Source organism: Streptomyces achromogenes subsp. achromogenes (assembly GCF_000720835.1).
GTDB lineage: Bacteria > Actinomycetota > Actinomycetes > Streptomycetales > Streptomycetaceae > Streptomyces > Streptomyces achromogenes.
In genome coordinates, this window is the sequence record NZ_JODT01000010.1 from 1 (window position 1) to 54,271 (window position 54,271).

A 54,271-nucleotide genomic window follows, 5' to 3' on the forward strand; every position below is an offset into this window, starting at 1 on the left:
GGGCAGGGCGGGTCGGGCCAGCGGTGGCCGCCGGGTGGGTGGGGTCGGTGAGGGCCGCCGGGCGGGTGGGGCCGGTGGGGATCGCCGGGTGGGTGGGGTCCGCCGGCGCGGACCACCGCCACCGTGCCGTCCGGGCCGGTCGAGGCGTACGCGCAGGCGTCGGCCGACGCGGTCCCGGCAGGCCAGCCCACCAGGGCCCAGGTCAGCGTCAGCAGGGCCAGCACCCGTGCGGTGGGTGCGCAGCGGGTCACTTGGGGTCCATGCACGACGCAGATCATGAGGTGCGGGGGACCGCATTACCCCACCGTGGCCGGAGATTGCTCCGAAAGAGGGAGATTGGCCGACTGGAGGTTTGACGGACGAAACAGCCGCATATGCGGTTCGCCCCGCCCGCCGGAGCCCGTACCGTGCCGGGGAAGGAATTCCCGGCCGTCGTTGAACACGGAGGCCCCCTCCCCCCGTACCCATGGCCGTGCGGCGGCGCGGCAGGCGCCGCGGTATCCAGGTGATGATGGGGAGTTTGACGATGAAGACCTCCTGGCGGACCGCCTCATTGGTGGCCACGGCCGCTACGGTGCTGGCGCTGACGACGGCGTGCGGTCAGGACAACAGCACCACTCCCGCGTCGGCGGCCCGGAACGCCGGGGCGACGGTCGCGGCGGGCGACGACGGGAACCCGGGCGGCGGCACCGCGATCGGCGCGGGCAACGGCAACGGCAACGGCAACGGCTACGGCGCCGACGGCGCCCAGGACGCCACGGCCCCGGTCACCCCCGCGGGCAAACTCACCGTGGCGAGCAACCCCGAACTCGGCAAGGTGCTGACCGACGGCTCCGGCCTCACCCTCTACCGCTTCGACAAGGACACCGCCGAGCCGCCGAAGTCCGCCTGCTCCGGCGACTGCGCCACCACCTGGCCACCGGTCCCCGCCGACGACGCCACCGCCGGCGCCGGCGTCGACCGGGCGCTGCTCGGCGAGGTCACCCGCGCCGACGGCTCCAAGCAGCTCACCATCGGCGGCTGGCCCGCGTACCGCTACGCCAAGGACGTCAACGCCGGTGACGTGAACGGCCAGGGCGTGGGCGGCACCTGGTTCGCGCTCGCCCCGACCGGCAAGAAGGCCAAGCTGTCCGGGATGCCCGGCCTGTCCGTCCGCAAGGACCCCAAGCTGGGCGAGATCGTCGTGGACCGCGCGGGCATGACCGTCTACCGCTTCATGAAGGACGAGGCCTGGCCCAAGTCCGTCTCGAACTGCGCCGGGGCCTGCCTGGAGAAGTGGCCGGCCGTCGCTCCGGTCGCCGCCGACGACACCGAGGGCGTGAAGAAGAAGGGCCTCATGCCCTTCACCCGTGCCGACGGGACCAGGCAGATGACCGTCAACTGCTGGCCCGTGTACACCTTCTCCGGGGACAAGGCCCCCGGCGACACCAACGGTCAGGGCGTGGGCGGCACTTGGTACGCCGTCTCGCCCGACGGCAAGCCGGTCGGCGCGCCGGGCGCATAGATCCCCTCCCCAGGGTCGATCACCCGCCCCGGCCCGGCGCGCGGCCGAAGATCCGCCCCCTCCGCACCGCGCGGAGTGGGCGGATCGTTGTGCGTGCCGGGAACCGTCAGGCCGTCGCGTCGTCACCCACCGGGGTCGTACGGGCACTTGCCGCAGGCAGTGACCGGGAACGGATGGTCAATTTCCGTTTCGGGTCGCTCCTTTGGCGGGCGATCAGTAGCCTCTGCTCGAACACCGGATCGCCTACACCTGTCCACGCTTTGGAGACATATATGGAGCGTCCTGCCTGGGCCCCACGCAGCATCGACATCTCGGTGCCGAGCGTCTCGCGGATCTACGACTACTACCTGGGCGGTTCGCACAACTTCGAGGTGGACCGGGAGGCGGCGCGCCGGGCCATGGAGTTCATGCCGGGCCTGCCGAAGGTCATGCAGGCCAACCGGGCGTTCATGCGCCGCGCGGTGCGGTTCGCGGCCGGCGAGGGCATCACCCAGTTCCTCGACATCGGCTCGGGCATCCCCACGTTCGGCAACGTCCACGAGGTGGCCCAGGCCGCCGCGCCGGGCGCCCGGGTGGTCTACGTCGACCACGACCCGGTGGCCGTCGCGCACAGCGAGGCCGTGCTCGCGGACAACGACGACGCGGACGTGATCGCCGCCGACCTCCTCAAGCCCCGGGAGATCCTGACCAGCCCCCGGCTGGAGCGGCTCATCGACCTGAAGCGTCCGGTGGCGCTGCTGCTCGTTGCCATACTGCACTTCGTGGACGACGCGGACGACCCGTACGGTGCGGTGGCCGAGCTGCGCGAGGCGCTCGCGCCCGGCAGCCTGCTGATCCTCACCCATGCCACGTACGAGGGAATCCCGCTGCCCGCCGAGCGGGCCGAGGGAGCGGTGGACGTATACAAGGACATTCGCAACCCGCTGATCATGCGCTCGCGCGACGAGGTCGCGCGGTTCTTCGAGGGGTACGACATGGTGGAACCCGGACTGGTGCAGATGCCGCACTGGCGCCCGGACTCGGCGCCGGAGGACGAGGATCCGTACGCCTTTGCCGGATTCGCCGGCGTGGGGCGTTCGGCGTGAGCGCGGAACCGGACGGGCCGGAGGACAGACTGCTCCGCCTGACGACCATCTGGAGCCGGGCGGTCTACCCGGTGACCTCGACGTCGCTGACCCGCGCCGAGTTCGCGGAACGACTCCTGCCGCTCGCCCGCCGGTTGAGCGAACTGCTGCGCGCCCGCAGCTTCGACGCGGAGGCGGCGAAGGCCGTCGGGGCCGCCCTGGTCGGCGCGCACTGCACCGACCCCGAGGCACTGTCGCGCACCCTGGACTGCGTCGACGCCTACCTGGTCCTGTACTGCGGCGAGGACGGCCCCCAGGACGAACTGCGGCTGCGCTCCTCGCGCTTGCAGCACGCGATGGCCGCCGGCTACGCCCAGGCGCTGCGCGAGCGCACCCGTGCCGAGCAGGAGGCCATCGCCCAGGCCGCGTTGCGGGCGCAGGGCGTGGTCGCCCAGGCGCTGCACGCCAGCGAGGCCCGCTTCCGCGCGGTCTTCGAGGGCGCCGCCATAGGGATCGGCATCGCCGACCTGCGCGGCAACGTGCTCCAGGTCAACGAGGCGCTGCTGCGCATGTTCGGCCTGTCCGAGCCGACCCTGCGCGGCCGGCGCGTCCAGGACTGGGCGCACCCCGAGGACGCCCCGCAGATCCGGCGGCTCTACGAGGAGCTGGTGCGCGGCGAGCGCGAGCACTACCACGTGGAGAAGGCGTTCAACCGGCCCGACGGAACGGTCCTGTGGACCAACCTGACCGTCTCGCTGCTGCGGGACGCCGACGGCAGCCCGCAGTACCAGCTCGCCCTCATGGAGGACACCACCGAGCGCCGGCTGCTCAATCTGCGGCTGCGCTACGAGGCCACCCACGACGCCCTGACCGGCCTGCCCAACCGCACGCTGTTCTTCGAGCGGCTGGAGAAGGCGCTGAACGCGGGCGAGGGCCAGCGGTTCGGCCTGTGCTATCTGGACCTGGACGGCTTCAAGACCATCAACGACAGCCTCGGGCACGCGGCCGGCGACCGGCTGCTGGTGGAGGTCGCCGACCGGCTCCAGTCCTGCGCGACCGCGCCCGGCGAGATGGTCGCCCGGCTCGGCGGCGACGAGTTCGTGGCCCTGACCACCGGGCCCGGCACCGAGCGCGGGGTCGACGAACTCGCCGAGCGCATCATGAACGCGCTGGTGACCCCGATCAGCATCGACGGCCGCGATCTGCTGGTCCGCGGCAGCCTGGGCATCGTGGAGGGACCGGCCGGCGAGCGTACCGCCGCCGAGGTGCTGCGCAGCGCCGACATCACCATGTACCGGGCGAAGTCGGCGGGCGGCAACCGCGCGGAACTCGCCGACCCCGAGGCCGACGCCCGCGCCATCACCCGGCACGGCCTGACCACGGCCCTGCCGACCGCCCTGGAACGCGGCGAGTTCTTCATCGAGTACCAGCCCCTGGTGCACCTCGGGGACGGCAGCGTGCGCGGTGCCGAGGCCCTGGTGCGCTGGCTGCATCCGCAGCACGGGGTGCTCGGCCCGGACCGGTTCATCCCGCTCGCCGAGCACACCGGGCTGATCGTGCCGCTCGGCCGCTGGGTGCTGGAGGAGTCGATCCGGCAGGCCCGCGCCTGGCGCGAACGCCACGGCGGGCAGGCCGGTCCGCTGCGGATCAACGTCAACCTCTCGCCCTGCCAGCTCGGTCACCCGGGGCTGGTGCAGGACACCGTCGACATCCTCGAACGCGCGGGCGTCACCCCGGACGCGCTGTGCCTGGAGGTCACCGAGTCCGCGCTCATCGGCGCCGACGACGATCTCCTCAAACCGCTGCGCCGGCTCGCCGAGATGGGCGTCGACATCGCCCTGGACGACTTCGGCACCGGCTACTCCAACCTCGCCAACCTGCGCCGGCTGCCGGTCAGCATCCTCAAGCTCGACCGCTCCTTCACCCAGGGCATGCAGCGGTTCCCCGCCGATCCCGTCGACCTGAAGATCGTGGAGGGCATCGTCTCCCTCGCCCACAGCCTCGACCTGGCGGTCACCGTGGAGGGTGTGGAGACCGGCGCCCAGGCCGAGCAGCTGCGCATACTGGGCTGCGACACGGCCCAGGGCTGGTACTACGCCCGCCCGGGCCCGCCGGAGCGGCTCCACGACCTGACCCTGGTGGACTCCACGGGCTGACCGGTGGGACGCGACGGACTGACGGTGTCCGGATCCCCGGGCGCCGCGACGCCGTGCCCGCGTGTCCGGGTCACCGAGGGCTGCCGGAGACCTCCCCGGTGATCCCGACGCGCGCCGTCGCGGCCACGGTGGCGGCCGACCGTACCAGCGCCGCCGTGGCCAGGGAGCGGGACTGCTGCGGCCAGGCGATCGCCAGCAGCGAGGGCGGCGCGTCCGTGACGGGCCGGTAGACGACCCCGGGGCGCGGGTAGCGGCCGGCGACGGAGGCCGGCAGCACGGCCACCGTCTCGCCCAGCGCGACGAGCGTCAGCAGCTGGGCGAGGTCCCGGCCCACACCGCGCGTCTCTTCGAGGAACCGGTGCAGCCCGCCGGGCCGCAGGCCCAGATCCGCGAGGGCGATCCGGTCCCGGCCGGCCAGCGGGTGGGCCGAGCCGAGGGCGGCGACCCGGCCCTCTTCGAGCAGGGTCTCGCTGTCCAGGCCGGTGCGGTCGAACGGCTCGTGCAGCAGCGCCGCGTCCGCCTCCCCGCGCAACAGCAGCCGGGGCTGTTCCCGCCACGCGCACAGCCGGACCGTCACCGGCAGGGCGCCGGGCCGGGCGGCGTAGTGCTCCAGCAGGGGCTCCAGCAGTCCCGCGTCGCCGTCGGCCTTGACCGCCAGGACCAGTTTCCGGTCCGGCCCGGCCGCGCGCCGCGCCCGCCGCCCGGCCGCGTGGAGGGCGTCCAGCGCGAACCGCGCCTCCGGCAGCAGTACCTCGCCCGCCTCGGTCAGCGCGACGTGGTGCGTGGTCCGCTCGAACAGGGGCACCCCCAGCTCGGCCTCCAGCCCGCGGATCGCCCGGGACAGCGGCGGCGGGGAGATGCCCAGCCGCTCGGCGGCGCGGGCGAAGTTGAGTTCCTCGGCCACGGCGACGAAGTAGTGCAACAGGCGGGAGTCCATCCCGCACTCCCTCCGCTCGGTATTGCCTTGAGGGTAACAACCCTGAGCCGGCCGGTCCTTCAGTTCCCGGAGCCGGGCGGGCAGGCTCGGGCACGTCTCCTTCCACGTTGCGAACACACTTTCCCGGAGCTCTCGTGATCCTCGTCACCACCCCCACCGGCCGGATCGGCGGCCAGGTCCTCGCCTCCCTCCTCGACGCCGGGGACGCGGCGGGACCGCTGCGCGTCGTCGTCCGCGACCCCGCCCGCCTTCCCTCGCGGATACGCGACCGCGTCGAGACCGTCACCGGCTCGCACGCCGACCCCGACGTCATGGCCAAGGCGTGCGCGGGCGCCGACCGGGTGTTCTGGCTGGTGCCGCCGTCGCTCACCGCGGACAGCGTCGAGGGTCACTTCCGCGCCTTCACCCGGCCGCTCGCGGACGCGATCACGACGCAGGGCGTCGAGCGGGTCGTCGCCGTCTCCACCCTGGGCCGCGGGGTGGCCCGGCACGCCGGGCAGATCTCCGCCTCGCTGGCCGCCGACGACGAGGTCCGGGCCACCGGCGTGCACCACCGCGCGCTGTGCCCGCCGTACCTGATGGAGAACCTGCTCGCCCAGGCCGCCGCGCTGCGCGACGGCGGTGAGCTGGCCATGGCGGCGCCCGGCGACCGGGTGCTGCGCACCTGCGCCACCCGGGACATCGCCGCCACGGCGGCGCGGCTGCTGCTCGACCGCACCTGGACCGGCCAGGCCGACGTACCGCTGGTGGGCCCCGACGACCTGACCCCCCAGGGCATGGCCCGGGTGGTCTCCGAGGTGCTGGGCCGGCCGGTCCGCTTCCGCCCGGTCGACGCCGAGGACCAGAAGGCGGCGCTCCTGCGGCACGGCGCCACCGAGGCCGCGGCCCAGGGCCTGGCCGACATGACGCGCGCCCTGGACGGCCAGGGCTTCTACGGCGCCGGTGTGCCCGCGACCCCCGACACCGCGCCGACCGGCTTCCGCCGCTGGTGCGAGGAGGTGCTCAAGCCCGCCGTCCTCGGCTGAGCCCCGCGGCTCAGCGCTCCAGCAGCATCCGCTGCAACTCGCGCGCCGCCCGCGGCGGGGCCACGTCGCTGCGGTGGGCGAGCGCGATCGTACGGTGCAGTCCGGGCCGGGCCAGCGGGGTCACCCGCAGGCCGCGCCCGGCCCGGGTGGCGACCATGCGCGGCACCACCGCCACCCCCAGCCCGGCCCGGACGAACCCCAGCACCGCGTCCATCTCGCCGCCCTCCACCGCGAAGTCCGGCTCGAAGCCCTCCGCGCGGCACGCGGCCACGGTCAGCTCCCGCAGGTCGTAGCCGTGCCGGAACATCACCAGCCGCTCGCCCGCCAGATCGGCGATGTGGATCACCCGTCCGCCCCGGCCGGGCGCCGGCGCCTCCGGCGAGGACACCACCACCAGGTCCTCGCGCAGCAGCTCCACCGTGGTCAGCGCGGGTGCCGGAGTCGGCAGCGGCAGCACGACCAGCGCCAGGTCCAGCGCGCCGCGCGCCAGCTCCCGCACCAGGTCGTGCGAGCCGCCCTCCTCGATCAGCAGCCGGATGCCCGGGTAACGGTCGTGGAAGGCGCGCAGCACGTCCGGCAGCAGCCCGGTGCACAGACTCGGTGTCGCTCCCAGCCGCACCCGCCCCCGGCGCAGCTGCACCAGCTCCTGCACCTCGTGCCGGGCGGTGTCGGCGTCGGCCAGGATCCGCCGGGCCAGCGGCAGCAGCGCCTCGCCGGCGTCGGTGAGCGTGATGTTGCCCCGCGCGCGCAGGAACAGATCCGCGCCCAGCTCCCGCTCCAGCGCCCTGATCTGCTGGGACAGCGACGGCTGGGCCACGTGGACCCGCTCGGCGGCCCGGGTGAAGTGCCGGGTCTCGGCGACGGCCACGAAGTACTGGAGCTGCTGGAACTGCACCCAGCCAGCATAGCCTCAGGCTATGGAAACAAGCTGGACCATGTCTTGGACCGATCGGGACCTTCGGCCCTAGCGTTCTGTCCCATGGCTCTGGCAACGCGGACGGACCGACGGCCGTCCATGGCGCGTACCGTGTGGGACAGCTCCGTCGGCAAGAAGACGGTCATGGCCGTCAGCGGCGTGATCATGCTGCTGTACCTGGTGGCCCACGTCATCGGCAACCTGAAGATCTTCTTCGGCCCGGACGAGTTCAACCACTACGGGCACTGGCTGCGCACCGTCGGCGAACCCTTCATGCACTACGAGTGGACGCTCTGGCTGATCCGGGTCGTCCTGGTCGTCGCCGTGGTCGCCCACGCCACCTCCGCCTACCAGCTCAGCCGCCGCGACCTCAAGGCCCGCCCCACCAAGTACGTCCACAGCAAGCCGCGGGCGAGCTACGCCACGCGCACCATGCGCTGGGGCGGTGTCATCCTCGGGCTGTTCATCGTCTGGCACGTCCTCGACCTGACCACCGGCACCGTGCACTCCGGCGGCTTCCAGGAGGGACACCCGTACCAGAACGTCGTGGACACCTTCTCCACCTGGTACGGCAACGTCATCTACATCGTCGCGATGCTCGCGCTCGGCCTGCACATCCGGCACGGCTTCTGGAGCGCCGCCCAGACCCTCGGCGTCGGCAGCCGCGCCCGCGACCGCGCCCTGAAGACCGTCGCCAACGTCCTCGCGCTGCTGCTCACGGCCGGCTTCATCGCCGTACCCGTGGGCGTCATGACCGGAGTGGTGAGCTGACCCATGACGTACACCGACTACGCGACCGGCGCCCCGGTCACCGACACCAAGGCCCCGTTCGGCCCCGTCCACGAGCGCTGGGACAAGCGCCGGTTCGAGGCCAAGCTGGTCAACCCGGCCAACCGGCGCAAGCACACGGTGATCGTGGTGGGCACCGGCCTCGCGGGCGGCTCCGCCGGCGCCACCCTCGCCGAACAGGGCTACCACGTCGTCCAGTTCTGCTACCAGGACTCCCCGCGCCGGGCCCACTCCATCGCCGCGCAAGGCGGCATCAACGCGGCGAAGAACTACCGCAACGACGGCGACTCCGTCCACCGGCTGTTCTACGACACCGTCAAGGGCGGCGACTTCCGCGCCCGCGAGTCCAACGTGCACCGGCTCGCGCAGATCTCCGTGGAGATCATCGACCAGTGCGTGGCCCAGGGCGTGCCGTTCGCCCGCGAGTACGGCGGCCTGCTCGACACCCGCTCCTTCGGCGGCGTCCAGGTCTCCCGCACCTTCTACGCCCGCGGCCAGACGGGCCAACAGCTCCTCCTCGGCGCCTACCAGGCGCTGTCCCGGCAGATCGCCGCCGGGAACGTGGAGATGCACCCGCGCACCGAGATGCTGGACCTGATCGTCGTCGACGGGCGGGCGCGCGGCATCGTGGCCCGGGACCTGATCACCGGAAAGATCGACACGTACTTCGCGGACGCCGTCGTCCTCGCCTCCGGCGGCTACGGCAACGTCTTCTACCTGTCGACCAACGCCATGAACTCCAACGCGACCGCGATCTGGCGGGCGCACCGGCGCGGCGCCTACTTCGCCAACCCCTGCTTCACCCAGATCCACCCGACCTGCATCCCGCGCACCGGCGACCACCAGTCCAAGCTGACCCTGATGAGCGAGTCGCTGCGCAACGACGGCCGGATCTGGGTGCCCAAGGCCAAGGGCGACACCCGCCCGCCGCACCGGATTCCCGAGGACGAGCGCGACTACTACCTCGAACGCATCTATCCGTCCTTCGGCAACCTGGTGCCCCGGGACATCGCCTCCCGCGCCGCGAAGAACGTCTGCGACGAGGGCAGGGGGGTGGGCCCCGGCGGCCAGGGCGTCTACCTGGACTTCGCCGACGCCATCAAGCGCATGGGACGCAAGGCCGTCGAGGCCAAGTACGGCAACCTCTTCGACATGTACCAGCGGATCACCGACGAGGATCCGTACGAGGTGCCGATGCGCATCTACCCGGCCGTGCACTACACGATGGGCGGCCTGTGGGTCGACTACGACCTGCAGACCACCATCCCCGGCCTGTTCGCGATCGGCGAGGCCAACTTCTCCGACCACGGCGCCAACCGGCTCGGCGCCTCCGCCCTGATGCAGGGCCTGGCCGACGGCTACTTCGTGCTGCCGGCCACCATCAACGACTACCTCGCCCGCAACCCCCACCAGGACCCGGTCACCGAGCAGCACCCGGTCGTCCAGGAGGTGCTGGCCGAGACCGAGGACCGGATCAACCTGCTGCTGGCGGTGGACGGCGACCGCACCCCGGACTCCTTCCACCGCGAACTCGGCGAGCTGATGTGGGAGTTCTGCGGCATGGCCCGCTCCGACGCCGGACTGCGCAAGGCCCTGGAACGCATCCCGCAGATCCGCGAGGAGTTCTGGCGCCGCATCAAGGTCCCCGGCACCGGCGAGGAGTTCAACCAGTCGCTGGAGAAGGCCAACCGCGTCGTCGACTACCTGGAGCTCGCCGAGCTGATGTGCCTCGACGCGCTGCACCGCACCGAGTCCTGCGGCGGCCACTTCCGCGAGGAGTCCCAGACCCCCGACGGCGAGGCGGCCCGCAAGGACGAGGAGTTCTCCTACGCCGCCGCCTGGGAGTTCACCAGCACCGGCGAGGCCCCCGTCCTGCACAAGGAAGACCTGGTCTTCGAGTACGTCCACCCCACCCAGCGGAGCTACGCATGAAGCTCACCCTGCGCGTCTGGCGGCAGAAGAACGCCGGCGCCGAAGGAGCGATGTCCACCTACGAGGTGGACGACATCTCGCCCGACATGTCCTTCCTGGAGATGCTGGACGTCCTCAACGAACAGCTCATCCTCTCCGGTGAGGAGCCCGTCGCCTTCGACCACGACTGCCGCGAGGGCATCTGCGGCGCGTGCAGCCTCGTCATCAACGGCGACGCGCACGGGCCGGAGCGCACCACCACCTGCCAGCTGCACATGCGGTCCTTCAAGGACGGCGACACCATCGACATCGAGCCGTGGCGGGCGTCCGCGTTCCCGGTGATCAAGGACCTGGTGGTGGACCGGTCGGCGTTCGACCGGATCATCCAGGCCGGCGGCTACATCACCGCCCCCACCGGTGCCGCGCCGGAGGCCCACGCCACCCCGGTGCCCAAGGCAGACGCCGACTTCGCGTTCGAGCACGCCGAGTGCATCGGCTGCGGGGCGTGCGTGGCCGCGTGCCCCAACGGCGCGGCGATGCTGTTCACCTCCGCCAAGGTCAACCACCTCAACGTGCTGCCCCAGGGCGCGCCCGAGCGGGAGAGCCGGGTGCTGGACATGGTGGCCCAGATGGACGCGGAGGGGTTCGGCGGCTGCACGCTCACCGGCGAGTGCGCCACGGCCTGTCCCAAGGGCATCCCGCTGATGTCCATCACCAGCATGAACAAGGAGTGGCTGCGGGCCACCCGGAAGGCCGGCAAGAGGTAGCCGCCGCCTGGAGATACGTTCGCCGACTACAGGCGGGCGGGCGGGGCCGGGGAGGTGCTCACCCGGCCCCGTCTGGTGTCCCGGCCCCCTGTAGCCTGCCGCCATGATCTTCGGGAACAAGCGGACGGCACCGTTCAGTGATGCCGTGGCCGGTTTCGAGACCGCCGTCCGCGCGCAGGACGCCGACCGCTCGCAGCAGTACTACCAGGACCTGCACCGGTACTTCGGCGAGGCGGACGACCAGGAGTTCCAGGCGGCCGGGCCACGGCTGGCGGCGGTCCTGGACGCGATGCCGCCGTACCCCCGCGCCACCGTCGCCGTGCTCGTCGGCGCGTGCGTCGAACGCGGCGCCGACCCCACCGCCTGCGCACCCCACGTCCTCGCCGGCCTCGCCGGGGCCCTGGACGACGCCCGCGCGTTCTGCGACCGGTGGGCGGCCACCGGCGGCGGCGACTTCCCCGACCCGCGGGCGGAGGAGCCGCCCGAGGACCTCCTCGACCGGGTGGACCAGGACCAGGCCGTCGCCTGGCTCACCCTGCACCACTGGGAGATGGCCGCCGTCGCCATGCTCAACCACGCCGCCGTCCGCACCTCCCTGGACGCCGGTACCCGCACCCGCCTGCTGCGGACCCTGCGCTCGGTCGAGGAGGACTCCGGGCACGACTTCAAGTGCCTGGCCTACGCCCTGCTCGTCCTGGACGAACCCCTCGTCGTCCTGCACCGCCCCACCGGCACCGGCTACGCCCTGCGCATGACCGGCATCGGCGACAACTTCCAGCTGCACACCCTGCTCGCCGACGTCCTCATAGGCGGCGGCCACCTGCCCGGCCGGGCCCCGTCCGCCGCAGAGGCCGCCGTCTGCCGGGACCGGCCCGGCCAGGTGGACACCACCGGCTCCTTCAACCTCGTCACCCCCGCCGGTGACTGGGTGTGGAACGAGGGCACCCCCTCGGACATCCCCGTCGTGGACGGCGTACGGCTGCTCGTCCTGGACCCGCCGCCGTACGAGCGGAGCTGGCCCGCGGGCCGCTTCTTCCCGCACATGAAGGGCGACCTCGTCCTGGAACGGGTGCTGGACGAGGCCGAGGCCGGGCGGCTGCTCGCCGGCTGCGCCACCGCGGACGGCTGACCGGGGCGTTCACCAGCCCCACATCCGCGCTCCCGGCACCGGTCACGCGCACACCAACCGGCCTCGGAAGAACAGGAGTCAAGGGCCGCGCACACCGGGCCCGCCGCCCCTGCCGACCCGGCCCGTGCCCAGGAGTCAAGCCATGACCGGCGTTCCCACCCTCGACCGTCCGCCGCGGCCCGCGGCCCCCGCCCGCTACACCGTCACCCTCGCCCGCGACGAGGCCGACGTGCGTGCCGCGCAGCGGCTGCGGCACGACGTCTTCGCCGGGGAGATGGGGGCCCTGCTGGCCGGCCCCGAACCGGGGCACGACATCAACGCCTTCGACGCCTACTGCGACCACCTCCTCGTCCGCGAGGAGGCGAGCGGGCAGATCGTCGGCACCTACCGGCTGCTGCCGCCGGAGCGGGCCGCCGTCGCCGGCCGGCTCTACTCCGACGGCGAGTTCGACCTCACCGCGCTCGACGCGATCCGGCCGCACCTGGTCGAAGTCGGCCGCTCCTGCGTCCACCCCGACCACCGCGACGGCGCCGTCATCGGCCTGATCTGGGCCGGCATAGCCCGCTACATGACCGACCGGGGCCACGAGTGGCTGGCCGGCTGCTGCTCCGTACCGCTCGCCGACGGCGGCGCCCTCGCCGCCGGCACCTGGCAGCGGGTGCGCGAGAGGCACCTGGCGCCCGAGGAGTTCCGGGTCCGGCCGCTGCTGCCGTGGACGGCGCCCGAGCCCGCCCCGGCCGCCCGCACCGAGCTGCCCGCGCTGCTGCGCGGCTACCTCCGGCTCGGCGCCTGGGTGTGCGGCGCACCCGCGCACGACCCCGGCTTCGGCGTCGCCGACCTGTACGTCCTGCTGTCCATGCGCCGGGTCGACCCGCGCTACCTGCGCCACTTCCTCTCCCTCGTCCCGGCCTGATGAGCGGCTGGCTGCCCACCGCGCCGTGCACCCCGGCCGGCTGCGTGGAGCCCGTCCGGGCCACCGCGTCCGTCCCCCGGGCCGTGCTGCGGCTGACCGCGCTCGCGGCCCTGGTGCTGGCCGGGACCGCGCTGTCCCCGTTCGGCGGGAGGATCCCCGCCGCGTGGATCCGGCGGTGGTGCCGGCTGATCGTGCGGGCCGCCGGGGTCCGGGTGCGGATCACCGGCACCGCCCCGCCGGACGGCGGACTGCTGCTCGTCGCCAACCACGTCTCCTGGCTGGACATCCCGCTGCTCGCCGCCGTACGCCCGGCCCGGATGCTCGCCAAGGCCGAGGTCCGGCGGTGGCCGCTGGCGGGCGCGCTCGCCGCGCGCGGCGGGGCCCTGTTCCTCGAACGGGACCGGCTGCGCGCCCTGCCCGGCACGGTGGCCCGGATCGCCGGCACCCTGCGCGCGGGCGGGGCCGTGGCCGCCTTCCCCGAGGGCAGCACCTGGTGCGGACGCGCCCAGGGCCGCTTCCGCCGGGCCGTCTTCCAGGCCGCGCTCGACGCGGGCGTACCGGTCCAGCCGGTCGGCCTGCGCTACCGGCGGCCGGACGGCGGCCCCGGCACCGCGGCGGCCTTCGTCGGCGAGGACACCCTGCCGGCCTCCCTGTGGCGGGTGGTCCGGACCCGCGGCCTGGTCGCCGAGGTGGAGCTGCGCCCGCTGATCCGGCCGGGCACCCACCCGGACCGCCGCACCCTGGCCCGCGCCGCCCAGCCGCCCGCGCCCGAGCCCGCCTGGACCCACGCGGCCCTGGTCGCCGGCGCCCAGGTGCGCCCGCTCGGCCACGACACCCGGGGGAGCCGCCCGGTCCTCAGGGCATGACCGGGGCCGTGCCGGGTGCTCAGGGGAGGACCCGCGCCAGATAGGGCGCGGTCGCGCTGCCCTGCGTCCGGGACACCTCCTCCGGCGGGCCCTGCGCCACGACGCGGCCGCCGCGGTCGCCGCCGCCCGGGCCGAGGTCGACGACCCAGTCGGCGCCCGCGACCACCGTCATGTCGTGCTCGACCACGACGACCGTGTGCCCGGCGTCGACCAGCCCGTGCAACCGGTCCGTCAGCACCTCCACATCGGCCGGGTGCAGCCCGGTCGTCGGCTCGTCCAGCAGGTACAGGGTGTGCCCCCGGCGGCCCCGCTGGAGCTCGCTCGCCAGCTTGATCCGCTGCGCCTCCCCGCCGGACAGCTCGGTCGCCGGCTGCCCGAGCCGCAGATAGCCGAGGCCCACGTCCAGCAGGGTGCCAAGGCTCCGGGCGGCGGCCGGGGTGTCCGCGAAGAACTCCGCGGCGGCCTCCACGGTCAGGTCCAGCACCTCGGCGATGGTCCGTCCCCGGTACGACACCTGGAGCGTCTCGGCGTTGTAGCGGGCGCCCGCGCAGCCCGGGCAGGGCGCGTAGGTGCTCGGCAGGAACAGCAGCTCCACGCTGACGAACCCCTCGCCCTGGCAGGTCTCGCAGCGCCCTCCCGGCACGTTGAAGGAGAACCGGCCGACCCCGTACCCGCGCGCCCGCGCCTCCTCGGTGCCGGCGAACACCTTCCGTACCACGTCGAAGAGGCCCGTGTAGGTGGCGAGGTTGGAGCGCGGGGTGCGCCCGATGGGCTTCTGGTCGACCCGGACCAGCCGTCCCACCCCCGGCAGTTGCTCCGTCAACTCCCCGGCCAGAGTGGACTTCCCGGAACCGGAGACCCCGGTGACCGCGGTGAACGCGCCGAGCGGTATACGGGCCGTGACCGCGCGCAGATTGTGCCGGGTCACCGGTCCCACGGTCAGCCAGCCGCGCGGCTCGCGGACCTCGCGCGCCGGACCGGGCGACTCGTCGAAGAGGTAGGCGGCCGTCGCCGACCCGGGCACCGAGGCCAGTTCGGCCGGCGGCCCGCTGTACAGCACCTGGCCGCCGTGCTCGCCCGCGCCGGGGCCCACGTCGACCACCCAGTCGGCGCCGCGCACCACGTCCAGGTGGTGTTCCACCACGAACACCGAGTTGCCGGCCGCCTTCAGCCGCTCCAGCACGGTGAGCAGTGCCTCGGTGTCCGCCGGGTGCAGTCCGGCGGACGGCTCGTCCAGCACGTACACCACGCCGAACAGCCCGGAGCGCAACTGGGTGGCCAGCCGCAGTCGTTGCAGCTCGCCCGGGGACAGCGTGGGGGCGGCCCGGTCCAGGCTGAGGTAGCCGAGGCCGAGCTCGACCACCGGCGCGATCCGGGACTTCAGGTCCGCCGTCAGGACGCGCGCCGTCTCGTCGCCGCCGTTGGGCAGCCCCGCGAGGTCGGTCAGCGGCAGCGCGGCGAGTTCGGCGATGGTCCGGCCGCCGTAGGTCACCGCGAGCGCCTCGGGCCGCAGCCGGCTGCCGCCGCAGGCCGGGCAGGGGGTGCTGGTCAGGAACCTTTCCGCCTTCGCCCGCAGGGTGGCCGACTTGGTGTCGGAGAACGTCTTGAGCACATACCGGCGCGCGCTCATGTATGTGCCCTGGTACGGCCGTTGGATGCGGTCGGCGTCGCGCACCGGGTGGACGGTGACGACCGGCTGCTCGTCGGTGAACAGGATCCAGTGGCGTGCTTCGGCGGGCAGTTCGCGCCAGGGCCGGTCCACGTCGTGGCCGAGCGTGTCCAGGATGTCCCGCAGGTTCTTGCCCTGCCAGGCGCCCGGCCAGGCCGCGATCGCCCCCTCGCGGATGGACAGCGAGGGGTCCGGGACCAGCAACTCCTCGGTGGTGTCGTGGACTTCCCCGAGGCCGTGGCAGCGTGGGCAGGCCCCGGCGGCGGTGTTCGGCGAGAACGCGTCCGAGTCGAGCCGCTGCGCGCCCGGAGGATAGGTGCCGGCCCGCGAGAACAGCATCCGCAGCGAGTTGGAGAGGTTGGTGACCGTGCCCACCGAGGAGCGCGAGGTGGGGGCCGAGCGGCGCTGCTGGAGCGAGACCGCGGGCGGCAGCCCGGTGATCTCGCCGACCTTCGGGGCCCCGACCTGGTGGATCAGCCGGCGCGCGTACGGCGCGACCGACTCGAAGTACCGCCGCTGGGCCTCGGCGTAGACGGTGCCGAACGCCAGCGAGGACTTCCCCGAGCCGGAGACCCCGGTGAACACGGCCAGCACGTCCCGGGGGATGTCCACGTCCACGCCCTTGAGGTTGTGCTCGCGGGCGCCGCGGACGCGGACGTAAGGGTCGTAAGGGGTGTGCATCGGGGGAACTCTATCCGCCCCCGTGCGCCGCTACCGCGGAGGGTTGCCCGGGTCCTGCGGCCGGGTGCCGAACTCGTCCCTCAGCTTGTCCTGCCCGGTGTCGACCTGGGACTGGTACTTGCTCCCGGTGCGCTGGTCGACGTAGTCGCCGCCCTTGTCGATGCCCTTGTCGGCCGTGCTCTCGTGGCCCTTGATCATCTGCTTGAGCTTGTCCAGCATGGACATGGCAGCCTCCTCGTCGCTGACAGGCTTGCCCTCCCAGGGTCACCGTCCCGCGCCGGAACCGCATCTCGGGACGGCGGCTCACCGGGACGGCGGCTCGCCGGCCCGGCGGCTCACCGGCCCGGCGCGAACAGCGCGGCCAGCCGCCGGAAGGAGTCCAGCAGCCCCGGACGGTCGTAGGTGCTGGTCGTCACGAGCACCTCCTCGGCGCCCGTCTCCTTCAGCACCGTCTCCAGCTCGTGCGCGACCTGCTCCGGGGTGCCCGCGAGGTGCCCGGCGAGCGCGGACTCGTACACGTCCCGCTCCTTCGCCGTCATCGTGCGGGCCTCCACGGACTCGGCGGGGGCGAGCGGCGGGAAGGTGCCGCGGGTGCGGGAGTACGCCAGCGACCACGCCTCGGGGACCAGCAGCCGGCGCGCCTCGGCCTCGGTGCCGGCCACCGCGACCGTGCCGGAGATCACCACGTACGGCTCGGCCGACCAGCGGGACGGGCGGAACAGGGAGCGGTACCGGTCGATGCCGCGCAGCATCTTCTCCCGGTCCCGCAGATCGCCGATGACCATGGGCAGGCCCGCGCGGGCCGCGATCCGCGCGCCCTCGCCCAGGGCCAGCACGAACGGGGGCACGGCCAGGCCCTCCGCGGGCCGCGCCCGCACCCCGGTCGGCGAGCCGCCCGTGAACCAGTCCAGCAGTTCCCCGAGCTGGGCCGCGAAGTCCTCGGCGTCGCCCTTGTCCCGGCCCAGCGCCTTGCGCACCCCGTCCGTGAAGCCGACCGAGCGGCCGAGCCCCATGTCGATGCGCCCCGGGAACAGCGCCTCCAGCACCCCGAACTGCTCGGCGACGACCAGGGGCCGGTGGTTGGGCAGCATCACCCCGCCGGTGCCCACCCGGATGGTGCGGGTGGCCGCGGCGACCGCGGCGGCGAGCACCGTCGGCGCGGACCCGGCGACCCCGGGCACGCCGTGGTGCTCGGACACCCAGAACCGGTGGTAGCCGAGCGCCTCCGCCTCCCGGGCCAGCGCGACGGTGTCCCGCAGCGCCTCGGTGGGCGGACGGCCCTCGCGGGTGCGCGAGCGGTCGAGGACGGAGAACCGGGTGCGGCTGATCAGTGTGCTGCTCACGCAGTGTTCAACGCCGGCACGCGCACAGGATTCCCGGGGCGGCGCCCGGTCGCCGCGCGGGCGCGCACCGACCGGCGGCTGGCTAGGGTGACCGGTGTGACCGACCGCGCAAGGCCCCCGATCGCCGTGTTCGACCTCGACAACACCCTGGCCGACACCGCCCACCGCCAGCACTTCCTGGAGCGCCGGCCGCGGGACTGGGCCGCGTTCTTCGCCGCCGCGCCCGCGGACCCGCCGCTCGCCGAGGGCGTGGCGCTGGCCGTGGAGAGCGCCCGCGCCTGCGAGGTCGTCTATCTCACCGGCCGTCCCGAGCGGTACCGCCGGGACACGATGGACTGGCTCGCGGCGCACGGACTGCCCGAGGGGCGGGTGTTCATGCGGCGCGACGCCGACCGCAGACCGGCCCGCCGCACCAAACTGGAGATCCTGCGCCGGCTCGCCCACGACCGGGAGGTCCGGTTCCTGGTGGACGACGACGAGCTGGTGTGCGACGACGCCGAACGCGCCGGGTTCACCGTCGTACGGGCGCGCTGGGCCAAGAAGTCGGCCGCGGTCGAGGAGGCGCAGGAGCGCCAGGGCCGCACCTGACGCGCGCCGCGACGGCTCAGGCGCTGTCCTCGATGCGGAACCCGACCTTCAGACCCACCTGGTAGTGCTCGATCCGGCCGTTCTCGATCTGGCCGCGGACCTGGGTCACCTCGAACCAGTCCAGGTTGCGCAGTGTCTGGTCGGCGCGGGCGATGCCGTTGCGGATGGCCTGGTCCACCCCCTCGTGCGAGGTGCCGACGATCTCGGTGACCCGGTAGGTGTGGTTCGTCATACGGGTGCTCCTTACATGTCAGGCCGTACTCCACCGTGCACTATGCGCGCCCGCTCCGCACGGCGTCGCGGGCGTACCGCCGGGTAGCGCTTGACCTCCGCATTGGTACATACCAAAATCCAGCACACCCGTACGAGCCCCCGCGCTCGTCCCCCCACGTCGGGCCCCCCACCCTGTCCCAGCACCCCGCGGCACCATCTGCCCGACAGAACAGGACCCTTCGTGAGACGTCGTCTGCTCGCCCTCGTCTGTGTCACCGGCTCCCTCGTCAGCGCCTGCGGGATGCTCCCCGGCGACCACCAGGAGCGGAAGACCGTCACCGTGTGGCTGATGAAGGACAGCGCCTCCAAGGAGTTCCTGCGGCGGTTCACCGAGGACTTCGAGCGCACCCACGACGACCTGCGCCTCGACATCCGCATCCAGGAATGGACCGGCATCGTGGAGAAGGTCCGCGGCGCGCTCAAGGAGCCCTCCGGCGACGGACCGGACGTCATCGAGGCCGGCAACACCCAGGTGCCCCTGTACGCCGACGGCGGCCGGCTGGCGGACCTCACGCTGGAGTCGATGCGGGACTGGGGCAAGGACACCTGGCTGCCCGGCCTCGCCCAGCCCGGCAAGGACGGCAACAAGCAGTACGGCATCCCCTGGTACGCGGCCAACCGGGTCGTCATCTACCGCAAGGACCTGTTCCGGCAGGCCGGCATCGCCCGGCCGCCGCGGACCCGCGACGAATGGCTCACCGCCACCGAGAAGCTCAACACCGGCGGCAACCAGGGCATTTACCTGGCGGGCCAGGACTGGTACACGCTCTCCGGGTTCATCTGGGACGAGGGCGGCGAACTCGCCGAGGAGAAGGACCACGAGTGGCGGGGCACCCTGGACAGCCCGGCCGCGCTGCGCGGCATGGACTTCTACCGGCGGCTCCAGGCGCTCGGCGCGGGGCCCGTGGACGCCGACGAGGAACACCCGCCCCAGGCCGGGGTGTTCGCCGGCGGCAAGGTCGCGCAGATCATCGCCGTACCCGGGCTCGTCCAGTCCATCGTGCGGCAGAACCCGGACCTGAAGGACAAGCTCGGCTTCTTCCCCGTGCCCGGCCGCACCGCCGGCCGGCCCGGCACCGTCTTCACCGGCGGCTCCGACCTGGTCGTCCCGCGCAACACCGACGACCAGTTCGCCGCGACCACCGTCGTCGGCGCGCTCACCGGCGCCAAGTGGGACACCGAGCTGGCCCGCACCATGAACTACGTGCCCAACAAGACCACGCTGGCCGGCGCGGTCGCCGGCGCGGAGGGGGTCGCCGCCATGGCCGCGGGCGCGGCGCACGGCAGGGCGACCCCCAGCACCCCTCAGTGGGCCGACGTGGAGGCGGACAACCCGATCAAGGAGTACATGACCCGGGTGCTCCAGGGCGGGGACCCGGCGACCGAGGCCCGCCGCGCCTCCCGGAGGATCACCGAGGCGCTCGCCCCCGACGTGGGCTGAGCACCCGCAGGTCGCTCGCCCGCCACGCTCACCGCACCACGCTCAGCGACAGCGCGAAGCGGCCCGGCGCGTCCGTCCACCAGTGCGTCAGCTCCAGCCCGGCGGCGGCGAGTTCGGCGGTGACTCCCTCCTTGCGGAACTTGGCCGACACCTCGGTGCGCAACTCCTCGCCCGCCGCGAAGTCCACGGCGAGGCTCAGCGCGGGCACCTTCACGGTCTGGGCGGTACGGGAGCGCAGCCGCATCTCGATCCATTCCCGCCCGGCGTCCCACAGGGCCACGTGCTCGAACGCCTCCGGATCGAAGTCGGCGCCCAGTTCGCGGTTGATCACGGTGAGCACGTTGCGGTTGAACGCGGCCGTCACCCCGGCCGCGTCGTCGTACGCCCGGACCAGCACCCCCTCGTCCTTGACCAGGTCCGTGCCGAGCAGCAGCCCGTCGCCCGGGGCGAGCAGCGCGCGGACGGAGGCCAGGAACCGGGCGCGTTCGGCGGGCAGCAGATTGCCGATCGTGCCGCCGAGGAAGGCCACCAGCCGGGGCCCGGGCGTCGTGGGCAGGGTCAGCGGTGCGGTGAAGTCGGCGATCAGCGCGTGCACGCCGAGACCGGGACGCTCCTCGACGAGCGCCCGCCCGGCCTGCGCCAGCGCGCTCTCGCTGACGTCGACCGGGACGTACGCGGCCAGCGCGGGCAGCGCGTCGAGGAGATGACGGGTCTTCTCCGAGGAACCCGAGCCCAGTTCGACCAGGGTGCGGGCACCGCTCGCGGCGGCGATCTCCCCGGACCGGGTGGCGAGGATCTCCCGTTCGGCCCGCGTGGGGTAGTACTCGGGCAGCTCGGTGATCCGCTCGAACAGCTCGCTGCCGCGGGCGTCGTAGAACCACTTGGGCGGCAGCCGCTTGGGGGTGGCGGTGAGGCCGCTCAGGACGTCGGCGCGCAGCGCGGCCTCCGTCGCGTCCTCGGGGAGGGTGCGGGTGATGTGCAACGGGCTCAACGGCAGGGCTCCTTCGAGGGTACGGCCGCCGGATCCTCCAGCGGGGCGAGGCGCACGCCGGCGCGGCTCGCGGTCAGCACGGTGCGGTCGGGGACCTCCCGCCAGAGCGGGTCGTCGTCGTACGGCTCGGAGGCGACGACCGTGCTCCGGCCGGGCTCCGCGCGGTACCACAGCGAGTCGCCCCAGGCGGTGGCGGTGATCGTGTCCCCGTCGCTCAGCAGCAGGTTCAGCCGGGAGGCCGGGGCCGCCCGGGCCAGTTCGCGCACCGGTTCGCCCAGTGCCCGCTGCGGCGGCTGTCCGGCCCGCAGCCGGTGCAGGACCAGCGCCCAGACGAACGCGGAGTCGGTGCGGGCCTGGAGCGACAGCAGCTCGACCGGGGGCAGCGTGGACACCAGGGGTGCCGCCGCGTCCGGCCAGCCCGCGATCAGCCCGTTGTGGCTGAACAGCCAGCGCCCGGCCGCGAACGGCGCCGCCGCGGCCTCGGCGTCCGCCCCCGCCAGCGTCGCGTCCCGCACCGCGGCGAGGACGGCGCCCGAGCGCACCACCCGGGCCAGGTCGGCGAAGGACAGGTCGGCCCAGATCGGCCCGGACCGCCGGTAGCGGGCCGGCGCCGGATCCCCGGGCGCGTACCAGCCGACCCCGAACCCGTCGGCGTTGACCGTCCCGTACCGCTGCCGGCGCGGCGCCCAGGACTGCCGGTACAGGCCGTGCGGGGGCTCCACGAGCAGCCGGCCGAGCGGCTCCTCGGGCCCCAGATAGGCGAGGTGACGGCACATCAGACGGCCTCCGAACGGGCGGTTCGGAACCCGGAGAAGATCTGCCGGCGCACGGGGTAGTCCCAGTTGCGGAACGTGCCCCGGCAGGCCACCGGGTCCACGGCGAACGAGCCGCCGCGCAGCACCTTGTGGGCGGAGCCGAAGAACACCTCGGAGTACTCCTTGTAGGGATACGCCCGGAACCCCGGGTACGGCAGGAAGTCGCTCGCCGTCCACTCCCACACGTCACCGATCAACTGCCGTACGCCCAGCGGCGACTGGCCGGCCGGATAGCTGCCGGCGGGGGCGGGCCGCAGATGCCGCTGCCCGAGGTTGGCGTGCTCGGGCGCGGGGTCGGCGTCGCCCCACGGGTAGCGCCGGGAGCGGCCGGTGACCGGGTCGTGGCGGGCGGCCTTCTCCCACTCCGCCTCGGTGGGCAGCCGGCGTCCGGCCCAGCGGGCGTAGGCGTCCGCCTCGTACCAGCACACGTGCAGCACCGGCTCGTCCGGCGGCACCGGTTCGGTGACCCCGAACCGCCGCCGCAGCCACCGGTCGCCGTCCCGCCGCCAGAACAGCGGGGCGGTGATGCCGTGCCGCCGGATGTGCGCCCAGCCCTCCGGCGTCCACCAGCGCTCGGTGGTGTAGCCGCCGTCCGCGATGAACGCCTGGTAGGCCGCGTTCGTCACCGGGACGGTGTCGATCCAGAACGGCGCCACCTCCCGGGGGTGCGCCGGGCGTTCGTTGTCCAGCGCCCAGGGCTCGTCGGAGGTGCCCATGGTGAACGGGCCGCCGGGGACGAGGACTTCGGCCGGCCCGGTGAACGGTGGTGCCGGATCCGGGTCGGGCGCGGTCAGCGCCTGCGGTCCCGTCCTGAGCTGATGGGTGATCAGCATGGTCTCGTCGTGCTGCTGTTCGTGCTGGGCGACCATGCCGAAGGCGAAGCCGGCCTCGGTCAGCCGGGTACCGTGGAAGTCCGCCGACGCCAGCAGGTCCAGCGCCCGGCCGCGCACCTCGGCCGCGTACCGGCGGGCCTCGGCGGGCGGCAGCAACGGCAGCGAGGGGCGCTCGGCGCGCGGGTGCTCGAAGGCGTCGTACAGGCTGTCTATCTCGGGCCGTATCGCGTCCCGGCCGCCCACCGCGCGCAGCAGCCACAGCTCCTCCTGGTTGCCGATGTGCGCGAGGTCCCACACCAGCGGGGACATCAGCGGGGAGTGCTGGGCGGTGAGGTCGGGTTCGTCGACACAGGTGGTCAGCAGCGTGGTGCGGGCGCGTGCGGTGGTGAGGCAGGCCAGCGCCCGCTCGCGCAGCGCCTCGGTGTCCGTCTCGGTGGTCGTGGTGCCGGTCTCCGGGGCGGTCATGTGCGGATGTCCTTCCTCCCGTGGGCGCGGGCGCCTGTGGGTGGTCCTTCGTCCAGCAGGTCGTCGGCCGGGCAGCGGCCCCGGGCGACATGGCGGTCGCGGAACCCGGCCACCGCGTCGGTGACCCGGGTCGTGGCGCCGAGCCGGGGCAGTGCCTCCAGCGCCGCCGCGAAGCAGCCGTCGGCGGCCTCGCGCAGCTCCGGATCGGCGAGGGCGTGCCGGGCCGCGTCGGCCCACAGCGGATTGTGCGGGGCGGGCCGGTCCAGGGCCCGTTCGGTGAGCGGTTTCACGGCCCGGTAGGCGGTCTCGGCGGCCTGCGGATCGTCGAACAGCGCGGCCGTCACCGCGAGCGGCACCAGCCAGCCGTCCGCGCCGGGCTGCGCGTCGATCATCCGCAGCTCCAGGTGGCCGCGCGGCCGGACCGGCGGGAACAGGGTGCTCAGGTGGTAGTCGAGATCCGCCCGGGTGGGCGGCCGGGGCGACCGGGAACGGGTCCACTCCCGGAAGGTGAGGCCCTCGGGAACCTCCCAGGGACCGTCGTCCCGGCGGACGCACATCACCGGCGCGTCCAGCGCGTGCCGCGCCCAGGCGGCCCGCGGCTCGCCGTCCAGCGGGGGAGCGCCGGCCCGGCCGGGCCCTATCCGCGTCCACATCAGCTGACGGCTGGACCGCCAGCCGGTGCGCCGCAGGCCGACCAGCGGGGAGTTGGCGAACGCGGCCACCAGGACCGCGCCCAACTGGTGCGCCAGCCACCAGCGCCGGGTGTGCCCCAGCGGGCCCGGCTCCTCGTGTCCCGCGTCCACGCACACCTGGACGGAGGCGGAGGAGCACATCATGTGCCGGCCGGCCGGACCGGTGCGGTCCAGGCAGGTCTCCATCGCGTCGTAGCGGGGTGCGCGCAGGAACCTGCGGGGCGGGTGCCGGGGATCGTGGCCGAGACCGGTGAGGCCGAGGCCGTCCTCGGCGAGGGCGGCCCGTACGGCGTCCAGGTCCGCGGACACGGTGTCGACGCACTCCATCAGGGAGGCGGCGGGCGGCGAGCTCAGTTCCAGCTGGCCGCCGGGTTCCACGGTGAGCGCCGAAGCCAGGGGCAGGGTCCGCACCTTGGCGTAGGCCGCTTCGAGTTGTTCGGGTGTGACCGGGAGCTGTGGCAGCTCCAGGGAGTGGACGAGCCACTCCAGCTCGACACCGAGGGCGCGGGGCGGTCCGGTCTTGAAGCAGATGCCCCGGACCAGGGCCTCCGCCTCGGCCTCGGTGACGGCGGTGCGGTACTCCGTACAGTCACCACCGTCGCTCTGTATGTCGGACATGTCGGGATCCTCCTGAGGTTCCAGCATGCCATCGGCCCATGGCGCGGGCCGAGCGGGCACTCATCCCAGCCAAGACCCTTCGGCGGGCACGCACAAGAGTGCGGACCCGGACATTCCGGGCTCGTCCTGAATTCCGTTGCGCCGCATACCAGCATCACCCAGGATGCGTACATGAGCACGACGGGGGAGACCGCGCGGGACGCGGTCGCGGCGCCCACGGGGGTGGCGCTGTGAGCGCGCGCCTGCGCGGGATCGCCGCGGAGACGGAGCGGATCGTGGCCGCGGGCCGGTACCGGGCGCCGGACGGCCGGGACGTGCCGCTCGCGAAGGCGGTCGAGGCCGCGCGGGCGGGCACCAGGATTTTCGGCCCGGAGCCGGTGCCAGGGGCTTCGGTGCCGGGGACTTCGGAGACGGAGCCTTCGGGGGAGGCGCCGGAGGGCGGCACGCGGTTCGAGGTCACCGGCGAGAGCAGCCTGGAGGCGGCCCGCCGGCTGGCCGACGGCCCCGTGGCCGTACTGAACTTCGCCTCGGCCCGCAACCCGGGCGGCGGTTACCTCAACGGCGCGCAGGCGCAGGAGGAGGCCCTGTGCCGTGCCTCCGCGCTGCACACCTGCCTGCTGACGGCCCGTGGCTTCTACGACCACCACCGCGCCGACCGCGACCCGTTCTACACCGACCGGGTGATCCACTCGCCGGGCGTCCCCGTCTTCCGTGACGACCGGGGCGGGCTGCTCACCGAGCCGTACCTCGCGGGCTTCCTGACGGCCGCCGCGCCCAACGCGGGCGTGATCCGGCGTACGGCGCCGGAGCGGGCCGCCGAAGTGCCGGGCGCGCTGGCGGTACGGGCGGAACGCGTGCTGGAGACGGCCGCGGCCCACGGCTACCGGCGGCTGGTGCTCGGCGCGTGGGGCTGCGGTGTCTTCCAGAACGACCCGGCGCGGGTCGCCGGCGCCTTCCGGGCGGCCCTGGGCCCCGGCGGCCGGTTCGCGCGCACGTTCGACCACGTGGTGTTCGGCGTGCTGGACCGGACCCCGGGGGCGGTGGTGCGGGAGGCGTTCGTACGGGCGTTTCCCGAGGCGCGGTAGGTGTTTGTACGGGGGTTTCCGGGCCGGTCCTGCCGTCAGGTCCAGCCGTAGCGCTCGTGCAGTCGCTGCCGGACCAGGTCGAAGCGCATCCGGTCCAGCGCGCAGGCCTCCCGGCGCATGCCCCGCTCGTGCAGCCGTAGCACCCGGTCGACGTCCACCCAGGAGTCGCGGCCGGAGCGGTCCCACGGGCCGCCGCCGATCGCCACCCACTCCCGGTCCCCGTCATGCCGCTTGCTGGACAGCCGCAACGCGAGGAACGTGCCCGCCGCCTCCCGGGCCACGACCAGCACCGGGCGGTCCTTGCCCCGGCCGTCGCCCTCCTCGTACGGCACCCAGGTCCACACGATCTCCCCGGGGTCGGGGTCGCCGTCGTGGGCCGGGGAGTACTCGGTGCGAACCCGGCCGACCTCGCGCGGGTCGGCCTCGGTGGTGGCGTACGGGCCATGACGGCCGGGGGCGCTCTCGTCGGTGAACGTGTTCACCCGGGCACCCTAGCCGTCCGTGTGACCGGCCCCGCCACCCCGGGTGTCACACCGTCGCCGCATCGGGGCGCGAGCCGATCCGCATGCCGGGGCGCCGGTTGTGCACGGTCAGGTACGTCAGCCCGGCCGGGCCGGCGGTGATGCTGCGCGCGGCGCCGTGCGGCAGCCAGACCAGGGCGCCCTCGGTGAGCGGCTGCCCAGGGTCCGGCGAGCCGTCGCCGAGCAGACCGTCCCCGGCGACGACCATGACCAGCACGTCCAGCTGCGTCTCGGTGTGGGCCGGTACCCGGCCGCCCGGGGCCAGCCGGACCACGTTCGCGTCGAGTTGGCGCCCGCTCTCGGCCAGCTTCCACAGCACGCCGGCGGGCACCGGCGGCGCCTCGGCCAGCGCACGGGTCTCGCACAGGACGCGCGGCCGGTCCGCCGGGCGGGCGGCCGGTCCGGTGTCGGTCGCGGACGGCGATGTCATCTGGTGTTCCCCTCGGCTCTCGCGTTCCCCCGCTCGCACATCCCGGCCACTCTACAATTAATCCATATAGGATTCGTGAAAACCGGTCGTGGTGGAGAGGGGTATGCGGACGTGAGCACGCGGGAGAGCCCGCGCCGCCGAGCGCTGCTGGACGTGCTGCGCGCGGCGCCCGAGCCGCTCGGGGTCGCGCAGACCGCAGAGCGGATGGGACTCCACCCCAACACCGTGCGGTTCCACCTGGACGCCCTGGTGGCCGACGGGCTCGTGGAGCGCCGGACCGAGGAGCCCTGCGGGCCCGGCCGGCCCCGTACCGTCTACACCGCGCGCCCCGGCATGGACCGTGGCGGCCCGCGTGACTACCACCTGCTGGCCCGCATGCTGCTCAGCAGGTGGACCGCCGCCGACCCGGCCGAGGCGCGCGCTCAGGCCCGGGAGACGGGCCGGACCTGGGGCCGCTATCTGGCGGACCCGCCCGCGCCGGACGAGACACCGACGCCCGAGCGGTCGACGGCCCGGCTGCTCGCCCTGCTGGACGGCCTGGGCTTCGCACCGCGTGCCGAAGGCGCCGGCGAGGTAGGCCGGCCCCCGGAACGGATCCGGCTGCGGCACTGTCCCTTCCTCGAACTCGCCGAGGAACAGGGCGGGTTGGTGTGCTCGCTCCACCTGGGCCTGATCCAGGGGGCGTTGGCCCGGCTGGAGGCGCCGCTGACGGCCACCGCGCTGGAGCCGTTCGCCGAACCGGACTCCTGCGTCGCCCACTTGACCGGCACGCCGACGTCCTGACCCACCTCTATCCACGCGCGAACCCGTCCGCCCGGCGACCTCCTCCGCGCACAACCCGCCGCCCCGCCGGAGAAAGGCCCCTACCCCCCATGAACACCACCTCCGCCGCCACCGCCGGCGCGGTCACCTTCGTCTGGCTCGGGATGGTGCTGGCGATCTCCTTCCTGGAGGCTCCGCTGAAGTTCCGCGCCCCGGGTGTGACGATCCCCGTCGGGCTGGGCATCGGCCGGCTGGTGTTCCGGGCGCTGAACGCGGTGGAGACCGTCCTGGCGGCGGTCGTGATCGTCACGGTCGCGGTCGGCGGCGCCCCGGCCGGGATCATCGCACTGACCGCGGCGGTGACGGCGCTCCTCGCCGTCCAGCTCGCCGCCGTCCGCCCCGTCCTCAACCGCAGGTCGGACCGCGTACTCGCGGGCGAGGACCTGCCCCGCTCGCGCAGCCACCTGTGGTATGTGGCACTGGAGATCCTGAAGACCGCCGCCCTGATCACCCTGGGCATCGCTCTGTCGGCGTCCTGACCGGCCCACCCGCGATCCGTACGCGAGGCGCCCCGCGACGGACCACCCGGCGAGCATCCTTCCCAAGCCCGCCGACAGCCGGACTCGACGAGCCGTCAGGGTGTCGGCCCGGTCAGGTAGTCGCCGTGCTCCAAGTCGTCGAGACGACCCCTCACTGAGTCTGGACGCCCATCTCGCACGAGCCTTCGACGATCTTCATGCGCTCTCCGGCACCGTCCCGCCGGCGCAGGCGCGGTCCGACAGCCGATAAGCCCGCCCACGTCCATCGGTCATGACGAACGGACCGGGGTACGGCCCCTGGGCCCGAGGGGCCGGCTCACGCCACGACCAGCACCAGGGGCACCCCCCGGCACGGGACCAGGCGCAGTCCGTCGTGGGTGCCGGGGCGGGCCGTGTCGAGCAGTTCGGCGAAGTCCGGGCCTCTGGTGAGGGAACCGGCCAGGTGGGCGGTGTCGGTGGAGGCGGCGACCCGGCCGTGGGCGTTCACCAGGCGGGCCGGGCGGGGCAGGCCGCGCAGCAGCGGGAGCACGGCCGCCTCGAAGTGCCGCAGATACACGTCGGCCGCCGCCACCCCGGCGAACCGCCCCTGGACGGACACCGGTTCGGACACGGTGAGGCTGTACTCGGCGGAGCAGAGGTAGTCCACGTACGGCCCGGCCACGGCCCGGCGCCCGGTGTCGCGGGGCAGCGCGAACCAGTCCCAGTGCGTGTAGTCGGAGTAGGCCGACCGGCCGGGGTCGAGATCGAGCAGGAGCGGCCGTACGACACCGTCCGCGCCGGACTGCCACCACTCCAGCCAGGCCGGCGCGTCGGCCAGCAGCCCGGGGGCCGCGACGAAACCGGCGCCGGAGACGATCGCGTCCCGGGCCAGCCGCGGATGCAGCCCGGGACGCAGGGCGGCGAGGTCGCGGCTGACCGGCCGGCGGCCCTCGGCGGCCACCCGGTGCAGCAGCGCCGTGGTGTCGGCGCGGGTGGCGGCGACCGTCTCGAAGGCGGCCTCCAGCGCACCGCCCACCCGTGCGGCGACCCGTCTCTCCGGTTCCGTGGCGACGACGGCGAACCGGGACCTGACGCCCATGGTGTCCTCCAGCCGACGGGGCCGTCACACGGCGCGGTCAGAGGGTGAGGCGTACGGCGACCAGCCGCGCCGTGGACTCCCTGACGCACCGTTCGGCCAGCGCGCCGGCCGTTTCGTCGGCCCCATCCTGCACCGCGGCGACGACCCGGCGGTGCCGGTCCGCAACTTCTTCACGATATGCGTCCTCGGCGAGGACCAGACAGGGCAGCGCGCCCACCTCGCTCTGCAGGGCGACCTGTTCGCGGGTGAGCCGGGCGGACTGCGCGGCGGCGGCGAGCTCGACGTGGAAGCGGCCGTACAGCCGGCCGCGCGCCGCCGCGTCCGCGGCCCGCGCCAGCTCCCGCGCCGTACGGCGCAGCGGCTCCAGGTCGGCGGGTTCGGTGCGCTCCGCGGCGAGCCGGGCGGCGGCGCCGGACAGGGCGGCCCAGTGGTCCCCGAGATCGCGCAGTTCCTCGGTGCTCCAGCCGCGCAGCCGGTCCTTGAGCCGCTCGCCGGCGGGCACTTCGGGCAGCGCGACGAAACTGCCGCCGCCGCGGCCCCGCCGGGTGGTGACCAGCCCCCGCTGCCGCAGGGCCATGAGCGCCTCGCGCAGGGTGACCGTGGAGACACCGAGCTGCCCGGCCAGTTCGCTCTCGCCGGGAAGCTGCTCGCCGTCGGCGAGGAGACCCAGCTCTATGGCGTCGCCGATGCGGCGGACGACCGCGTCGACGCGGGCCCGGGTGTCCACCGGGCTGAAGACGGCCCGGCGGGCGCCGCGGTCTGCGTCGGGCCGGCTCACGGTCACCACCTCGCTCGTTGACTGAAGATTTACCCTAACGCCCTCTTGAGCCGTGACCTATGAGTTCATAGGTTTGCGGTCAACGTCGAGGGCGCCAGAAAGGTTCCCGTATGGAGGGAATTGCGATCCGGCTTCAGGGTCTGTGGAAGTCGTTCGGCCAGACGCCGGCCGTGGGCGGCGTCGATCTGGAGATACGGGACGGCGAGTTCTTCTCACTGCTCGGCCCGTCCGGCTCCGGGAAGACGACCCTGCTGAGGCTGATCGCCGGGTTCGAGACGCCCGACCAGGGCCGGATCGAACTCGCGGGACAGGAGGTCACCGGCCTGGCCCCGTACGAGCGGGACGTGCACACCGTCTTCCAGGACTACGCGCTCTTCCCGCACATGACGGTCGAGCAGAACGTCGCCTACGGGCTGCGGGTGCGCAAGGTGCCGAAAGCCGAACGCCTGGCCCGCGCCCGCCAGGCGCTCGCCGAGGTCCGCCTCGAAGGCTACGGGCGGCGACGGCCCGACCGGCTCTCCGGCGGCCAGCGGCAGCGCGTCGCGCTGGCCCGCGCGCTCGTCGGCCGTCCCCGCGTGCTGCTGCTGGACGAGCCGCTCGGCGCCCTCGATCTGAAGCTGCGCCAGCAGATGCAGGTCGAACTCAAGGCGCTCCAGCGGGAGGTGGGCATCACCTTCGTCCTCGTCACCCACGACCAGGAGGAGGCCCTGACGATGAGCGACCGGATCGCCGTCGTCGACCGGGGCCGGATCGCCCAGACCGGCACGCCCGCGGAGATCTACGAACGTCCGGCGACCGCGTTCGTCGCCTCCTTCGTCGGCGTCTCCAACCTCCTCGACGGCGAGACGGCCCACCGGATCGCCGGCTCCCCGGGCACCTACAGCATCCGCCCGGAGAAGATCCGCGTCCTGACGGAGTCCGCCGGACCGGAGGAGCCGGAACACGCCACCGCCACCGGCACCGTCGCCGAGGTCGTCTACCTCGGCGACGCCACCCGCTTCGTGGTCGACCTCGACGGCGGCGGCCGGCTCACCGCGCTCCAGCAGAACCTGGAGACCTCCTCGGCGGAGGTCGCCGCCTACCGCGGCACCCGGGTCCGCCTCCGCTGGCACCGCCGGCACGCCGTCCGGCTCCCTTCCTGATCCCCCACTCCTTTCCTGATCCCCCCACTCCTGGAGAACGCCGTGCGTCTCATCCGTACCCCGCGCGCCGCGGCCCTCTGCGCCGCCGCGCTGCTGCTCACCGCCGCCTGCGGCTCCTCCGGATCCGGCGGCTCGTCCGCCACCGGCCTCCACCCGCCCGCCCTGAAGGCCCCGGCGAAGCTCGGCCGCACCGAGGGGCAGGTCAACCTCGTCGCGTGGGCCGGCTATGTGGAGGACGGCTCCAACGACCCGCACGCCGACTGGGTCAGCGGCTTCGAGAAGCGGACGGGATGCCAGGTCCGGTCGAAGGTCGCCGCCAGCTCGGACGAGATGGTCAAGCTGATGAAGACCGGCGCGTACGACGCCGTCTCCGCCTCCGGTGACGCCTCCCTGCGCCTGATCGCCTCCGGAGACGCGGCCCCCGTCAACACCGGCCTGGTCCCGAACTACAAGGACGTCTTCGACGGGCTGAAGAACGGCCCCTGGAACTCCGTGGACGGCCGGATGTACGGGATCCCGCACGGCCGGGGCGCCAACCTGCTGATGTACAACACCGCGAAGGTGACACCGGCGCCCACCTCCTGGTCGGCCGTCTTCGACGACGCCGCCCGGTACAAGGGGCACGTCACCGCCTACGACTCACCGATCTACATCGCCGACGCGGCCCTGTATCTCAAGGCCCACCGCCCGGAGTTGGGGATCAAGAACCCGTACGCGCTCGACCGGAAGCAGTTCGACGCGGCCGTGGCGCTGCTGAAGCGGCAGAACGGCTACGTCGGCGAGTACTGGAGCGACTACCTGAAGGAGGTCTCCTCCTTCAAGAGCGGTGACTCGGTGGTCGGCACCACCTGGCAGGTGATCGCCAACCTCGCCGCCTCCGAGGGCGCGAAGGTCAAGGCGCTCGTACCGAAGGAGGGTTCGACCGGCTGGTCGGACACCTGGATGGTCTCCAGCAAGGCCGAGCACCCCAACTGCGCCTACAAATGGCTGGACTGGATCGTCTCGCCCAAGGTCAACGCCCAGGTCGCCGAGTACTTCGGCGAGGCACCGGCCAACTCCCGGGCCTGCGCCGAGACCGCCGACAAGAACTTCTGCACCACCTACCACGCCGCCGACGAGGGCTACTGGAAGAAGATCGCCTTCTGGAACACGCCCATCGAACAGTGCCTGGACGGCCGCCGGGACGTGACCTGCGTACCGTACGCCGAGTGGGTCCGCGCCTGGACCGGGATCAAGGGCTGAGCCGTGCGGACCGAAGCCGGGCGCGACCCCGGGCGGCGGCTCGCCGCGATCCTGCGCCGCCGGCCCCGGCTGCGGCCGGTCCTCCTGCTCACCGCCCCGCTGCTCTGGCTCACCGTCCTCTACCTCGGCTCGCTGGCGGTCCTGTTCGTCTCCGCCTTCTGGACGACCGACTCCTTCACCTCCCAGGTGGTGAAGGTCTGGACGACGGACAACTTCCACGCGCTGCTGACCACCCCCGTCTACCGCCAAGTCGTCCTGCGCAGCGTCGCGGTGGCCCTCGCGGTGACCGTGCTGTGCGTGCTGCTCGCCTTCCCGGTCGCCTTCTACACCGCCCGGGTGGCCCCGCCGCGCCGGCGTCCGCTGCTGGTGGCGGCGATCCTCACGCCGCTGTGGGCGAGTTACCTCGTCAAGGTGTACGCCTGGCGGCTGATCCTGTCCGAGGGCGGGCTCGCCGACTGGATGCTCGCCCCGTTCGGACTGCGCGGCCCCGGCTACGGGCTGCCCGCCACGGTGCTCACCCTGACGTACCTGTGGCTGCCGTACATGATCCTGCCGCTGCACACCGCGCTCGAACAGCTCCCGGCCGGGCTGCTCGACGCGTCCGCCGACCTCGGGGCGCGGCCCGCCCGCACCTTCCGCTCGGTCGTGCTGCCCCTGGTGCTGCCGTCCGCCGCCGCCGGTTCGGTGTTCACGTTCTCGCTCAGTCTCGGCGACTACATCACCGTGCAGATCGTGGGCGGCAAGACCCAGCTCATCGGCAACCTCGTGTACTCCCACATCGATCTCGACCTGCCCATGGCCGCCGCGCTCGGCACCGTGCCCGTCGCCGTGATCGTCCTGTACCTGCTGGCGATCCGCCGTACCGGCGCCCTCGACAACCTGTAGGAAGGAGCGCCATGCGTCTTGGCCGCACCGCGCGGATCGCCCTGCGGACCGCCGCCGGGCTCGGCTTCGCGGTGATCTACCTGCCACTGGTGCTGGTCCTGCTCAACTCCCTGAACCCCGACCGCAGCGCGGGCTGGCCGCCGCCGGGACTGACCGGGCGCTGGTGGTCGGTGGCGGCGCACAACCCCGGTGTCCGGCAGGCGCTGTGGGTGTCGGTGAAGGCGGGGCTCGGGGCCACCGCCATCGCGCTGGTGCTCGGCACGCTCCTGGCGTTCGCCGTGGCCCGGTACCGCTTCTTCGGCCGGGACACGGTGTCCTTCCTGGTGGTGCTGCCGATCGCGCTGCCCGGCATCGTCACGGGCATCGCGCTGAACTCGGCCTTCGGCACGGTGCTGGAGCCGCTCGGGGTGGGCCTCGGGCTGTTCACCGTGATCGTCGGACACGCCACGTTCTGTGTCGTCGTGGTCTTCAACAACGTGGTGGCCCGGCTGCGCCGTACGGCCGGTTCGTACGAGGAGGCGGCCCAGGACCTCGGCGCGAGCGGCTGGAGGGCCTTCGTGGACGTGACGTTCCCGCTCGTGCGCTCCGCGCTGCTGGCGGGCGCCCTGCTCGCCTTCGCGCTGTCCTTCGACGAGATCGTGGTCACCACGTTCACCGCGGGTCCCGGCGTCCAGACCCTCCCCTTGTGGATCTTCGACAACATGGCCCGGCCACGGCAGGCCCCCGTGGTGAACGTCGTGGCCGCGGTGCTCGTCCTGCTGTCGGTGATCCCGGTCTACCTCGCCCAGCGGCTGTCCGCGGACACGGCGACGTCGAGCCGCGTCTAGCCGGCCGGACAGGGCGGGGGCCGAAGCCGCGACGGCTTCGGCCCCCGGTGTGCGGACGGCTCAGGCGGCCGAGCCCACGTTGCCGTGCAGGCGGGCCACGACCTCGGTCAGCTGGGCGGCGACCTCGGCGTCGTCGGACGGGTGGGTCTCGGCGAAGCGGGTGACGGAACCCGGGATGGACAGCTTGATGTCCTCGATCACCTTGCCGCCGGCGATGCCCACGGCCTTGCGGGTGTCGTCCTGGGCCCACACGCCGCCGTACTGGCCGAAGGCGGTGCCGACCACGGCGACGGGCTTGCCGCCGAAGGCGCCGGCGCCGTAGGGGCGGGACAGCCAGTCGATGGCGTTCTTCAGCACGGCCGGGATGGTGCCGTTGTACTCGGGGGAGAACAGCAGGAAGGCGTCGGCGGCCTGGGCGGCCTCGCGCAGCTTGACGGCGGCGGCCGGCACGCTGCCCTCCACGTCGATGTCCTCGTTGTAGAACGGGACCTCGGCCAGGCCCTCGAAGAGCTCGACCTCGGCGCCCTCCGGCGCGAGCTTCACGGCCGCCTCGGCGAGCTGACGGTTGTGCGAACCGGCGCGAAGGCTGCCGACGAGCGCGAGGATGCGAACAGACATGGGAACTCCAAAGGGCTGAAACATCGCGGTGACGATCCGGACCGAAGTCCGTTTAAGTATGTACCACCTCAAGCGGACCGCGGTCCAGTTTTGTTCCCGATGCTTTACGCTGTCGACATGTCCAGCGCTCTGCCGCCCTTCCCCAAGCCTGAAGAGCCCTTTGCGACCCCCTCCCTGCTGGAAGTCGGCATGGCTCCCGGAGAGCCGGGCCTGCGCGCCGACGCGGCCCGCAACCGCGCCCGGCTCCTGGAGGCCGCCGCCCGGCTGATCGCGGAGCACGGGGTGGCCGGGGTCACCATGGAGGCGGTCGCCGCGGCGGCCGACGTGGGCAAGGGCACCGTCTTCCGCCGCTTCGGCGACCGCACCGGGCTGCTGATGGCCCTCCTCGACCACTCCGCCCGCCGCCTCCAGGCCGACTTCCTGGGCGGACCCCCGCCGCTGGGCCCCGGCGCGCCGCCCCTGGAGCGGCTGCGGGCGTTCGGCGTGGCGGTGCTGTACCGCACGGCCGAACAGCTGGATCTGCAACTGGCCGCCCAGCCCGACCCGACCCGCCGGTTCATCCATCCGGCGGCCGGGGCACTGCGCGCGCACCTCACGATGCTGCTCCGGCAGACCGTGCCCGACGGCGACTGCGACCTGCTCGCCCACACCCTGCTCGCCTCCCTGGACCCCGCGCTGATCCATCACCTCACCCGGCAGTGCGAGATGCCCATGGAGCGCCTGGAGGCCGCCTGGCTCGACCTGGTCGCCCGGGTGACCCGCACGGACCCGCCGGGCTGATCTCGTACGGGGCCGTCACGCGGAGGCGTCGGTCAGTCCCCCTGACGGGTGAACATCTCCACCAGCCCGCGCGGGGCGTCGGCGGCGAACAGCAGTTCCTGACCGCGCGCGGACTCCACCGCCGACGCCTCGGCGCGCGGGAACATCCGGGCCTCGTACGCGGCCAGCGCGGCCTCCGTGTCCCCGGGATGCGCGGCCAGCGCCAGGCCCAGTTCGGCCCCGTCGAGCAGGGCCAGGTTCGCGCCCTCGCCCGCGAACGGGGACATCAGGTGGGCGGCGTCCCCGAGCAGGGTCACCCCGGGCACCCGGCCCCAGCGGTGCCCCACCGGCAGCGCGTGGATCCGGCGGGGTACGAGCGCCCCGTCCGCGTCGGCGACCAGCGCCCGCAGCCGCTCGTCCCAGCCGTCGAACTCCTTGAGCACGGCCGCCTTGGCCGCCTCGGTGTCGGTGAAGTCGATGCCGTCCAGCCAGTCCTCCGGCGCGACCACGGCGGTGTACACGTGCAGGCTGCCGTCGGGTTCGCGGTGCGCGAGGAACCCACGGCCGGGGCCGAGCGCGAAGAGCATGCCGTCGCCGACCACCTCCGCGCTCACCGGATGGCGCCGGTCCGCCTCCCGCAGGTCCGCCTCCACGAACGACACGCCCGTGTACGCGGGCGTGGCGGTGGAGACCAGGGACCGGACCCGCGACCAGGCGCCGTCCGCGCCGACCAGCACGTCGGTGGTGAACTCGGAGCCGTCCGCGAGCGTCACCCGGTGCCGTCCGCCGTCCAGCGGGCGGGCGCCGACGACCTTGGCGCCCCACCGGACGGTGCCCGCGGGCAGCGAACCGAGCAGCAGCTCGCGCAGGTCGCCCCGGTCTATCTCCGGGCGCCCGCCCGTGCCGTCGTCCGGCCGGGCGAGCCGGACGACGCCGTCCTGCCCGAGGACCCTGAGGGCCTGGCCGCCGGCGTGGACACGGGCCAGGAACTCCTCGTGCAGGCCCGCGGCCCGCAGCGCCTCCTGCCCGGACTCGTCGTGGATGTCGAGCATGCCGCCCTGGGCCCGGGCGTCCGGTGACGCGTCCAGGTCGAACAGCGCGGCTTCGATGCCGCGCACGTGCAGCACCCGGGCGAGGGCGAGCCCGCCGAGGCCCGCGCCGACGACGGCGACGGGGTGGTGGGGGAGGGGCGCGGTGGTCATGGGGCCTCCTGGCCTTCGGTCGGCACGGCGGTCCGCTCGATGCCGGTGATCAGGGTCTGGAAGGCCCACGACAAGCGGGCCTCGGGCGTGCCGGACAGCAGCGCCCCGGGGTCGGCGGCGATGTGCGGATGGGTGGTGGCGGGTGCCTCGCGCAGGGCCCGGGCCGTCGCCTCCCAGGCTGCCGGGGACTCCTCCCCGGCGTGCTCGGCGGCGGTCGCGGTGGCGTGCTGGAGCAGCAGATCCACACCCCAGGCCGCCTGGTCGCCGGGCACCCCGCCCTCGCGCAGCAGACCGAGCAGGGTCTCGATCAGGCGCAGATAGTGCGGGCCGCTCGGCCGGGCGGTCAGCGCCGACCGGGCCAGGGACGGGTGTTCCAGGAGCATCGCGGTGTAGCGGGTGAGCACCCGCTCCAGCCGCTCCCGCCAGCTGCCCTCGGCCGGCGCCTGGCCGACCGTGCCGAGCAGCTCGTCCAGGACGGCGGCGTGCAGCTCGTCGGTGTTGCGGACGTACACGTACAGCGAGGCGGGGCCGGTGTCGAGCTCCTGCGCGAGCCGGCGCATCGTCACCTTGCGCAGCCCCTCGGCGCGCAGGATCGCGACGGCGGCGGCCACGATGCCCTCCCGGGTCAGGGCGGGCTTGGCGGGACGCTCCCGGCGGGAGCGGGGGGCAGCGGTCATGGCATGACTGTAACGAACGTGTTCGCCGCGAACAAGTTCGTTACGAACATGTTCGCCGCAGGGTATGCGAGGCCGCCGCGCCGAACTCGCCCCCGGCCGAGAGCGAGGGACGCACCTCGTGCCGAGGGCCCTCCGTGGTGCGGCGCGAGTCCGGCCGACCCGTGCCGCACCGGGGACCTACTGCCGGGCCTGCCCCTGCTGGGCGGCGATGCTCTTGCGGACCTCGTCCATGTCCAGCGCGCGGGCCTGCTTGATCAGGTCCTCGAGGGCGGGCGCGGGCAGGGCGCCCGGCTGGGCGTAGACCGCGACCTGGTCACGGACGATCATCAGCGTGGGGATCGACTGGATCTCGAAGGCCGCGGCCAGCTCCGGCTGCGCCTCGGTGTCCACCTTGCCGAACACCAGGTCCGGGTTGTCCTCGGCCGCCTTCTCGTAGACGGGCGCGAACGACCGGCACGGCCCGCACCAGGACGCCCAGAAGTCGATCAGAACGAACTCGTTCCCGGAGACCGTCTCGTCGAAGTTCTCCTTGGTCAGTTCCACGGTGCTGGTCATGGCGTGATTCCCTCTTCCTGGTGTGGGGTGTGCCGACGGCGCCAACACGGCCGCCGGGCCGCCTATTCCAGCCGCGCACGCCGGTGTTCCGCGCGCGTACCCCTGTGGCCACGGCGCACACCACCCACCAGACTGACCCCATGACGGAAACGGAATCGAACACGTACGACGTGGTGGTGATCGGGGCGGGCCCGGTGGGCGAGAACGTCGCCGACCGGACCCGGGCGGCCGGACTGACCACCGCGGTAGTGGAGAGCGAACTGCTCGGCGGCGAGTGCTCGTACTGGGCCTGCATGCCCAGCAAGGCCCTGCTCAGGCCGGTCATCGCCCAGGCCGACGCCCGCCGGCTGCCCGGCCTCGCCCAGGCCGCGCGCGGCCCGCTCGACACCCAGGCCGTGCTGGCCCGCCGCGACGAGTACACCTCCCACTGGCAGGACGACGGGCAGGCCGACTGGCTCGCGGGCACCGGCGCCGACCTGTACCGCGGCCACGGCCGGCTCTCCGGTCCGCGCACGGTCACCGTCACCGCCCCCGACGGCACCGTGACCACGCTCACCGCCCGGCACGCCGTCGCCGTCGCCACCGGAACCCGCGCCCAACTGCCCGACCTGCCCGGACTCGCCGAGGTCGGGCCCTGGACCAGCCGCGAGGCCACCAGCGCCAAGGCGGCGCCCGGGCGGCTCATCGTCGTCGGCGGCGGGGTCGTCGCCACCGAGATGGCCACCGCCTGGCAGGCCCTCGGCTCCCGGGTCACCCTGCTGGTCCGCGGCAAGGGCCTGCTGGGCCGGATGGAGCCGTTCGCCGGGGAACTGGTCGCCGAGGCCCTCACCGAGGCGGGCGCCGACATCCGCACCGGCACCTCCGTGGAATCCGTCCGCCGCGAGAACGGCACGGTCGTGGCGGTCACCTCCACAGGCGACCGGATCGAGGCCGACGAGATCCTCTTCGCCACCGGACGCGCCCCGCGCACCGACGACCTCGGCCTGGAGACCGTCGGCCTGGAGCCCGGCTCCTGGCTCGACACCGACGACAGCCTCCGCGTCACCGGCACCGACTGGCTCTACGCGGTCGGCGACGTCAACCACCGCGCCCTCCTCACCCACCAGGGCAAGTACCAGGCCCGCATCGCCGGCGCCGCGATCGCCGCCCGCGCCGCCGGCGACACCCTCCTGGAGGAGCCCTGGGGCGCGCATGCCGCGACGGCCGACCACCACGCCGTGCCCCAGGTCGTCTTCACCGACCCCGAGGCCGCCGCCGTCGGCCTCTCCCTCGCCGAAGCCGAGCAGGCCGGGCACCGGGTGCGCGCCGTGGACGTCGAGTTCTCCTCCGTGGCGGGCGCCGGCCTGTACGGCGACGGCTACCGGGGCCGCGCCCGCATGGTCGTCGACCTGGAGGACGAGATCCTGCGCGGAGTCACCTTCGTCGGCCCCGGCGTCGGCGAACTGATCCACTCGGCCACCATCGCGATCACCGGCCGCGTCCCGGTCACCCGCCTGTGGCACGCCGTCCCGTCCTACCCGACCCTGAGCGAGGTCTGGCTGCGGCTGCTGGAGGCGTACCGGGACAACTGACCGCCGCGGCTACGGCAGCCGGAAGCCCAGCGCCTGTGCCGCCGGCTGCGGGGTCGGATGGGACCACAGGGACGCCACCGCCTCGTTCGTCGACAGCGAGCGGGGCTCCGCGCGGTCCAGGTACAGGGTGCCGTCGAGGTGGTCCGTCTCGTGCTGGACGATCCGGGCCGGCCAGCCGGTGAACACCTCGTCCAGCGGGCGGCCGTGCTCGTCCTCGCCGCGCAGCCGCACCTCGGCGTGCCGGGCCACCACCGCCTGCCAGCCCGGCACGCTCAGACAGCCCTCGAAGAACGCGGCCCGGGCGGTGCCCACCGGCTCGTACACCGGGTTGACCAGCACCCGGAACGGCTGCGGGACCCGGCCCCGGGCCGCCGCCACCTCCGGGGGCACCGGCGCCGGGTCCTCGACGACCGCGATCCGCAGCGGGATGCCGACCTGCGGGGCGGCCAGGCCCACGCCGGGCGCCGCGTGCATGGTGGCGCGCAGTGCCTCGACGAACCGGGCCAGCAGTGCGGGGCCGAGCTGACCGTCGTACGGCTCGGTGCCGCGCCGCAGCACCGGCTGGCCGGCCGCGACGATGGGCAAGGGACCGCCGGCGGCGAGGAGTTCCTCGACCCGCTCGGCGAGCGGTGTGTCATCACGGGGTGCCATCGCGTCAGCATGCCACGCCCGCCCCCGCCCCCGGCGGCACCCCCGGCACGTCGGCGCGCACCGGGCGCGGACCGCGCGGCCAGGGCACTGTCAGTGGCGTGAAGTAGCGTGGGGCGGGTCGGTGAGAGAGCGGTGGAAGACGGGGGAGGGGACCGGAGATGACAGCGGAGACGACAGGGCAGGACGGCCGGGCCCGGCGGCGCGGCCAGGGCGAACTGGAAGGCCTGGTGCTCGGCGCGCTGCGCGAGGCGGACGGGCCGGTCAGCGCGGCCTGGGTGCAGCAGCGTCTCGGCGGCGACCTCGCCTACACCACCGTCGTCACCATCCTGACCCGGCTGCTCGCCAAGGACGTCGTCTCCCGCGAACGGCACGGCCGGTCCTTCCTGTGGACGCCGACGGCCGACGTGGCCCGGCTCGCCGCCCTGCGCATGCGCCGCCTGCTGGACGGCGAGCGGGACCGCGAGGCGGTCCTGGCCAGCTTCGTCACCGCCCTGCCGCCCGGCGACGAACAGGTGCTGCGCGCCCTGCTCGACATCCCGGCCCCGGACGCCGGCCGCCCGGAGGACTGAGCGCCGATGGGGGTCTTCGTCTTCCTGCCGCTGGTGCTGCCGCTGTCCGCGTGGCCGGTCGCCCGGCTCGCCGAGAACCGGCTGCACCCGCGCACCGCCACCCGGCTGCTGACCGCGGTCGCCGTGGTCATGGCCGTGTGCAGCACGCTGTGCCTGGCCCTGCTCATGGTCGTCGGCACCGCGCAACTGCCCGGCAATCCGCTGCCCGACGGCTGGTCCGACCCCGAGGTGCGGGCCGCCGTCCCGCACGACGAGGTGGCCGGCCGGGCCGCGATACCGGCGCTCGCCGCGGTCACCGCCGCCTGCGCCCGCACCCTGTGGCGGCACCGCCGGGTCACCCGCCGCGCCCGCCGGGCCCTGGCCGGAGTGCCGGGCCCCACGGTGGCCGTCCTGCCCGACAGCACGCCGTACGCGTACGCGCTGCCCGGCGGCCGGGGCCGGATCGTGGCCAGCACGGCCCTGCTGGCCGGACTCGCCCCGGCCGAGCGGCGCGCCCTGTTCGCGCACGAACGCGCCCACCTGACCGCCCGTCACCACCGTCATCTGCTCGCCGCGCACCTGGCCGCCCGCGCCAACCCGTTCCTGCGCCCGCTGCGCACCGCCGTCGTCTACACGGCCGAGCGGTGGGCGGACGAGGAGGCGGCCCGCGCGGTGGGCGACCGGCGCACGGTCGCCCGCGCCATCGGCAAGGCGGCCCTGCTGTCCCCGCGCACCCCGGCGCCGACCCTGGCCGCGCTCGCCGCGACCGGGCCCGTGCCGCGCCGGGTGGCCGCGTTGCTGGCGCCCGCCCCGGCGGCCCGTACCTGGCCGTCGGCGTTCACCGCGGTCGGCCTGGCCGCCTGGGGCGCCGCCGCCGGAGCGCTGGCCTCCGCGATGTCGTCGGCGAACTCGGCCGTCACCCTGGTCCTGATCCTGCGCGCGGCCACCCCTTTGTGAGGCCGGAGGAGCCCAGGGCGTTCACGGTACGGGCACCGAGCCCGCAAACCGGGCGGAGAAGGAACCATCCGCAGGACACCGAGCGCGCTCGGGCGCAGGAGTCGTTCCCGGTCGGCGGCACGGTGGACCTGCTCGCGCGCCGGGGCCTGTGGCGCACCCGGCGGCCGGGCAGGAGCCGCCGGGCGGTCATCCGGACGGTCGCGCCCGCGGCCTGAGGGGGACGGGCCGTGCGGACGGGTGGCGCCCGGGGCGCCAGGTGGCCACCAGCGCCGCCGCCACCAGCAGTTCGGCGATGTCACCGCCGTAGTACATGATCTCCGCGCCGCCCCGGACCTCGGACGCGGGCGCGTGGACGGCCACCCCGAAGCCGCCGTACATCAGTTGCGCGGCGACCGCGTGCACGGCGATCGCGCAGCCCAGCCAGACCAGCCGGGCGGGCACGCCGGGCCGGGCCGGGGCGGGGTCGGGACCGGCGACGGCGTGCGCGAACAGGCACCCCGACAGCAGGAAGTGCGCGTGCACCAGCCAGTGCCCGGCCGGGTGGGCCATGGCGGTGTCGTACAGCGGGGTGAAATACAGCACCGGGAGGCCGCCCGCCGACAGCAGTACGGCCACCGGCGGACGGGTCAGCAGGCGTGCCGGGGCGCTGTGCAGCACCGCGGTCAGCCGGCGCGCGCGGGGCGCGCAGACGGCGCGCAGCACCAGGGTGACCGGGGCGCCGAGCACCAGGCCGAGCGGGGCGTACATCCCGATGAGGAGGTGCTGGACCATGTGACCGCGGAAGTCCCGGTGCGCGAAGGGCGCGACCGGCGGCAGCAGCGCCACCGCCAGGAGCACCACCCCGGCGCAGAACGCGGCGGTGCGCCAAGGGCTCCAGGCCCGCACCGGATTCCGCCGGCGCGCCCGGAGCACCAGCAGCAGGTAGCCGCCCGCGCACACCAGCAGCGCCAGGACCGGCAGGACCACGCCCGGCGCACCGCCCGCCGGGTGGGAGGTGTGGTGGTGGACCATCAGGCGAGGCGTCCCGCACGGACGCCGCCGGGGGCCGCCGGGTCGAAGGACCGGCCGCCCCGCCCGAGCAGCAGACCGCCGGCCACCAGCAGCGCCCCGAGGACCAGGAAGGCCACGTCCCACCACACCTGGTACGACCCGCCGCGCACATGGTGGATGCCCAGGATCTGGTGGTCCAGCAGACCCTCCACCAGGTTGAACAGGCCCCAGCCGGCCAGAATCCAGCCCCACAGCACCCGCGAGGTCCACACCCGCCGCCGGTGGGTGGTCACCCGGGCGTACAGCACGGCGAGCCCGGACAGGACGGCCAGCCAGCACACGGTGTGGAAGACGCCGTCCCACACGGTGTTCATCTCCAGCCCGGAGACGCTCTTCGGGTCGTAGTACTTCACCCCGATGCGGTCGTGGTCGGTGCTGGTCAGCATGTGGTGCCACTGAAGGAGCTGGTGCAGCAGGATCCCGTCGACGAATCCGCCGAGCCCCACGCCCAGCAGGATGCCGGGCAGGCGCAGACTGGCGGGCGCGGTGTCGCTCCTGGTCTCGCGTACGGTCGTTGCCATCGCTCCTCGTCTCGGTCGATTCGGGTGGATCGGTTCCGGCTGAGGTGCCCTTACGACAGCTATCAGTTCCCGGGCGCCACCGCTGCCGCAGGCTCGGCCATCCGCGCGGCCCGGCACAACGACCGACTTCCGGCGGTCCGGGGACGCCCGCCGGGCGCGCGCGTTCGTCCCCGGTACCCGGCGAAAGATTGATAAGCCATAACTTGCGCCCTTTCACCCGCGTTTCATCGGGTGCGGGCAAGTGCCCGCGACCGTATCTGGAAGGACAGGGAACCGATGAAACGGGTTACCCGAAACAGTGTCATCGCCGTCTGCGCCGCCTCGGGCGCGATGGCAGTGGCCGGGCCGGCGCACGCCGACTCCGCCGCGGGCGGTTACGCGGGCGGCTCGCCCGGGCTGATCTCCGGCAACGGCATCCAGTTGCCGGTACACGTTCCGGTGAACGCCTGCGGGAACACCGTGGACGTGGTGGGGCTGCTCAACCCCGCCATGGGCAACCGCTGCGCCAACCAGGGTGACCGGACCGGGGGCAAGGAAGGCGCCGCGACCTCGGGCGGGGCCACCGCCGTGGGCAAGGAGCAGGGCTCTCCCGGGGTGGTCTCCGGCAACGGCCTCCAGCTCCCGGTCGACCTGCCGGCGAACGTCAGCGGCAACACCGTGGACGTGGTGGGGGTGCTCAACCCCGTCTTCGGCAACCAGTCCGTGAACACCTCCGGCCCCCGTCCCGACACCCCCGGCCGGTCCACACCGCCCGCGCCGCAGCCGCCCACGCGGCACACGCCCCCGGCGCACCACCGGCCGCACGAGCCGGCGCACCCCGCGTCCCCGACCCGCCCGGCGCCGCACCCGTCGTCCAGCGTCGTACGGCAGCGCCCGCCCGGCACCCTGGCCCGCACCGGAACGGACGGCACCTGGACGGCCGCCGCCGCGAGCCTGGCGTCGCTGGCGGGCGGAACCGTGCTGTACCGGCGCTTCCGGCCGAGGACCGAGCGCTGATCCCGGCCGCTCCCTCCGCTGCCGGGAGGGAGCGGCCCCCTCGCCGCCGCCACGCCGGATCCGTCCCCGGCGGGTCCCGCCGCACGACCGCGGCCGGGGTGGGCTCAGCGGCGCAGGACGGTTGCGCACGGCGTACAGGCCGGTGACACGGCCGTCGGCGAGGTGCGGGGCGAGGACGGTGTCCGCCCTGCCGTCGAGCCGGAGGACCGGCGCCGGGTGGCCGTTGACCCGGGCCGGCCGCAGCGCCCCCGCGCCGAACCCGCGCAACCCGGCGGCCGGCGGGCGGCGCCGTGGGCGCGGGCCCGGTCACGGGGAGGAGCGTGGTCTCACCAGGTGACCGGCAGGCGCAGCGGGAAGCGGCGGATGGTGCCGGTGTCCCACTCGATGTCGTCGGGGGCCACGGCGAGCCGCAGCGTGGGGAAGCGGGTCAGCAGGCCGGTGACCGCGCTGTCCAGTTCCGCGCGGGCGAGCGGCGCCGCCAGGCAGTGGTGGCCGCCCCAGCCGAACGTCATGTGCGGGCGCACCGGCCGCTCGAGGTCCAGCCGGTGCGGGTCGGGGAAGACCACCGGGTCCCGGTTGGCCGCCAGGTACGACACGTGGACGTAGTCGCCGGCGCTGATGAGGGTGCCCTCGACCTCGGCGTCCTCCAGGGCGATCCGGGGGATGCCCACGCCCTTGCGGAACGGGATGAACCGCAGCAGCTCCTCCAGCGCGCCGGGGAACCGGCCGGGGTCGCGGGCGAGCGCGGCCCGCTGCTCGGGGTGGGTCAGCAGCACGTAGGCGATGTCGCTGATCTGGCAGGTCGCGGTGTCGTTGCCGCTGAGGATGAGCGTCACGGCCAGCACCGCGAGCTCGTCGTCGCTCAGCGGCTTCTCGCCCTCCGGCACCGGGGCCGTGGCCAGCGTGCTGAGCAGGTCCTCGCCCGGCGCCCGCCGCCGCTCGGGGACCAGCCCGGCGAAGTACTCCCGCAGGGACGCCTTGGCCTCGGCAGCGGTCTGCCGGGCGTCGGCGGAGGTGGCCAGCAGCCGCATGGTGCGGTCCCGCAGCTCGTCACGGTCGGCCTCGGGTACGGCGAGCAGCTCGCAGATCGTCAGATGGGGCAGCGGCACGGACAGATGGGTCACCAGGTCGGCGGGCGGGCCCGTCTCGGCCATCGCCGTGAGCAGGCCGGCCACCACCCGGTCCACCGCCGGCCGCATGGCCGCCACCCGGTCGCGGGTGAACGCCTGGGCCGCCACGTGCCGCAGCCGGGTGGCGTGCGGCGGGTCCGTCACGTTGATGGACTCCGGTGACACGATGGGCTCGGGCGTCATCCTCGGGTAGTCGCGCCCGACGATCGCCGCCCGGCTGAACCGGGGGTCGCACGTCACCTGGCGCACGCCGGCGAAGCTGGTCACGAGCCACGCCTCGGCCTCGCCGTAGGGCAGCCGGATCCGGCTGACCGGGCCGCGCCGTGCCAGCGCGTCCAGCTCCGGGTCGAACTCCAGCGCCTCAGCGAAGTCGAAGGGGCATTCGAGCACGGTCGGTTCCTGGAACGACATCACAGCCTCCTTTGTGCGCCGCCGGGCGCGCTCGTGGGTGTCCGGCCGGGCGCGTCCGCCGGTGAGGGCGCCGGTGCTGTCCGGGCCTGGCCCGCTGGGACATCGTTGTCCCAGGCCCCGCCACGCACGCCGGGGAGGCGCCGCCGACCGGGCCCGCGTGGCTCGTGCGGCTTCCCCGGCCGTACGGCTCCGAGGCGCCGCCCCGTCCCTGAGAGAGTCACTTCCCCAATATGCGGGAGGTCGACGGGCTTCGCACGACGGACGCGGGCGGCGCGGAGGGGCGTGGGGGGGCGGCGTTGACGGGTTGCGGTGTGGACGGGTCGCGGGGGCTGGTGCCGGGTGGACGGGGCGCGGGGCCGGTCCGACCGGGCTCAGGCGTCGACCCGGTCCCGTCGGCGCCGCGGGAGGGCGGACCGGCCGGGCGGGGCGGCGCCGCCCCGGGCGGCGGCGCGGGCGGGGCCGTCGGGCATGGTGAAGGCGAAGACCGCCGTGGCCGCCGCGATCGCGGCGAGAGCGAGGAAGGCGTGCTGGTACGCGGCGACGGGCGGGGCCGCGGCGGCGCCCGACGGGGTGCCGAGCACGAGGGCCGTGGTCACCGCCGCCGGCGCGAGCGCGCCACCGGTCTGGCGTACCACGGTGTTCAGCATCGTGGCCTGGGCCAGGTCGGCCCGGTCGACGGTGGCCAGCGAGGCGACCGTCGTAGGGATGAAGAAGCAGCCGATCGCGGCTCCGAACAGGAACATGCAGCCGCGGATCGTCCACAGGCCGGTGTCCGCGTCGCAGCCGGCGAGCAGCACCAGGGTCGCGCTGACCCCGGCCAGTCCCAGGCCGACGATCAGACGCGGACCGACCCGGACGTACAGCGCGCCGGTGATCTGCACGGTCAGCAGGACGCCGAACGCCTCGGGGAAGGTGGTCAGGCCCGACTCCAGCGCCGTACGGCCCTGCGCCTGCTGGAGGAAGAGGGGCCCCAGGTACAGGGCGCCCATGATGGGTATCAGGCCGACCAGGTTGAGCAGATTGGTGTCGCGGAAGAGCCGGTCGGTGAACAGGCGCAGCCGGAGCAGGGGGTGGGCCGTGCGCAGCTCGACGGTGACGGCGGCGGCCAGCAGCACGGCGCCCAGGACCAGGCAGACGACGACGGCGGGGGAGGACCAGCCGCGGTTGGGTCCCTCGCAGACGCCGAACATCACGGTGCCCAGGGCCCCCGCGCTGAGCAGCAGGCCGGGCAGGTCGAACCGGGCGGGCCGGCCGCCGCGGTCGCCGGCCAGGAACAGCGCGCCGAACAGTACGGCCGGAAGCCCGACCGGCAGGTTGACGTAGAACACCCACCGCCAGGACAGGTGGTCCACCAGCAGCCCGCCCAGGACGGGGGCGGCGGCCGGGGCGATCTGCTGCGGAATGATCATGTAGCGGGAGACACGCACCTGTTCGGCGGGGGTGAAGGTGCCGAACAGCAGCGCGGCGGAGGCCGGGAAGAGGACGCCGGCCGACAGCCCCTGCACCGCGCGGTAGGCGACGAGCTGACCGAGCCCGGCCGCCGCCCCGCACAGCAGCGAGGAGCCGAGGAAGCCGGCCAGGGCGACCAGCAGGACGCGTTTGCCGCCGAACCGCTCGACCAGCCAGGCGGAGGCCGGGATGGCCATGGCCAGGCAGACCGGGTAGGCGACGACCACGCCGTCCAGCGCGGCGGTCGTCAGCTGGAACTGACGGGCGATCGAGGGCAGGGCCACGGTGGTGATCGCTCCGTCGACGATCGCGATGAACGTCACGCTGACGCAGACCACGGGGACGACGAGACGCTGACTGAGCGAGGGCAGGGCGAACGGCACGGAGGGACGACGAGGCATATGCTGAGCATACGCACTATGTTGTTGCTCAGCATATGGCTTTGTGGTGCGCCGGGGCACGCGGAGCGGGACTGACGGGCGGTCGGTGGACACGGCAGGGCTCGATGGCCCCGGCCGTGCGGGACAGGAGAGACTGGGCACCATGGCAGTGGCAGTGCACGGCAGCAGCGACATCCTCATCGACGAGCTGTTCGAGACGACCAACCGGCTACGGCAGTTCGTGGAGACGCGGCTGCGGGAGAAGGGGGCGTCGGTGGCCCGGCTGCGTGCCCTGCGCATGCTGGCCAGGGCGCCGGAACCGCTGCGGATGCGGGACCTCGGCGAGATGGCCGGGATCGCCGCCCGCACCACCACCACGATCGTGGACAGCCTGGAGCGCGACGGCCTGGTGGAACGGGTACGACACCCCACGGACCGCCGCGCCTTCCTGCTGCGCCTCACCGAGGACGGGCTGCGCTGCCACCGCGAGGCGGAGGAGACCGACCGCCTCGCCCTCGCCGAGGCCACGGCGACGCTGGACCCGGCCGACCGCGAGCTGCTGCGGGGTCTGCTGGCCCGCATCCGGGAGAACACCGGCTGAGGGTGTCCTCCCGGCGGCGCCGGACGGTCTCGACTCGCCTTCCCGGTAGGGATGCCGGACGTGTCGTCGTGGCCTCGGCGCGGTGATGTCGGCACGGCTTACGGAGTCGTGGGACGCGCCGCCCTCGGGGTGGGGGTCGGCGTGACCGGGTTCGGGACCGCCGGGGTCGGCGCCGGGGACGGGGTTCCGGTCGACGGGTGCGGTGAGCGGGCCGGAGGGGTGGGGGCCGGGTGTCCGTCGCGCGTCGTGAAGAACGCCGGCGTGAGGAAGACCAGCGCGGCGACGGCGGCGAGGGCCATCCCGCCCACCACCGCCCGGCGCACCGGCGTGCGCCGCGACCGCACCCGCCCGGCGGGTGGTGACAGGGGCCGCAGATCGGCCGGACCGACCGCGTGCGCACGCGCGGCCAGGGCGGCCCGCAGCCGCTCCTCGACCGGCGTCGCCCCGCTGCTCGTACCGTACTCGTTCATCGCAGCCCCTCCAGGCGCCGTTCCAGGGCGTCAAGCGCCCTGCTGGCCGTGGACTTGACGGCACCGCGCGACAGGCCGAGCGTCGCCGCGATCTCGGCCTCGGTCAGATGCGACCAGTACCGCAGCACCAGCACCTCCCGCTGCCGCCGGGTCAGCGTGCCCAGCGCCGCCAGCACCTCCCGGTGGTCCTCGTGCAGCAGCACGTCCTCCTCCGGGGCCGGCGCGTGCTCCTCGGGCGCGGGAACGTGCGCCCGTACGGTCCTGCGGCGGCGCAGCACCGAGCGGGCCCCGTTGACGACGCTGGTCCGCAGATACGCCTCCGGGTCGTCCAGCGCGGCGAGCCGGTGGCCGTGCCGCCGGAACAGCGCGGTGAACGCGTCCTGGACGACGTCCTCGGCGGTGGGCAGATCGTCCACCAGCAGCACCGCGAGGCGCACCAGGGACAGCCGGCGGTGGTGGTACAACTCCTCGATGCCCGGCGGGGTCCCGGCCGCGACGGCGCCGGCCGGGGCGCCGGTGCGGGGCGCGGCCGGTGCCGTATCCGCGCGGGTCCGGGCGAGGACGCGGGCGCGTACCCCGCGGGTGAGCCGCCGCGGCCAGGACGCGGAGGGCTTGGGGGTGCCGGCGCGTTCCCAGGGCAGGGCCGTGGCCGGTGGTGTCGCTGTCGTCATGGGTCTCCCGGTGCCGGGTCCCGGTGCGGGGGAGCCGCCGCGCGACGGCTCCGCCGCACCGGGCCTGCCTCAGTACTGCTGCGGAACCGGCGCCGGTGCGGCGTGGCGGTGGTGGTGCGGTACGGGCACCGGGCGGGCCGCCTCCGGGGCCGGGGCCGGGGTCGCCGTGGCCGGGACGGGCGAGGGGGTCGCCGTATCCGCCGGCAGCGGTACCGGGGAGGGGGTCTCCGGGCGGACCGGCGACGGCACCGGGGAGGGGGGTGCGGTGTGGGTCGGTGGTGCGGGTGCCGGGGAGGGGGGTGCGGTGTGCGTCGGCGGGACCGGTGCCGGAGACGGGGTTGCGGGGTGGGGCGGCACCGGTGCCGGGGTGGACGCCTGGTGGTCCGCCGGGGCCGGGGCCGGGGCGGTGGCGCGGTGGTCGTGGGTGGGGGCCGTGGACGAGTGGTCGGCCTTGGCGGGCGCGCTGTCCTGGGCCGCCTGCGCGGTCATGGCGCCGGCGACGGTCAGGGCCGCGCCTACGGCGGAGACCCCCAGGGCGGCGCGCAGCCGGTGCGTACGGTGCGGGCGTGGGACACGGTGTGCGGACATGTGTTCCTTCAGTCGCTCGGGTCGGACATCTGGTCGAAGGGGAGGCCTCCACCCCGACAGACGTCCGACCCCGGGCGAGGTTGCGGGTCACGGCCGACGAAATTCCCCGCCGTGTCCCCCGTGTGCCCGCGTCCCCGTGTGCCCGCGTCCCCGCGCCGCCACCGCCGGCCGGCCGGGGGCGTCTCAGCCCAGCAGCTTCAGCAGTTCCTCGGCGACCGGAGCCGAGGACGCCGGGTTCTGACCGGTGACCAGGTTGCGGTCCACCACCACGTGCGGCGCCCACGGCTCGCTCGCGCGCACGTCGACGCCCGCCTCGGTCAGCCGGTCCTGGAGCAGCCACCTGGCCTGCCCTGCCAGCCCGCCCTGGATCTCCTCCTCGTTGGTGAAGGCCGCCGCGCGGTAACCGGCGAAGGCGTTGGTGCCGTCCGGCCGGACCGCGGCGAGCAGCGCGGCCGGACCGTGGCACACCACGGCCAGCGGCTTGCCCGAGTCCAGGGCCGCGACCAGCAGCCGGCCCGACTCGGCGTCCACGGCCAGGTCCTCCATGGGGCCGTGGCCGCCCGGGTAGAAGACGGCGGCGAAGTCGTCGAGGTCCACCTCCGCGAGCTTCGCCGGCGTCCGCAGCTCGGCCATCTCCTCCAGCGCGCGGGCGAGTTCGTCGGCCTTCTCCTGCCCGCCGTTGACCTCGGCGGCCAGGCTGGCCCGGTCGACCGGCGGCACGACCCCGCCCGGCGTGGCGACGACGATCTCGTGGCCGGCGGCCTTGAGGGCGCGGTAGGGGACCACGGCCTCCTCGGCCCAGAAGCCGGTGGGATGCGCGGTGCCGTCGGCGAGCGTCCAGTGGTCGGCGCCGGTCAGCACGAAAAGAATCTTCGACATGGTGGTTCCCTCCAGAAAGCCGGGATCCCAGGAAACTGGGGTCTGCGACTGCGAACGTAGGCCAGTACAGCCATAGGCATCCAATGAAGGGATCTATGGCCGACATTGGATTCCCTATGGATGCCGGAAGGGGTGTGCGGCCATACTCGGGGCCGTGGAGACCGCTTCCCTCGACCTCAACCTGCTGCGCACCTTCCTCGCGGTGTACCGCTCCGGCTCCTTCACCGGCGCCGCCCGGCTGCTCGGGCTGTCGCAGCCGACGGTGACGACGCAGATGCGGGCGCTGGAGCGGCAGACCGGCCGGGAGCTGTTCGAACGGCTGCCGCGCGGGGTCACCCCCACCCCGGTGGCCGACGAGCTGGCCGCCCGCGTCGCCGCGCCGCTGGACGAGCTGGCCGCCGTCGCGGGACCCGCCCCGGCGGCCGGGAGCAGGGCCGAGCCCGTCCATCTGGCCGGCCCGGCGGAACTGCTGTGCACCACCGTGCTGCCGGCCCTGGCGCCGCTGGTCGCCGACGGCGTACGGCTGCGGGTCGCGACCGGGCTGACCGATCCGCTGCTGGAGGAACTGCGCGCCGGCCGCCACGACCTGGTGATCGCCACCACCCGCCCGCGCGGCCGGACCCTGCACGCCGTGCCGCTCACCGACGAGGAGTTCGTCCTGGTCGCCGCCCCGGTGTGGGCCGACCGGCTGAGGGACCCGCGGCACGCCCGCGACACCGGCGCGCGAGACACCGGCAAGGCGGACCTGAACGCCGGGGGAACGGAAGGCGGGGGAGCGGACGAGGGGCCGGAGGCCGGCGGCTCCGCCGTCCCGGAGCCGGCGGACGGACACCCGGGCGGCTCCTTCGACCCCGCCCTCCTGCACGACGTCCCGCTCGTCACCTACGCCGAGGACCTGCCCATCGCCCGCCGCTACTGGCGGCACGTCTTCGGCCGGCGCCTCACCCGCACCGCCGCCGTGACCGTGCCCGACCTGCGCGGGGTGCTCGCCGCCGTGGCCGCGGGCGCCGGATTCGCCGTGCTGCCCCGGTACCTCTGCCAGGACCTGCTGGAGTCCGGCGCGCTCGTGGCGCTGCTGGAACCGGAGGACCCGCCGATCAACACCGGCTTCCTCGTCCAGCGCCCCGGCGTCTTCGACAACCCGGACGTGACGCGCGTGCGCACCTTCCTGCTGCGGGCGGCGCGCGGTTGGTGACCCGCCGTCGGGCCCCCTCGGCGCCCCCGCCCCATGGTTGGCGGGCCGGGGGCGCCGGGCCGACGATGGAGTCGTGGGGTACGGCCGCCGCCGCAGCGCCGGTGCCGTCCGAGGCCGCCGGGGGACGGAGGCCGGCCCCGGCCGCGGTCAGCGGCCGGAAGGGAGGACACCGTCATGCTGGAAGTGAAGACGGTCGACAAGCCGGACGAACGGCGTGACTTCCCCCGCGGCCACCTCGAAGCGCTGCACCTGACCGGGCTCGACTTCGCCGTCGGCACGTTCGAGCCGGGCTGGCGCTGGTCGGAGTCCGTGGCACCGATCGCGGGCACCGGGAGCTGCATGGTCCACCACAACGGATACGTGGTGCGCGGGCGGCTGCACCTCCGCATGGACGACGGCGGAGAGGGCGAGGTCGGCCCGGGAGACGTGTTCGTGTGCCCGCCCGGCCACGACGCCTGGGTGGTCGGTGACGAGCAGGTCGTGGTCTACGACTTCGCGGGCACCATGGCGAACGAGTACGCGAAGAAGTAGAGGCAAACAAGTACGCGAAGGAGGAGAAGCAAACGAGTACGCGAAGGAGGGGAGGCAGCGGACGCGGTGGGAGGGGAGCGCCGGGACCCGGCCGTCACACCTCGAAGGCCGCCGCCCCCTCCTCTGCGAAGGCCACCGCCGCCGGATGGCCGAAGAGGCCCGGCAGGCCGCCGGTGTGCAGGAAGACCGTCTTCTCGCCCGGGCGGACGTCACCGTCCCGGACGGCCGCGCGCAGGCCGGCCAGGGCCCGGCCCGTGTAGGTCGGGTCCAGGACCAGGCCCTCGGTGCGGGCGGCGAGCCGGAGCGCCTCCGTCACCGGGCCGGTCAGGGCCGCGTACCCGGCGCCCACCTGGTCCGGGCGCACCCGCAGCGCCTGCGGTGCGACCTCCCCGTCCACGAGCGGTGCGGCGAACTCCGCCACCGCGGCGGCCGGGTCGGTCAGCGCTCCTACGTCGACACCGAGCACCGACCCGCTGCCCAGGGCCGCGACCAGCCCCGCCATCGTGCCGCCCGAGCCGAGCGCGACCACCACCGTGCGCAGGCCGGGCACCTGCTCGCGCAGTTCCGCCCCGCAGCCCGCGTAGCCCCTGGCCGCCAGGGTGCTGGAGCCGCCGAACGGGATGAGGGCCGGACGGGCGCCGGCGGCCCGCAGCCGTGCGCAGACCTCGTCGGCCGTCGCGTCCAGCGCGGCCCGGTCCACCTCGCCGGCCCAGGCGAGCCGCGCCCCGAACAGTCCGTCCAGGGCGAGGTTGCCGGAGCGCGAGCCGCCCGGGGAGCCGCGCAGGACGAGGACGACGTCCAGCCCCAGCCGGGCGCCCGCGGCGGCGGTCAGCCGGGCGTGGTTGCTCTGCGGGGCACCGGTCGTCACGAGGGTGTCCGCGCCCTGGGCGAGGGCCGCGCCCACCGTCCACTCCAGTTTGCGGACCTTGTTCCCGCCGCCGCCCAGTCCGGTCAGGTCGTCCCGCTTCACCCACAGGTCGTCCGGTCCCAGCCCGAGCGCGGCGGCCAGCCGGGGCGCCGGTTCGACGGGGGTGGGGAAGGTGCCCAGCGGCACGGGCGGGTGCTGGCTCATCGCGATGTCCTCGGTGCTCGACGCTCGGTGCTTGGTTCTCGGTGCTCGGCGGGCGGGGCGCGCCGCGTCCAGTCGATCACGGGGGGCCGCCCGCCGTCACCCATGTCGGCGGGCGTGCCCCGGGCTCGCCTCACACCGACAGCAACCGGGCGATCAGCGCGCCGAGTTGCCGGGCCGTGCGGCACTCGTGCATCTCCACCAGGGCGGCGTACGCGGGTGCCGCCGAGTCGCCGGTGCCCCAGCGGTCGCGCGGCTCGGGGTTCAGCCAGTGGACGCGCCGGGCCCGCCGGGCGATGTCCCGTACGGCGGGAAGGTTCGGGTCGCTCATGTTCGTCCGGGCGTCACCGAGGACGAACACCGTCGTACGCGGGCCGACCGCGCCGCCGTACCGCTCGGCGAACTCGCCCAGCGCCATGCCGTAGTCGCTGCTGCCGTGCCAGCCGGTGAGCGTGGCCTCGGCGCGGATGCGGGCACCGAGCCCGTCCGGGTCGGCACGGCCGTGGTCGAGCAGACCGGTGACCTCGTCCAGCCGGTTGACGAAGGCGAACACACGGACCTTGGTGAACTCCTCGTGCAGCGCCTGGACGAGCAGCATGGTGAAGTCGGAGAACCCGGACACCGAGCCGGACACGTCGCACAGCAGTACCAGTTCGGGGCGGACCGGGCGGCGCCGACGCAGCACCGGACGCATCGGCACCCCGCCCGTGGACAGCGAGGAGCGCAGGGTGCGGCGCAGGTCGATCGTGCCGCGCGCGGCCCGGCGGCGGCGCGCGGCCAGCCGGGTGGCCAGCTTGCGTGCCAACGGCTGGACGGTCCTGCGCAGTTCGGCGAGCTGGTCCCGGCCGGCGTACAGGAAGTCGACCCGGTCGGCGGTCGGGCGGACGCCCCGCCGGGCGATCTCGTCGCGCCCGCGCCGCTCCGCCACCCGGCGCCGCGCCTCCGCCCCGACCATCCGCCGGAACTCCTCGATGCGGCGCCGGATCTCGTCGTCCAGCAGCCGGTCCGCGACGTCCGCTCCGCCCGCCGCGCTGCCGCCCGGGCCCCGGACACCGGCCCGTACCCGGGCCAGCAGGGTCTGCGGGCGCAGCCGTTCCAGGGTCTGGTACGCCGACCA

The 54,271-nt window shown here is 74.3% G+C and carries 56 protein-coding genes and 1 pseudogene (1 of these 57 cut by a window edge); 27 read left to right on the plus strand and 30 right to left on the minus strand.

The features are described 5' to 3' along the window. A pseudogene (locus IH25_RS0111610) lies at window positions 1–266 on the minus strand (hypothetical protein); the annotation flags it as partial. 260 nt (window positions 267–526) lie between these two features. Here IH25_RS0111610 and IH25_RS0111615 point away from each other — a divergent pair. The 3 genes from IH25_RS0111615 to IH25_RS0111625 all read left to right on the plus strand — a co-directional run bounded on the left by IH25_RS0111615 (window position 527) and on the right by IH25_RS0111625 (window position 4,724). Beyond that, window positions 527–1,504: an SCO0930 family lipoprotein gene (locus tag IH25_RS0111615; protein WP_030607111.1), complete on the plus strand. Its 978-nt coding sequence runs from the start codon at window positions 527–529 to the stop codon at window positions 1,502–1,504. Between the two features lie 272 nt (window positions 1,505–1,776). Next, window positions 1,777–2,589, plus strand: coding sequence for an SAM-dependent methyltransferase (locus IH25_RS0111620; protein WP_030607114.1), 813 nt, complete (start codon window positions 1,777–1,779; stop codon window positions 2,587–2,589). Then, complete coding sequence (locus tag IH25_RS0111625; RefSeq protein WP_030607117.1) at window positions 2,586–4,724, plus strand: putative bifunctional diguanylate cyclase/phosphodiesterase; 2,139 nt, start codon at window positions 2,586–2,588, stop codon at window positions 4,722–4,724. The genes IH25_RS0111620 and IH25_RS0111625 overlap by 4 nt, the downstream gene beginning before the upstream one ends. A 70-nt stretch (window positions 4,725–4,794) precedes the next feature. On the opposite strand, the gene IH25_RS0111630 is transcribed toward IH25_RS0111625, so the two are convergent. Next, window positions 4,795–5,661 (minus strand): LysR family transcriptional regulator, encoded by an 867-nt coding sequence (locus IH25_RS0111630; protein ID WP_030607120.1) that lies wholly within the window; start codon window positions 5,659–5,661, stop codon window positions 4,795–4,797. Between the two features lie 134 nt (window positions 5,662–5,795). On the opposite strand from IH25_RS0111630, the gene IH25_RS0111635 reads away from it, so the two are divergent. After that, window positions 5,796–6,686, plus strand: coding sequence for an NAD(P)H-binding protein (locus IH25_RS0111635; protein WP_030607122.1), 891 nt, complete (start codon window positions 5,796–5,798; stop codon window positions 6,684–6,686). Window positions 6,687–6,696: 10 nt separating this feature from the next. On the opposite strand, the gene IH25_RS0111640 is transcribed toward IH25_RS0111635, so the two are convergent. After that, window positions 6,697–7,581, minus strand: coding sequence for a LysR family transcriptional regulator (locus tag IH25_RS0111640; RefSeq protein WP_030607126.1), 885 nt, complete (start codon window positions 7,579–7,581; stop codon window positions 6,697–6,699). Between the two features lie 120 nt (window positions 7,582–7,701). On the opposite strand from IH25_RS0111640, the gene IH25_RS0111645 reads away from it, so the two are divergent. From IH25_RS0111645 to IH25_RS0111670, 6 genes are all read left to right on the plus strand, one after another. After that, window positions 7,702–8,373: a succinate dehydrogenase gene (locus IH25_RS0111645; protein ID WP_030607138.1), complete on the plus strand. Its 672-nt coding sequence runs from the start codon at window positions 7,702–7,704 to the stop codon at window positions 8,371–8,373. Between the two features lie 3 nt (window positions 8,374–8,376). After that, on the plus strand, window positions 8,377–10,323 hold the full coding sequence (locus IH25_RS0111650; protein WP_030607140.1) for a fumarate reductase/succinate dehydrogenase flavoprotein subunit: 1,947 nt from the start codon (window positions 8,377–8,379) through the stop codon (window positions 10,321–10,323). After that, window positions 10,320–11,069: a succinate dehydrogenase/fumarate reductase iron-sulfur subunit gene (locus IH25_RS0111655; RefSeq protein WP_030607142.1), complete on the plus strand. Its 750-nt coding sequence runs from the start codon at window positions 10,320–10,322 to the stop codon at window positions 11,067–11,069. The genes IH25_RS0111650 and IH25_RS0111655 overlap by 4 nt, the downstream gene beginning before the upstream one ends. 103 nt (window positions 11,070–11,172) lie before the next feature. Further along, complete coding sequence (locus tag IH25_RS0111660) at window positions 11,173–12,198, plus strand: hypothetical protein (protein WP_051753888.1); 1,026 nt, start codon at window positions 11,173–11,175, stop codon at window positions 12,196–12,198. Between the two features lie 142 nt (window positions 12,199–12,340). After that, window positions 12,341–13,111: a GNAT family N-acetyltransferase gene (locus IH25_RS0111665; protein ID WP_030607145.1), complete on the plus strand. Its 771-nt coding sequence runs from the start codon at window positions 12,341–12,343 to the stop codon at window positions 13,109–13,111. Further along, on the plus strand, window positions 13,111–13,977 hold the full coding sequence (locus IH25_RS0111670) for a lysophospholipid acyltransferase family protein (RefSeq protein ID WP_078844217.1): 867 nt from the start codon (window positions 13,111–13,113) through the stop codon (window positions 13,975–13,977). The genes IH25_RS0111665 and IH25_RS0111670 overlap by 1 nt, the downstream gene beginning before the upstream one ends. A gap of 19 nt (window positions 13,978–13,996) precedes the next feature. Here IH25_RS0111670 and IH25_RS0111675 read toward each other — a convergent pair whose 3' ends face one another. The 3 genes from IH25_RS0111675 to IH25_RS0111685 form a co-directional block, all read right to left on the minus strand. Continuing rightward, entirely contained in the window at window positions 13,997–16,327 is a 2,331-nt protein-coding gene (locus tag IH25_RS0111675; RefSeq protein ID WP_030607149.1) for an ATP-binding cassette domain-containing protein, read from the minus strand. A 30-nt stretch (window positions 16,328–16,357) separates the two neighbouring features. After that, on the minus strand, window positions 16,358–16,552 hold the full coding sequence (locus IH25_RS0111680; RefSeq protein ID WP_030607151.1) for an antitoxin: 195 nt from the start codon (window positions 16,550–16,552) through the stop codon (window positions 16,358–16,360). A 110-nt stretch (window positions 16,553–16,662) separates the two neighbouring features. Continuing rightward, window positions 16,663–17,670: an LLM class flavin-dependent oxidoreductase gene (locus tag IH25_RS0111685; RefSeq protein ID WP_030607153.1), complete on the minus strand. Its 1,008-nt coding sequence runs from the start codon at window positions 17,668–17,670 to the stop codon at window positions 16,663–16,665. 96 nt (window positions 17,671–17,766) lie between these two features. Here IH25_RS0111685 and IH25_RS0111690 point away from each other — a divergent pair, with 96 nt between their 5' ends. Beyond that, the gene (locus IH25_RS0111690; RefSeq protein WP_030607155.1) at window positions 17,767–18,258 is read left to right on the plus strand and encodes a phosphatase domain-containing protein; all 492 of its coding nucleotides are present in this window, start codon (window positions 17,767–17,769) and stop codon (window positions 18,256–18,258) included. Window positions 18,259–18,274: 16 nt separating this feature from the next. Here IH25_RS0111690 and IH25_RS0111695 read toward each other — a convergent pair whose 3' ends face one another. Further along, on the minus strand, window positions 18,275–18,490 hold the full coding sequence (locus IH25_RS0111695; RefSeq protein ID WP_030607157.1) for a dodecin: 216 nt from the start codon (window positions 18,488–18,490) through the stop codon (window positions 18,275–18,277). 222 nt (window positions 18,491–18,712) lie between these two features. Here IH25_RS0111695 and IH25_RS0111700 point away from each other — a divergent pair, with 222 nt between their 5' ends. After that, window positions 18,713–19,972: an extracellular solute-binding protein gene (locus tag IH25_RS0111700; protein ID WP_030607159.1), complete on the plus strand. Its 1,260-nt coding sequence runs from the start codon at window positions 18,713–18,715 to the stop codon at window positions 19,970–19,972. A gap of 28 nt (window positions 19,973–20,000) precedes the next feature. Here the strand turns inward: IH25_RS0111700 and egtD are convergent, their stop codons facing one another. Genes egtD through egtA form a run of 4 tightly spaced genes read right to left on the minus strand, consistent with a single transcriptional unit; the run spans window position 20,001 to window position 24,386 of the window. Continuing rightward, window positions 20,001–20,963 (minus strand): L-histidine N(alpha)-methyltransferase, encoded by a 963-nt coding sequence (egtD, locus tag IH25_RS0111705; RefSeq protein WP_030607161.1) that lies wholly within the window; start codon window positions 20,961–20,963, stop codon window positions 20,001–20,003. Further along, window positions 20,960–21,739, minus strand: a complete 780-nt coding sequence (gene egtC / locus IH25_RS0111710; protein WP_030607163.1) for an ergothioneine biosynthesis protein EgtC — start codon at window positions 21,737–21,739, stop codon at window positions 20,960–20,962. The genes egtD and egtC overlap by 4 nt, the downstream gene beginning before the upstream one ends. Further along, on the minus strand, window positions 21,739–23,076 hold the full coding sequence (egtB, locus tag IH25_RS0111715; protein ID WP_030607165.1) for an ergothioneine biosynthesis protein EgtB: 1,338 nt from the start codon (window positions 23,074–23,076) through the stop codon (window positions 21,739–21,741). The genes egtC and egtB overlap by 1 nt, the downstream gene beginning before the upstream one ends. Further along, on the minus strand, window positions 23,073–24,386 hold the full coding sequence (gene egtA, locus IH25_RS0111720; RefSeq protein ID WP_030607168.1) for an ergothioneine biosynthesis glutamate--cysteine ligase EgtA: 1,314 nt from the start codon (window positions 24,384–24,386) through the stop codon (window positions 23,073–23,075). Before egtA ends, egtB begins: the two co-directional genes overlap by 4 nt. A 230-nt stretch (window positions 24,387–24,616) precedes the next feature. On the opposite strand from egtA, the gene IH25_RS0111725 reads away from it, so the two are divergent. Beyond that, window positions 24,617–25,471 (plus strand): TIGR02452 family protein, encoded by an 855-nt coding sequence (locus IH25_RS0111725; protein WP_030607170.1) that lies wholly within the window; start codon window positions 24,617–24,619, stop codon window positions 25,469–25,471. Between the two features lie 35 nt (window positions 25,472–25,506). On the opposite strand, the gene IH25_RS0111730 is transcribed toward IH25_RS0111725, so the two are convergent. Both IH25_RS0111730 and IH25_RS0111735 read right to left on the minus strand, forming a co-directional pair. Next, window positions 25,507–25,953 carry a type II toxin-antitoxin system PemK/MazF family toxin gene (locus IH25_RS0111730; RefSeq protein WP_030607172.1) on the minus strand — a complete coding sequence of 149 codons (447 nt, stop codon included), beginning with the start codon at window positions 25,951–25,953 and terminating at the stop codon, window positions 25,507–25,509. A 46-nt stretch (window positions 25,954–25,999) separates the two neighbouring features. Further along, entirely contained in the window at window positions 26,000–26,422 is a 423-nt protein-coding gene (locus IH25_RS0111735) for a cupin domain-containing protein (protein ID WP_030607174.1), read from the minus strand. Between the two features lie 111 nt (window positions 26,423–26,533). Here IH25_RS0111735 and IH25_RS0111740 point away from each other — a divergent pair, with 111 nt between their 5' ends. Further along, a complete protein-coding gene (locus IH25_RS0111740) occupies window positions 26,534–27,205 on the plus strand; it encodes a helix-turn-helix transcriptional regulator (protein ID WP_030607177.1) in 672 nt (223 codons plus the stop codon). Window positions 27,206–27,294: 89 nt separating this feature from the next. After that, on the plus strand, window positions 27,295–27,723 hold the full coding sequence (locus IH25_RS0111745) for a hypothetical protein (RefSeq protein ID WP_030607180.1): 429 nt from the start codon (window positions 27,295–27,297) through the stop codon (window positions 27,721–27,723). A gap of 316 nt (window positions 27,724–28,039) precedes the next feature. Here IH25_RS0111745 and IH25_RS0111750 read toward each other — a convergent pair whose 3' ends face one another. Both IH25_RS0111750 and IH25_RS0111755 read right to left on the minus strand, forming a co-directional pair. Beyond that, window positions 28,040–28,801, minus strand: coding sequence for a PDC sensor domain-containing protein (locus IH25_RS0111750; RefSeq protein ID WP_030607184.1), 762 nt, complete (start codon window positions 28,799–28,801; stop codon window positions 28,040–28,042). Between the two features lie 37 nt (window positions 28,802–28,838). Then, complete coding sequence (locus IH25_RS0111755) at window positions 28,839–29,579, minus strand: FadR/GntR family transcriptional regulator (RefSeq protein ID WP_030607187.1); 741 nt, start codon at window positions 29,577–29,579, stop codon at window positions 28,839–28,841. 110 nt (window positions 29,580–29,689) lie between these two features. On the opposite strand from IH25_RS0111755, the gene IH25_RS0111760 reads away from it, so the two are divergent. The 4 genes from IH25_RS0111760 to IH25_RS0111775 are packed head-to-tail and all read left to right on the plus strand — an operon-like array spanning window position 29,690 to window position 33,675. Continuing rightward, on the plus strand, window positions 29,690–30,721 hold the full coding sequence (locus tag IH25_RS0111760; protein ID WP_030607190.1) for an ABC transporter ATP-binding protein: 1,032 nt from the start codon (window positions 29,690–29,692) through the stop codon (window positions 30,719–30,721). A 42-nt stretch (window positions 30,722–30,763) separates the two neighbouring features. Next, window positions 30,764–31,963 carry an ABC transporter substrate-binding protein gene (locus IH25_RS0111765; protein ID WP_030607193.1) on the plus strand — a complete coding sequence of 400 codons (1,200 nt, stop codon included), beginning with the start codon at window positions 30,764–30,766 and terminating at the stop codon, window positions 31,961–31,963. 3 nt (window positions 31,964–31,966) lie between these two features. Beyond that, window positions 31,967–32,848, plus strand: coding sequence for an ABC transporter permease (locus IH25_RS0111770; RefSeq protein WP_030607196.1), 882 nt, complete (start codon window positions 31,967–31,969; stop codon window positions 32,846–32,848). 11 nt (window positions 32,849–32,859) lie between these two features. Further along, window positions 32,860–33,675 (plus strand): ABC transporter permease, encoded by an 816-nt coding sequence (locus IH25_RS0111775; RefSeq protein WP_030607199.1) that lies wholly within the window; start codon window positions 32,860–32,862, stop codon window positions 33,673–33,675. 60 nt (window positions 33,676–33,735) lie between these two features. Here IH25_RS0111775 and IH25_RS0111780 read toward each other — a convergent pair whose 3' ends face one another. Beyond that, window positions 33,736–34,293: an NAD(P)H-dependent oxidoreductase gene (locus tag IH25_RS0111780; protein WP_030607201.1), complete on the minus strand. Its 558-nt coding sequence runs from the start codon at window positions 34,291–34,293 to the stop codon at window positions 33,736–33,738. A 99-nt stretch (window positions 34,294–34,392) separates the two neighbouring features. On the opposite strand from IH25_RS0111780, the gene IH25_RS0111785 reads away from it, so the two are divergent. After that, on the plus strand, window positions 34,393–35,073 hold the full coding sequence (locus IH25_RS0111785) for a TetR/AcrR family transcriptional regulator (RefSeq protein WP_030607204.1): 681 nt from the start codon (window positions 34,393–34,395) through the stop codon (window positions 35,071–35,073). A 32-nt stretch (window positions 35,074–35,105) separates the two neighbouring features. Here IH25_RS0111785 and IH25_RS0111790 read toward each other — a convergent pair whose 3' ends face one another. From IH25_RS0111790 to trxA, 3 genes are all read right to left on the minus strand, one after another. Then, window positions 35,106–36,254 carry an FAD-dependent oxidoreductase gene (locus IH25_RS0111790; protein WP_030607207.1) on the minus strand — a complete coding sequence of 383 codons (1,149 nt, stop codon included), beginning with the start codon at window positions 36,252–36,254 and terminating at the stop codon, window positions 35,106–35,108. Continuing rightward, window positions 36,251–36,931, minus strand: a complete 681-nt coding sequence (locus IH25_RS0111795) for a TetR/AcrR family transcriptional regulator (protein ID WP_030607210.1) — start codon at window positions 36,929–36,931, stop codon at window positions 36,251–36,253. Before IH25_RS0111795 ends, IH25_RS0111790 begins: the two co-directional genes overlap by 4 nt. A 177-nt stretch (window positions 36,932–37,108) precedes the next feature. After that, on the minus strand, window positions 37,109–37,486 hold the full coding sequence (gene trxA / locus IH25_RS0111800; RefSeq protein ID WP_030607213.1) for a thioredoxin: 378 nt from the start codon (window positions 37,484–37,486) through the stop codon (window positions 37,109–37,111). A gap of 140 nt (window positions 37,487–37,626) precedes the next feature. Between trxA and IH25_RS0111805 the strand changes: the two genes are divergently transcribed. Further along, a complete protein-coding gene (locus IH25_RS0111805) occupies window positions 37,627–39,057 on the plus strand; it encodes a dihydrolipoyl dehydrogenase family protein (RefSeq protein WP_030607216.1) in 1,431 nt (476 codons plus the stop codon). A gap of 9 nt (window positions 39,058–39,066) precedes the next feature. Here the strand turns inward: IH25_RS0111805 and IH25_RS0111810 are convergent, their stop codons facing one another. Then, entirely contained in the window at window positions 39,067–39,708 is a 642-nt protein-coding gene (locus IH25_RS0111810) for a peptide deformylase (RefSeq protein WP_030607219.1), read from the minus strand. A gap of 158 nt (window positions 39,709–39,866) precedes the next feature. Between IH25_RS0111810 and IH25_RS0111815 the strand changes: the two genes are divergently transcribed. Both IH25_RS0111815 and IH25_RS0111820 read left to right on the plus strand, forming a co-directional pair. Continuing rightward, window positions 39,867–40,277, plus strand: a complete 411-nt coding sequence (locus tag IH25_RS0111815; protein WP_030607222.1) for a BlaI/MecI/CopY family transcriptional regulator — start codon at window positions 39,867–39,869, stop codon at window positions 40,275–40,277. 6 nt (window positions 40,278–40,283) lie between these two features. Continuing rightward, window positions 40,284–41,213: a M56 family metallopeptidase gene (locus IH25_RS0111820; protein WP_030607225.1), complete on the plus strand. Its 930-nt coding sequence runs from the start codon at window positions 40,284–40,286 to the stop codon at window positions 41,211–41,213. 186 nt (window positions 41,214–41,399) lie between these two features. On the opposite strand, the gene IH25_RS0111825 is transcribed toward IH25_RS0111820, so the two are convergent. Both IH25_RS0111825 and IH25_RS0111830 read right to left on the minus strand, forming a co-directional pair. After that, window positions 41,400–42,224, minus strand: a complete 825-nt coding sequence (locus tag IH25_RS0111825; protein ID WP_037654793.1) for a cytochrome c oxidase assembly protein — start codon at window positions 42,222–42,224, stop codon at window positions 41,400–41,402. Beyond that, entirely contained in the window at window positions 42,224–42,784 is a 561-nt protein-coding gene (locus IH25_RS0111830; RefSeq protein WP_030607231.1) for a DUF2243 domain-containing protein, read from the minus strand. The genes IH25_RS0111825 and IH25_RS0111830 overlap by 1 nt, the downstream gene beginning before the upstream one ends. A gap of 276 nt (window positions 42,785–43,060) precedes the next feature. Here IH25_RS0111830 and IH25_RS0111835 point away from each other — a divergent pair, with 276 nt between their 5' ends. Continuing rightward, on the plus strand, window positions 43,061–43,780 hold the full coding sequence (locus tag IH25_RS0111835) for a chaplin (RefSeq protein ID WP_030607232.1): 720 nt from the start codon (window positions 43,061–43,063) through the stop codon (window positions 43,778–43,780). A gap of 326 nt (window positions 43,781–44,106) precedes the next feature. On the opposite strand, the gene IH25_RS0111840 is transcribed toward IH25_RS0111835, so the two are convergent. Together IH25_RS0111840 and IH25_RS0111845 are read right to left on the minus strand one after the other, a co-directional pair. Continuing rightward, on the minus strand, window positions 44,107–45,321 hold the full coding sequence (locus IH25_RS0111840) for a cytochrome P450 (RefSeq protein ID WP_030607237.1): 1,215 nt from the start codon (window positions 45,319–45,321) through the stop codon (window positions 44,107–44,109). 371 nt (window positions 45,322–45,692) lie between these two features. Beyond that, window positions 45,693–47,171, minus strand: a complete 1,479-nt coding sequence (locus IH25_RS0111845; protein ID WP_051753889.1) for a DHA2 family efflux MFS transporter permease subunit — start codon at window positions 47,169–47,171, stop codon at window positions 45,693–45,695. A gap of 148 nt (window positions 47,172–47,319) precedes the next feature. Here IH25_RS0111845 and IH25_RS0111850 point away from each other — a divergent pair, with 148 nt between their 5' ends. Next, on the plus strand, window positions 47,320–47,751 hold the full coding sequence (locus IH25_RS0111850; RefSeq protein WP_030607244.1) for a MarR family winged helix-turn-helix transcriptional regulator: 432 nt from the start codon (window positions 47,320–47,322) through the stop codon (window positions 47,749–47,751). Between the two features lie 98 nt (window positions 47,752–47,849). On the opposite strand, the gene IH25_RS42805 is transcribed toward IH25_RS0111850, so the two are convergent. From IH25_RS42805 to IH25_RS0111870, 4 genes are all read right to left on the minus strand, one after another. Beyond that, window positions 47,850–48,221, minus strand: a complete 372-nt coding sequence (locus IH25_RS42805; protein WP_030607248.1) for a hypothetical protein — start codon at window positions 48,219–48,221, stop codon at window positions 47,850–47,852. Next, window positions 48,218–48,892: an RNA polymerase sigma factor gene (locus IH25_RS0111860; protein WP_030607251.1), complete on the minus strand. Its 675-nt coding sequence runs from the start codon at window positions 48,890–48,892 to the stop codon at window positions 48,218–48,220. The genes IH25_RS42805 and IH25_RS0111860 overlap by 4 nt, the downstream gene beginning before the upstream one ends. Before the next feature lie 69 nt (window positions 48,893–48,961). Beyond that, window positions 48,962–49,480: a hypothetical protein gene (locus IH25_RS0111865; protein WP_030607253.1), complete on the minus strand. Its 519-nt coding sequence runs from the start codon at window positions 49,478–49,480 to the stop codon at window positions 48,962–48,964. 183 nt (window positions 49,481–49,663) lie between these two features. Next, on the minus strand, window positions 49,664–50,359 hold the full coding sequence (locus IH25_RS0111870; protein WP_030607256.1) for a type 1 glutamine amidotransferase domain-containing protein: 696 nt from the start codon (window positions 50,357–50,359) through the stop codon (window positions 49,664–49,666). 154 nt (window positions 50,360–50,513) lie between these two features. Between IH25_RS0111870 and IH25_RS0111875 the strand changes: the two genes are divergently transcribed. Both IH25_RS0111875 and IH25_RS0111880 read left to right on the plus strand, forming a co-directional pair. Continuing rightward, window positions 50,514–51,554: a LysR family transcriptional regulator gene (locus IH25_RS0111875; protein ID WP_245172766.1), complete on the plus strand. Its 1,041-nt coding sequence runs from the start codon at window positions 50,514–50,516 to the stop codon at window positions 51,552–51,554. A 174-nt stretch (window positions 51,555–51,728) separates the two neighbouring features. Next, entirely contained in the window at window positions 51,729–52,085 is a 357-nt protein-coding gene (locus tag IH25_RS0111880; protein WP_030607260.1) for a cupin domain-containing protein, read from the plus strand. Between the two features lie 94 nt (window positions 52,086–52,179). Here the strand turns inward: IH25_RS0111880 and IH25_RS0111885 are convergent, their stop codons facing one another. Together IH25_RS0111885 and IH25_RS0111890 are read right to left on the minus strand one after the other, a co-directional pair. Beyond that, window positions 52,180–53,157, minus strand: a complete 978-nt coding sequence (locus IH25_RS0111885; RefSeq protein ID WP_030607263.1) for a D-cysteine desulfhydrase family protein — start codon at window positions 53,155–53,157, stop codon at window positions 52,180–52,182. 130 nt (window positions 53,158–53,287) lie between these two features. Beyond that, window positions 53,288–54,271: the 3' portion of a VWA domain-containing protein gene (locus tag IH25_RS0111890; protein ID WP_030607265.1), read on the minus strand. The gene runs 378 nt beyond the window's last position; 984 of the gene's 1,362 nt are visible here — the last part of the coding sequence; the start codon falls outside the window, past its right edge — the gene reads right to left on this strand; its stop codon occupies window positions 53,288–53,290.

Coding starts and splice junctions, on each gene's coding strand:
- IH25_RS0111620 (WP_030607114.1), top strand. CDS start 1,777: ATGGAGCGTCCTGCCTGGGCCCCACGCAGCATCGACATCTCGGTGCCG.
- IH25_RS0111665 (WP_030607145.1), top strand. CDS start 12,341: ATGACCGGCGTTCCCACCCTCGACCGTCCGCCGCGGCCCGCGGCCCCC.
- IH25_RS0111650 (WP_030607140.1), top strand. CDS start 8,377: ATGACGTACACCGACTACGCGACCGGCGCCCCGGTCACCGACACCAAG.
- IH25_RS0111790 (WP_030607207.1), bottom strand. CDS start 36,254: ATGACCACCGCGCCCCTCCCCCACCACCCCGTCGCCGTCGTCGGCGCG.
- IH25_RS0111780 (WP_030607201.1), bottom strand. CDS start 34,293: ATGTCTGTTCGCATCCTCGCGCTCGTCGGCAGCCTTCGCGCCGGTTCG.
- IH25_RS0111655 (WP_030607142.1), top strand. CDS start 10,320: ATGAAGCTCACCCTGCGCGTCTGGCGGCAGAAGAACGCCGGCGCCGAA.
- IH25_RS0111660 (WP_051753888.1), top strand. CDS start 11,173: ATGATCTTCGGGAACAAGCGGACGGCACCGTTCAGTGATGCCGTGGCC.
- IH25_RS0111840 (WP_030607237.1), bottom strand. CDS start 45,321: ATGTCGTTCCAGGAACCGACCGTGCTCGAATGCCCCTTCGACTTCGCT.
- IH25_RS0111750 (WP_030607184.1), bottom strand. CDS start 28,801: ATGGGCGTCAGGTCCCGGTTCGCCGTCGTCGCCACGGAACCGGAGAGA.
- IH25_RS0111860 (WP_030607251.1), bottom strand. CDS start 48,892: ATGACGACAGCGACACCACCGGCCACGGCCCTGCCCTGGGAACGCGCC.
- IH25_RS0111825 (WP_037654793.1), bottom strand. CDS start 42,224: ATGGTCCACCACCACACCTCCCACCCGGCGGGCGGTGCGCCGGGCGTG.
- egtC (WP_030607163.1), bottom strand. CDS start 21,739: ATGTGCCGTCACCTCGCCTATCTGGGGCCCGAGGAGCCGCTCGGCCGG.
- IH25_RS0111645 (WP_030607138.1), top strand. CDS start 7,702: ATGGCGCGTACCGTGTGGGACAGCTCCGTCGGCAAGAAGACGGTCATG.
- IH25_RS0111820 (WP_030607225.1), top strand. CDS start 40,284: ATGGGGGTCTTCGTCTTCCTGCCGCTGGTGCTGCCGCTGTCCGCGTGG.
- IH25_RS0111870 (WP_030607256.1), bottom strand. CDS start 50,359: ATGTCGAAGATTCTTTTCGTGCTGACCGGCGCCGACCACTGGACGCTC.
- IH25_RS0111845 (WP_051753889.1), bottom strand. CDS start 47,171: ATGCCTCGTCGTCCCTCCGTGCCGTTCGCCCTGCCCTCGCTCAGTCAG.
- IH25_RS0111745 (WP_030607180.1), top strand. CDS start 27,295: ATGAACACCACCTCCGCCGCCACCGCCGGCGCGGTCACCTTCGTCTGG.
- IH25_RS0111670 (WP_078844217.1), top strand. CDS start 13,111: ATGAGCGGCTGGCTGCCCACCGCGCCGTGCACCCCGGCCGGCTGCGTG.
- IH25_RS0111785 (WP_030607204.1), top strand. CDS start 34,393: ATGCTTTACGCTGTCGACATGTCCAGCGCTCTGCCGCCCTTCCCCAAG.
- IH25_RS0111680 (WP_030607151.1), bottom strand. CDS start 16,552: ATGTCCATGCTGGACAAGCTCAAGCAGATGATCAAGGGCCACGAGAGC.
- IH25_RS0111810 (WP_030607219.1), bottom strand. CDS start 39,708: ATGGCACCCCGTGATGACACACCGCTCGCCGAGCGGGTCGAGGAACTC.
- IH25_RS0111815 (WP_030607222.1), top strand. CDS start 39,867: ATGACAGCGGAGACGACAGGGCAGGACGGCCGGGCCCGGCGGCGCGGC.
- IH25_RS42805 (WP_030607248.1), bottom strand. CDS start 48,221: ATGAACGAGTACGGTACGAGCAGCGGGGCGACGCCGGTCGAGGAGCGG.
- IH25_RS0111735 (WP_030607174.1), bottom strand. CDS start 26,422: ATGACATCGCCGTCCGCGACCGACACCGGACCGGCCGCCCGCCCGGCG.
- IH25_RS0111760 (WP_030607190.1), top strand. CDS start 29,690: ATGGAGGGAATTGCGATCCGGCTTCAGGGTCTGTGGAAGTCGTTCGGC.
- trxA (WP_030607213.1), bottom strand. CDS start 37,486: ATGACCAGCACCGTGGAACTGACCAAGGAGAACTTCGACGAGACGGTC.
- IH25_RS0111805 (WP_030607216.1), top strand. CDS start 37,627: ATGACGGAAACGGAATCGAACACGTACGACGTGGTGGTGATCGGGGCG.
- egtB (WP_030607165.1), bottom strand. CDS start 23,076: ATGACCGCCCCGGAGACCGGCACCACGACCACCGAGACGGACACCGAG.
- IH25_RS0111795 (WP_030607210.1), bottom strand. CDS start 36,931: ATGACCGCTGCCCCCCGCTCCCGCCGGGAGCGTCCCGCCAAGCCCGCC.
- IH25_RS0111615 (WP_030607111.1), top strand. CDS start 527: ATGAAGACCTCCTGGCGGACCGCCTCATTGGTGGCCACGGCCGCTACG.
- IH25_RS0111695 (WP_030607157.1), bottom strand. CDS start 18,490: ATGACGAACCACACCTACCGGGTCACCGAGATCGTCGGCACCTCGCAC.
- IH25_RS0111830 (WP_030607231.1), bottom strand. CDS start 42,784: ATGGCAACGACCGTACGCGAGACCAGGAGCGACACCGCGCCCGCCAGT.
- IH25_RS0111865 (WP_030607253.1), bottom strand. CDS start 49,480: ATGTCCGCACACCGTGTCCCACGCCCGCACCGTACGCACCGGCTGCGC.
- IH25_RS0111835 (WP_030607232.1), top strand. CDS start 43,061: ATGAAACGGGTTACCCGAAACAGTGTCATCGCCGTCTGCGCCGCCTCG.
- IH25_RS0111885 (WP_030607263.1), bottom strand. CDS start 53,157: ATGAGCCAGCACCCGCCCGTGCCGCTGGGCACCTTCCCCACCCCCGTC.
- IH25_RS0111880 (WP_030607260.1), top strand. CDS start 51,729: ATGCTGGAAGTGAAGACGGTCGACAAGCCGGACGAACGGCGTGACTTC.
- IH25_RS0111630 (WP_030607120.1), bottom strand. CDS start 5,661: ATGGACTCCCGCCTGTTGCACTACTTCGTCGCCGTGGCCGAGGAACTC.
- IH25_RS0111775 (WP_030607199.1), top strand. CDS start 32,860: ATGCGTCTTGGCCGCACCGCGCGGATCGCCCTGCGGACCGCCGCCGGG.
- egtA (WP_030607168.1), bottom strand. CDS start 24,386: ATGTCCGACATACAGAGCGACGGTGGTGACTGTACGGAGTACCGCACC.
- IH25_RS0111675 (WP_030607149.1), bottom strand. CDS start 16,327: ATGCACACCCCTTACGACCCTTACGTCCGCGTCCGCGGCGCCCGCGAG.